We start from the raw sequence: 57671 nt of genomic DNA, 5'->3' as shown, positions 1-57671 counted from the left end.
ACTGCTAATATCTCTGTAGAGGTGATGGACAGTGAAGGCTTTAAAGCAAATGCACAGCATTCAGTAGCAATTAAACCAGATCCCGCACTAGCGCCAAGTGTTACTTTAGGCACAGATCAGGAGATTCTTGAAGGTCAAAGCATACGCTTAAATGCGCAAGCAACCGCTGGAAAAGGGCGCAGTATCCCGAGTAACAATTATTACTGGAGTGCGAGCTGTGGTAATTGCTTAAGTGCGGGCAATGTCTATAATCCAATGTTTACTGCGCCTGATTATAATCTGAATAGTAACCAATATAATATACAAGTCTCAGCTGTAGATGATAGTGGTCAAAGTAGCAGTACAACTGTTGTTAAATATAGTGTTAAACCAGATCCACAGTTAAATCCAAGTGTGAAAATTATTGGACATGAAGCAACAGTAATAGGTTCTGAATTAACACTTGAGGCACAAGGAGGCGCAAAAGGGAGAAGACAATTGGCAGCACAACCTTATCTATGGACAATTCCAAGTAATTGGAAGTTGATTTCAGGAAGTAAAACCAGCGCAAAAATTGTATTACAAGCACCAAGTGTTGTAAGTAATAATAATGTTAGTGTAAAAGTGATGGATAATTTAGGTTTTAACTCGAGTGCCACTCAAGAGATCGCTTCTGTGGCTGAGCCTAATTTGGGCACATATATGCAGACTATTTCGGATAGCAAATATGATTTACGGACTCATCTTATATTTAATTTTTCTAATTGGTATATCGAAACGTACGGTGTGAAATTTACTAATTATAGGGGGACAATAGATGATTTTCAAAATATCCCAATATCACAGGCGCATCAAGGTGTACTAACTTGGGTGGAGGGTGACAGGGAAATTAAATATAGTAACTACTATGGCGGAGGTGCCAGAGATGATTTGTATCATGATTTAAAAACAGTTGCACCATATTTTTGGAATTGGAACTCCACGCCGTTTGATTATCATTTAACGTTTAAGTTAAAAAACAAAAAATATCCGAGCCTTGTTATAACTAGGCGCTTTGATTATTCTGTTTCACGTTAGTAAGTGATATGTCTGATAAATGGTATATAAAACTAATGCCGCTACCTTAAGAAGTAGTTTGTGAATATAAACTTTGCAAAAAGCAGACATCAACCATCCTTGGCAAACTGGATTGCCGCGCATCCATGCTCGCAATGACGCCCCTGACTTGTCATCCTGAACCAGGATGGCGTAAGGATCCAATGCGAAGCGACCATGGATGGTTATCAATCCTCCTAAAGGTAGTGCCATTAGTATATAAAACAAGATGACTACAACAAAAAAATAGCAATAGCTGCAATTGCTATAACAGATATGGCGCAGACACCACCAATAGTCCAAATTACTTTCATCTCAGGTTTTGTCATTTTTTGATTAAGGTCGCTACTTGATCTTAATATACTCCATGCATAATAGTGCATTACACTTCTTTCCTTTTTTATTAATTTATAAATGCCACATGTTGTGTGTAGCTGCGTATGCCATCCAAGCGCATAAATAATTTATGAATTTGACGGACAGTGCTAAGGTAGTCAAAAACCGATAAATGATTAACAGGGAAAAACCCTAAATTATGTAATTTTTTAACTATTGAGTGCTTTTACTAGTTATTTAAAATTTTTTAAGTGATTAGAGTTTTATTAAACCAATGATGGGTTGAAAATAAAAAAGGATAAAAGGAAACAATGATGAAAAAATCTATCTTAATATTCAGTTTATTATGTAGCGGTTTGTCATATGCGGAATATCATATTGAGTTTATTAATAATACAAATAGGGCAGTAAAAGCGCATTCCTCTTTCAATGCCGGTGCATCATCACAAGCAATTTCTACCAGTGCGTACAAGGGATATGATAATGATATTTCACCTTATGGGTATGCACCTTTATTTGATATTAACTATAACGAAGGGATTAAAAATGGTCAGACATATTGTTTTGTCAGTACATTAACGGATCTAAGTCATCAAAAAGCATTTAATCATATTGATTTTAATCTATGTGTTAGAGGGGACTGGGTGGGCTCTAGTGTTATGTCTTCTGATAGCGAAGTGCACACTGATGATGGGCGTAGCAAAATAACACTTTTTGATCGCAAACCAACACCAGGAAGCTTTCCTTATAATACTCAGCTTATTAGCAAAAAAGAGATATTTACACATGATGGACAGGCTTTTAATTTGTATGTAGGTATTGTACATCACGGCGCTAGTGTGCAAAGTACCGATGATATTTTCTTTGTGCTTGATGCGCCACAGCAGTCATTGGCATCTGAAGTTAATGAAGAAGCTAATGTATTAAATGTTTTAACCTATAATGTGCAGTTAAATCCTTTTTACTTTGCCGTAGGGAATACGCGTATGAATATGGCCAGTGAAAGGGCAACGATTATCCCTACTAAAATTCAGCATTATGATGTTGTTGTGGCTGAGGAGTTATTTGACAAAGCGCATCGTGAGCACTTTATTGCCGGAATGAGCAAATCTTACCCTTACCATTATGGTCCAGTTTATCCCAGTGAAGTTGATCCAAGGCTAACCAGTGGTGTGGTTATATTTAGCCGTTGGCCAATTGTGCAAAACGATGCACTGATCTATAGTGATTGTACTGGTTCAGATTGTGGTGCTCACAAGGCGATTCAGTGGGTTAAAATCAATAAAAAAGGTAAGCTTTACAATATCTTTGGTACACATACTCAAGCATGGAATGATGAAAAGGCGATTGCAGCACGAGATCGACAATTTCAACAAATATATAGCTTTATTCAAAGTAGAAATATTCCAAATACTGAGCCAGTATTATTGGCAGGAGACCTAAATATAAACTGGTGGGAAAAGGATAAAGTACAGTATAATCGCAATATCATGCCGCACGTATTGCAAGCAGCGCATTGGATTAATCAAGCACTAGTACCTTACTCATCTGACTTCATTAAGAATAAGATGAATACCGATGACTCACGCGAAATGTTGGATTATATTTTAGCAATCAAGGATTATGAGCAACCAATTACACAAACCTCACAAATTTTGGTGTTAAGGGCGCCAGATGAGAATGCGATGTATGATGGTGGGCTTAAAGTGCCGTATGCACCTTATGGGATGCTTGATTTATCGGATCATTTTGCCTTAGAAAGCCAGCTTGTTTATTAATGATTTTATAATTTCCTAAATATCAGACTAATTGAAGTAATTTCTCAGAATTTCTCAGGAGAGAGCAATAGGGGTAATAGTAAATAAGATATCGTTATAAAAGGAGAATGGAAATGATAAGGAATATAACATTAATTGCATTAGCAATGATCTCAGGTGTAAGTATTAGCAATGCGACTGAGCTTATTAAACAATATCAAACGATCCGTCATCATATAGAGGGTGATCAAACTAATATCATGCAGTCCAAATCACTTGTAGGCAGCCCACTGGCGGTGATTGACTATGCTGAGCTTGGTGTTGGTGTCATGCCGCTAGATAATGCATTAGCGGCGGTTAATTGTATCGAGTTACCCAAAGATGATGAGGTTTCTTTTGGTGTTTCTGAAGGGAGTCTGAGCTTGAAATTTATAAAAGAAGAACAAGAGCTTGCCCAGGAGCTTAATATCAACTCAACAATTAAAGGTAATTACGGATTACTATCGGGTAGTTTGCAGGCCTCCTATCTGAGTTCACAGCAAAATAAAAGTAACGCATTAAGGCTTACTTTTTTATCAAAAACCTATCGCAAAGTGCGTTTAAATTCACGTGTGAAACTCAATCAAGACGGTCAGATGTATCGCCAGACACCGCAGTTATTTGCAAAACGCTGTGGTAGTAGCATTGTCGTTGGGCAGTCATTAGGTTCATATTTGTTAGCGTCAATCAATATTGATATGGAATCTTCTGTTGCTATGAGTGAGTTTAAATCGCAACTTAATATCAGCTATGCCACCTTTGTTGATGCATTGATGAGTGTCAAAGCAGCATCAAAAAATCTTGGTCTTAAGACGAGCATTAGCATTACGATTAAGCAAGTTGGCGGCAATCCATCATCAATTAATTCGATTCTAAATAAAGCGGGCGTTAAAGACGGATTTTTATATTGTAATGCCGATAACATGGATAAGTGTATTGGGGTTGCCAATGCGATTATGGAGTATATTGCTGATGATAAAACAACCACGGGTTATTCGTATCAGTTACAGCAAATTGACAAAGCGAAAACGTATTCACAGTTAAAATCAGCGGGTGCGGTTAATATCGGGTTACCTTCAGAGATTGACAGTAGTAGTATTGTTGAGGATGCCAAGGCACCAGAGTATTTTGATGAGAAATCAAAAAAGCTCTTTGATTTATACAATGCGCAGGCAAGCATTTATTCGGCAGCACAAAGTTTATCAAGTCTCACAGAGGATGGTAGTGATCTGCGTCGCATATTGACCCACTTTAAAGAAACTGCTAAAAGTAATATGACCACCATTGAGCACAATTTAAATCAATGTATGGGTGAGTCAGGTTTTGATCATTGTAATGCGGATGTGAAGCTTGCCACATATGATAAGTCCTCCCTTAGTGAGCTAGAGCTATTTAAGCATGTCGGTGTGTTAAAAAATAACTTCAAACAATATGCGCTTTATCCATGGACATCATTGCTACCAAGTAATCAAAGTTGGATTGTGGCCGTGAAAAACTCTGTTGATCAAGCAGGCGCAAGTGCTCAAAAGCGTGTGTTATTATCTGGAGATTTTGGCACGCAGAGTAATTATATTTATCAAGGGATTGCGCCTGTTGCTAAGCTTGGCAAGCGTTATGATAACCAAGATTTCTATGCACAGAACGCAGATGAGTTTAATTTCAATGGTCATTATTACTATTTAACCTTTGATCAGTTATCACAAGATGGTTTGCAATTTGAGGCGCTAAGTTTGGGTATCAATGGTCTTCCAACAAAGAATGCTACGGTTTATCTATGGGATCCTTACAATACTTATGGCTATGGAGGACTGCTGTCATTTAATTATCACTACATCAAAAACAATAGTGATTATCAGGATATTATCGAGCATATCGTCAGTTAAGGAGAGCAAAATGAAGATGAAACATATATATAGTTTAGGCTGTTTGTTACCTGTGGCAGCCTTGGCGAATGTTGGAATTGATGTCATGGTTAAAAACAATTGTGTTAATCCGATTGAAGTGACAGCGAAAGAAACACACTTAAAAAAAGTTATTGCGCAAGATAGCGAGGTGTCATTAGGGCAAATTGCAACAGCAAGTTATGATTCACCACCGTTAAATGAAGAAATTACGGTTAAAGAATCGGGGGATTCGATTGTCAATATCATCGGCAAAATCCGCTTGACATTAACGCCAGGGCTGTGGACTAATACCATGTATGTTGCACCTTTACAAGGTGCGCTGACAATGTCTGTTTATGATTGGTGGACAGAAAATCTCAATGAGACATCAACTTGGTGGAACCGTCCAAGTGGCACGCCAAAAGTACGCATCAATGTTTGTTAAAATCTAGGAAGGAGTCATATATGTTTCGTACAAATAAAAAATCATTATCAGCCGTTATGGCATTATCTTTAATGGGATGTGCTGCATTAAGTAATGCTGATGCAAGATCAGAATTGATCTTAGAGAATAATTGCCCTTATCCAGTGACTTTTAAAATAGATGGCGATAATGCCGGATCAAGTTTCAGTACAGAAGTTTCGCCCAATCAATACCACTTAGCCGATAGATATACTAATAGCAATACATTGAGCCATACGACTTCAGATATTCATATATCTTTTGCGCCTTCTACAGATGCCAAGGCACGATCAGGCAGCGTCCAGTACTTGTTAAATAATGGTTGGACAAGTAATAATGCAACCTTTAAGAAGCTCAATGGTGAGATTGAGGTTGAGCATGGTAATCTTGCTCAGGATTATCAAAAATCATGGCATAGTTACACCTTGTCAGGTAACTATAATATTCCAAGCTTTACCGTGTCTGCTTGCTCAAGCGCATTAAGCATCAAGGGAAGTGCGCTTGAACATGTCAATCGTGTCTTAATTTTTGGCGATAGTTTAAGTGATCAAGGCAATATTTATAAGTTCTCAGGCGGATTAATTCCAAAATCCATCCCATACTATACTGGCATGTTTTCTAATGGCAATGTATGGGCAGTGCAGCTTAAAAATATGCTTAAGCCTTATGGCGTTGAGGTTAGTAACTACTCAGTTGGTGGTGCCACGGTTGTATTAGCACCAAGCTGGGCGAGCCAAGGCTTGCCTTATAATCTAGCGGCAGAAGTTAAAATGTATCAGTTAGATAAGCAAAGCTGGTCACAAGGTGAGAATAAACTGGCAATCTTCTTTATTGGTGCCAATGACTATCTCACCGCCGATAAATCGATGAGTAAAGAGGCAATGGATCATGCGGTGAGTCAGGTTGTGGGTAAGATTATTTCCTCAATTGGCGAAGTTGGTGCAGATAATGCGTTAATTATTGGGCTGCCAAATCTAGCTTTAACCATTGAATCAAAAGAGCTAGGCAATGAATCTGTGTTAAGTTATATGAGCAATCTACACAACAACTTGTTAAAGCAGTTTGCAGCCTCTCAAAGCAATGTTAAATTTATTGGTATTGATGCGATGTTTGAATCAATGTTAAAAGACCCAGAGCAGTTCAATCAAACCTATCACACGCGGCTAGATCCTAAGGTCATAGGGCAATCTTGTTGGCAAGGTGGATATTTTGCAACACATTTAAATGCCGAATCTGAGGATCCAAATGCTTTTTATCGAATGTTGTTAATGAAGAATGCAACAGGTGAAAATAATCTAGAGTACGTTAATAAAGTACCGTTATCTGCTGATATCAAAGCAACGATTATGGCTTCAACCAGTGGACAAATGTGTAATGACCCATGGCGCTATGTCTTCTGGGATCATGTTCACCCAACGTATCAGGTACAAAAAGCACTGTATCAGTATGTAATGCACCAGATTGGGGTTAAATGATTTTTTAAAGCAATAAAGTTATGCACATATTATTTTAGGTGTTTTTTAGATTCTTGGATCAAGTCCGAGAATAACCGCGAGTTGTCCTATTCGGGCTTGAGCTGAATATCCATTATTACCAAAGAGAGGGAATATGATCTATATAAAGTTAAAAGCTTTCCGATCAGCTGAGAAGGTTAAGCAAGCATTTTTAAATGGGCTTAATTTTTATATCGATTTATATAAGATACAATCCAATAAATCGAGACTGAATGAATTTTTATCTGGAGCTACACAATTTGGCTATAGCTTGCATCATATATCACAAAGCAGTGTTGCACGGGCATTAAATTGGCAGAAAAAGATGACCATGCCTATCTCAGATCAAGCCTCGTATGTCAAAGAAGTATTAAAACAATTTTTGGAGATTGAATCAAAGCGTTCCAGTAGCACGATAAGCTCAATGATTACCATGGTTTGTCATAGCCTCTTATCAGAGGCGTCGCATGTGATCATCACGCCACAAAATCATGATGCCCAGGCATTTAATCTGACACAGTACTTGAAGTGTATTGCTTTGGTTAAAACAAGTCATAAAGTTGATTTATCAACCTTAATCAAAGCGATGATGACTTTATTAAATGGGGCAAATAGTAATACTTTTCAAGCGGTTAAAACCTCTCAAATAACAGCATATGCAGATCTGAATGATCAACAGAAAATGCAGTATATGTGTTACTGTGCACTGAGCAAATGCGCTGTAGAAGATCTTCAAAAGTTTTTTAATGAAGACGAGTTGACACTATTTAAAAAGATCCGTTTTGATACAGCATCAAGTTATATCGATGATTTAGCTCTACCAAACTCAAGCTCCAGCGCATCGCTTAAGACTCAGAATTTTGTTGGTGTTTGTGCTAGTTTGACATGGGCAATTGATGAATATATAACGAAGTTTGCTAATAATACGGGGATAAAAGCGCCAAGCAATCGCTCAGTAGCGGATATTGGTGCTTTATCAGCTTATGCTGAGCATGATCTAAAAAACGCCCCTGAAACCGAGGGTATTCTAAAAGGTGGGGCAATTGGTAATAATCCTGTGCCATACGTAATTAGTGGACTTAAAGCAATATCAAACAATATTCCCGTTATTAATCAGGCAAGTAAAGTATTGGGTAAATTAATTGATATGGCATTTAAGTCAGAAGGTTATGGTTGGATACATCGCCATGGGATCAGTGGGCAAATTCGTGCCTATTTACTTCGTTTTTATACATACAATAGTTTGATGTTAGTGGCGCAAGAGTATGGGAATTACATGCATGGCTCAGGTAGTGATCCTATTAATGCCCAAGATAGAATGATGAATATTTTTTACTATGTTGAGAGCTTTAAAAATGCCTATCAAGCTTTTTATCCATACTTGCCTAATGCTAAGCAAGAAGGCTCATTAGCCTTTTATCTGGCTATGTATTGCGATCCAAGTAATAATAATTTTGGCAAACCAAATCAGCAGAAGGTTGAGCAATGGAGCCAAAGCAAGCTTAATTGGCATCATGCTAAAAATGCACACCAAAAAATCAATGATCACTTTGGTTTTGATGTGATGGATTTGTTTTAAACCATAAAATATCATGCTCATTTTGTCTTAAATTAATGTTTCTTGAAGTGTATTTCCTAGATTGTTATTGGTGTTTTTACTAGCTGATCGGGTTTTTAAAGATTGATATGCTAAGTGACATGTTTTATAACATATTGGTAGCAAAAAGATGGATCAGATAAGCATTGCTTTTGTAGATAAAAAAACTTTTAACAATCCAAATATGAGATTCGGATTAAGTATAGAAGTTGATATTAATGATATTCTTCAGTCAAAAAAGATAGAGCGGAGAGACTACCTTGCAAAGGATGATTGCTTATATTTAATTATTGGTGGACATGGATCAGCAAAACTATCTCATAGTCCATATGTTTTTACAGATAAAGGAATGGGCTTTCCATTTGTAAATTTAATCACATGTTTAGAACCAATTATTAGCCAATATACTTATGTTTTTATAGATTTATCAATTTGTTATGCAATGTTTGCGAATGATTCATTTGATTCTTTGGGCTACTTTGTTGCGTCAACTATTCTAAATCGAGCTGAATTTAAAGTGCAGCAATGCTTTGTTTTTGGTATGCCTGAAATAGTGCATGCAGAAAAATTTGCACCTTGGAATAGTCGAGAATATAACTTTAAGCATGGTGAAAAATCTTCACTTTATATTGAACAGTTGGATAAACTGCAGGAAAAAATGGATAGCATTAGCCAGAGTAGCGAACAATGGAGGCAGATTGATCAGATATATAAAAAAGTAGACTCATCTTTAGATAGCGAAATGGCAAAGCTTGAAGATAGAACATATCTTAATGGAGCTAATTATGTTTATGCTTATAAAGATAGCAGCTCCTTCCCAGTATTAATTGAAGGAGCTTTTAACCGGAATGTAGGACAACCTAAATCTTTCTCAAGGAATCGCGATGTGCCTAGAGTCTTGGAGTGGATGAGAAATGTAGTTAACTTCAATATTAAGCGTGAACATATTCCCACAGTCTCTGAAATAAGAACACAAATAAGCAAATTAGTAACGTATTAGGCGTAATGAGAAAAGCTAGACGACAACTATCTTGACACATAGGGATGGGGTAAAAACTGTTGGGGGTCAGGAATGACAAGTGTATCTTTTTTCTTGACGCGTATCAGCACAATATCATCACCTTGAAGATGGTTTGTTGCATAGGTAAAAAAATTATCTTTTAATCCATATAGATCAAAGAAATATATATGCGTAGCACACATATAAGCTTCGGCATTCCATTTTAACTTAGCCAATACCATACAGGCTAGAGCAAAGGTAGAATTAGGGTTATCATATATTAATGTTTGTAATATACTTTGGCGTTGTTTATTTTCTTTCACCATCTCATACAGCCTCATGAGGCTGATGTAAGCATCTTTAATTTTATTTTTTTTAAATTTGGGAAGGGTGTCGAATGCTAATTGAAAGTGCTCAAATGAATCAGTAGGAAGCTGGCAAAAAATAGTTAAATTAATTGGTTTTTTTCTGTGTCGTCTGGTAAGTGTCTGTTTATTGACAATAATTTGGTTAATATCATTTTTAAACGCACATTCAAGATCTGCTACAAAGTCTGAGCAATAGAGTCCATTTTTTGCTAAATTTTGCAGATTTAAGTCGTGGGTTTGATAGCTTTTAACCATCCTATCAAATATAGGGTTGTTAATAAATTCAGATACTTTATGACTTAGCTCGTTTGTTGGGATATCTGCATCCATAAGCATTTGACTGCATTCTTTCAATAATCGATTATAGCTTTCTTGAATTCGCCTAGTTTTACCTTCAGCCAATGCACCATTTTCATTTTCATGAAGTTTGAAAGTGCGATTGTATGACGTAGTAAGTCCAGAATGTTCTATGAATTCTCTAAATGTAGATAAGCGAGTAATATGATAGTAGTATGCATCACGAGTCTTTTTATCTTCTGTGCAGTGTAGCCATTCCGGTGGAATCTTTTTATAATTAAATGCCATAGATAACCTCTCAAAATTTAAATAAGCTGCTGGTTTTATAGTGGCATGACAACAGTCAGAATCAACATCTTACTTCTTTTTTGGTTTTATAATAACTAGTGATTTTCCTAAATATTTTTAGATTACAGGTATGTATTAGCACACTTCATTTGATTGGTATTTTTACTAGCTGTTTTTATTTGATCAGAGTTCATAATCTTTAGATTATATGAATTCTCCCTGAAGAAGTATATTGGAAATAGTTTACATGCCTAATGATAGAGGAATTAAAGAAATAGCAGACATAATCTAGTTAGCTAGGGCTAATTCGCTTGCGAATATAAGTGAAAGTAAATCTAAATCAAAAAATAAATAAGAAAATAGACCAAGGAGTAAATATGTTAGGATTTAATCGTCATGATCCAAGAAGGCATCCAGTTTATCGCGCAAATATGAGGGTGCGTTTACCAAATACCGTTCAACTAACAAGAGATTCTACGCGAATGATTGATAAACATTTTGCTCAAGGGTTTCCACTTGTCGGCTTAATTAATATGAGAAATGGGGATATACATCTTTTTCCAGGCTATCAACAGTATGTTTGGAAGATGACAAATTCATTAGATGGAAATACTCATATGAATAAGTACTATAGCTTAGTGGGTTTGAGAGCACCTTATGACCCACCAAGTGATGAACGTTTAATAAAAAGATTTAATAGGTGTGATACTTATATGGAAGCAGTTCAAAAAAGACTTGAATTTTTGCCGAGAATAACTGAAGTACATGATGCACGCACTGGAAATTCAAAAGCTTACTCATCACATGAAGTGTTTAAAAAATATATTGAGAGACCAAATGATGATGTATTTGCGGGCTTTTCCGTGGGACTTGATCAAGGTGGGCATGTAAGTTATCAGTCTGTGTCCAGAAGTATGAATCAACCATTATTTGGAGATCGTGAGATCCCTCGTTACTTTATGCAGAGAATTGAAAACTGTATAACAGATTATATTTCTGGAGTTCGAGGAACAGTTGCTAGAGTTCAGGGGACAACTAGATTCTTGGAAACTGACGTATAATAATTTTTCAGCTTGCAACATCCCTCTCAATAAAATACCCATGAAACTTGCCGATTAAAAAGGCAAGTTTTGTTAATTTATAGCAGCCAAATTTTTGTTTGATATTGGCAATATGCCACTCAACGGTTTTGCGTGATATCGCTAAGATAGTGGCGATTTCACTGCTGGATTTCCCCTCGACAAGCCAATTAATACATTCCATTTCACGCGTTGATAAGTCGATATTAGCGTCAGTGGCTCCTGTGGTTTGTGCATATTTTACAAAAAGACTTTGGTGAATATCGCGCAGATTCATCGAAAACCCATAAAGTTGATTATTTTTATGATGCGTTGCACAAAGCATGGTGTTGTGAATGAGTTGGTTATTATCGTTACGATACGCTTGCTGCTCAACAAAATAGTAGGGCTCATTTTCATTTTTAGTAAAGCAAAATGCGTCATGCTCACGAAACTTATGCGCTGATTCACACCACGGTAAATCGACATCTTTACGCCCAACAATGCTTGTTGCTCTGGCGGCTTGTGTATGGTATTCATTAGCATACAAATAGCTACCAGATTGATCCTTAATAAGCACTGAAGCTGGTAGGTGCGCAATCAGTTGTTTTATCGTTTGTTTGTCACCATGATTACGCTTTTCACGTTTTACGACTTTAATACTAATATAACGTTCGCTGATACCTTGATGATGTTGATACCATCTTAATGTGAGTGTTTCATCCGTCGTATTATCATAACTTGTAAGCTCATTGTGGGAATGTGTTAGTAGCTTTTCAATGTTATCAGCAGTATGACGTAAGTTGATGGGTAAATCTAACAGCATCTTGGCGTAGTCATTATAAAATGTAATATTTAAGTTTGGTGTGCTAATAATGAGTGGGATATGCATATTGTCACAGAACGAAATAATAGTCTGTCGGGTGTCCATAAATTAAGTATGTAGGTGATATTTTTGGCGGATTATAGCGCTAAAAAAACACGCTGTAAAATTTTCATAAAAACACCTAAAAAGCTTGATAAAATAAGCGTTCAACAGCAGTCAACATATGATTGTGAAAATTATAATCGCGGTAAATATTCTAAAATTTTATCACTTTTATTACTTCATAAAGTGGGCGTGATATTTGCCAATCATAAATGCTAACTTACTGGTCTTATAACAATTTAGTTTGCGCTTGGCATTATCTAAATGAAATTCGACGGTTTTATGGGATATATTTAATTGATTGGCAATGGTCGATGCAGTATGACCTTTAACCATGAAGTTAACACAACGAATTTCAGACTCCGTTAAATTAATATCAATGTCAGGGGCGTCTGCTTGAGCAACCTCAGATGCCAGTAGTGCTTCATGTGCTTTGGACATATTAAGGGCAGCACCATAAATATAATCTTGACCATCGATGGTGGTATAAAACTTCATGGTGAGCACAAGTGCGTTATGCACGTGTTCATATACAAAAAGACTAGATTTGGTTTGCAAAAGTTTTAAATCATTTTGTGCTATTTTATTGCCATCTTCATCACCAAAAGCATCATAATGTGAGCGCCCAATAAGAGAGTCAAACCCTGCGAGTCGGTTATGATAAGTATTGCTGTAAACATAAACACCTTGCGCGGTTTTCATAAAGGTTGATATTGGTAGTGTCTCAAATAAGCTGGTAAGTTTCATGTGGGTATTTTTCAGATATTTAGTAACGATACGAATACTAAAGCAATAATATTCGTGATCACTACTAAGCAAATCCCAGCGCAATTTGAAATCATACGTTTTGTTGGCAATCATACTATAGAAAGTCTCACCTTTAGCGAGTAATTTGATATGCGTGGCGTTTAGGTTTAATTCTCGTTGTAGGGAGTCATCAAAAATATGCGGAATATACAGGTTATAATATGCCACAGAAAAATCGTGTCGACAGACGATAAGCGGAATTTGCATATTTTGACAAAAATCGATATAACACTGCGTGGTAGTTGTTTTATTGATCATGGCGTTACACAAGATATCAATGTTTAACAAAGTTGGTGTGATATTTTCCAAGCAAAAAAGCAAGGCTTGATGCTTTTTTACAGTGTAGTTTTTTTCTAAGCTTTGCAAGATACCATTCAACTGTTTTTTGTGAACGATTTGTCAGTTGTGCGATCTCCCAAGCACTTTTGCCTTGAGACATCCAGTAAGCGCATTCAAACTCCTGTGGCGAGAGTGATGTATCATTGACATCAATCGGAATTTGCTCCATTTGCTGTAAAAGTTTGGCATGAATAAAGCTAAGATTGATTGATGAGCCGTAAAGATCTAAGCCATCACTTGTTTTGATTGATAAGAACGTTGTTTGTTTGTTGTCAATGGTAACGGTTTCAAAAAAGTAATTCGGTGCAATATCGCCAATAACCTTGTAATCATTTTGGGTAAGGCTCTTTGCATGATTATGCCAGATGAGGTCATGATCGGTTTTATTGTTGATGCTTTTTACATCTGCAAGATGGCACACATACTCATTGCCGTACATATAAATGCCTTTTGCATCTTTGACGTAATTGGCAATAGGGATTTGCTTGGCAAAATGTTTTAAAATTTGTTGATAAGATTTAGGTAGCTTCATAAGCTCAGCAATATTAATACCTATCCAATAATGATGTTTACATTGATAAATGACATTCAAGCGTAATGTGAACACTTGGTTATTTGCTTCATGTGTTATGTACTGGGTGCCTAAGCGCGATAGACTCTCAAATGAAACTAAGCTGTGAAATTCATTTAATGGCAAATTAATTAGATCAAAATTTGCTGTGGTCTTAATGGGTTCCCCTAAATCGTTATAGCAAATAGCGACGATATTTAGTTTATAACAAAAATCTTCAATATGATCTTCTATACTTATGCCTGAATTGCTAGATACCCCATGAACTGTAGCAACACTCATAAAAAGCTCCTTATTTTGTGATTAAAGCAAACTCATTTTGCTGTTTATTTATGGTATGTTGGCATGAGGTTTTGATCCACTGGGAAAAATACTGGGAAACCAATTAGCTTGTTTTGCATGAAATATCTTCAGCCTGTTGTCTTCTTAATCATTAAAATTGCAAAATACAAAAATTCTGATACAGGAAGCGTCAATGTCTGCTATACAAAGGGTTTAACTTTGATTATCCTAACAACCAGTGTCTTTGGAGAAAAATTACAAACAGGGAGAATGCGATGCAAATACTATCCACGAATGTCTATATTGGACCAAACATCTATGCCAGCTTTCCGGTCATAAGACATGTTATTGACTTGGGTATTTTAGAAGGGTGGCCATCGGCAAAGCTTGGTGCTGATTTTATTGATGCCTTGGTTGAGGCGCTTCCGGGGCTGAAAGAGCATGGTTGCTCATATCGTGAGCCAGGTGGTTTTATACGACGCATGCGTGAAGATGAAGGTACATGGATGGGGCATATTTGGGAGCATGTAGCAATTGAGCTTCAGGATGTTGCAGGTAGCAATGTAAGCTTTGGCAAAACGCGCAGCACTGGTGAGCCAAGACAATACAATATGGTGTTTGAGTATAAGCAAAAAGATGTTGGTTTGCAGGCGAGCTTCTTAGCACGTGATTTACTGATTTCGCTATTACCTCAGGAGCTACAGCAAGCGCTTAATGTTGATCTTAAAGATTTTGATTTTGAAAACGAGAAGATTCGCTTTATTAAGTTTGCCCAAAGTAAAGAGTTTGGTCCAAGTACTGGATCATTAGTGGAAGCCGCGACAAAGCGCGATATCCCGTATATTCGATTAAATGACCAGTCTTTAGTGCAATTCGGTCATGGCAAGTACCAAAAACGTATTCAAGCGACGATTACTGGAGAGACCAAACATATTGCCGTTGAGATATCTTGTGATAAAGAGCAAACCAATACGATTTTAAATGGCTTAGGCTTGCCTGTGCCTAAGCAACGCAGTGTGCGCTATGAAAGTGATGCGTTATCTGTTGCCCGTCACTTAGGTTATCCACTAGTCGTTAAACCGTTAAATGGTAATCATGGTCGTGGTATAAGCATTAATATTCAAGATGATGAAACCTTAAAACAAGCATTTGCAGTGGCGAAAGAGCATGGTCGCTGGGTTATTTTAGAGCAGTATGTCGAAGGTTTTGATCATCGCATGTTGGTTGTTAATGGTAAATTAGTCGCGGTGGCAAAACGCGTTCCTGGGCATGTTGTTGGTGATGGTGAGCATACGATTGCGGAACTAATTGATATTGTCAATGAAGACCCAAGGCGTGGTGTTGGGCATGAGAAGGTATTAACGCGTCTTGAGCTTGACCATCAAGCATTGACGCTATTAGAAAAAGCCGGACTAACCTCAGAGAGTGTTTTGCCTATGGGTGAAATTTTCTATTTACGCAAAACAGCGAATCTCTCAACTGGTGGTACGGCGATTGATTTAACCGATGTAGTGCATCCGGATAATCGTGAGATGGCAGAGCGCGCAGTTACCGCGATTGGTTTAGATGTTGGTGGGGTTGATTTCCTATCCCCAGATATCACCCAGTCTTATCAAGAAGTGGGAGGTGGGATTTGTGAGGTGAATGCAGCTCCTGGCTTTAGGATGCATGTATCACCAAGTGAAGGCTATCCACGCGATGTCGCAGGTGCGGTGATGGATATGTTATTTCCTGATACAGAGCGCGCACGCATTCCAGTTGCAGCCATTACTGGCACGAATGGCAAAACAACGACAACGCGTATGGTTGCCCATATGTGGAAAATTGCTGGTAAATGTGTGGGCTTTACCACAACCGATGGCGTTTATGTCAATGGTAAATTAAGTGTCGCAGGCGACATGACAGGACCTAAGTCCGCACAAATGGTGTTGCGTGACCCTAATGTTGATGTAGCTGTATTTGAAACGGCGCGTGGTGGTCTGCTTAGAAGTGGTCTTGGCTATGATTATTGTAATGTCGGTGCTTGTATTAATATCGCTGAGGATCACATGGGGCTTAAGGGTATTAATACCTTAGAAGAATTAGCGGAAGTGAAACGTATCGTGACTGATGCAGCACGTGATGTCGCTGTATTAAATGCCGATGATCCGCATTGTTTAAGACTATCCGCTTATACACAAGCTGAGCATATTATGTATGTGACGATGAATCCAGAGCATGCTTTGGTCAAAGAGCATATTCGCGCAGGGGGTAAGGCCGTTGTCATTGAGAAGGGTGTTAATGGTGACATGATCACCATCTTTGATAATCATATTCACATGCCGGTATTATGGACGCATTTGATTCCTGCAACCATGGAAGGGCGCGCTGTTCACAATGTACAAAATGCCATGTTTGCCGTGGCGATTGCTTATAGTATGAATATGAGCTTAGATGATATTAAAAATGGATTAAGAACCTTTACAACCTCGTTTTATCAAGCGCCAGGACGCATGAACTGGTTTGATGAGCATCCATTTAAGGTATTAATGGACTATGGCCATAATCCAGCAGCTGTTTTAGCAATGGGTAAGTTGGTTGAGCAGATTGATGCTAAGGGCATTAAGACTTGCGTGATTGCAGCTCCCGGGGATAGACGTGATCAGGATATTGCCAATATTGCCAAAGCGGCAGCTCCTTATTTTGATCAGTTTATCTGTAAGCAAGATGATGGTCTAAGAGGGCGCAAGTCTGGTGAGGTTCCATATAAATTAAAAGAGGCATTGCTAGAAGCTGGAATTCCTGAGAATAACATTCAGATTATTGAAAGCGAGCAAGAAGCAGTTGATTATGCATTACAACATGCCAATGCCGGTGATCTTTTGGTGGTATTTGCAGATAACATCAAACGCACCTGGAAGCAAATTATTCATTTTAATAAAGAAGATGAGGCTTCGGAAAATACCGTCACAACAAAGACTAATACAACCATTGAATTAAGCAAAAATCATGGTTTGGCACAAGAGATTGTACAGATGATGCAAGGTGGCATTATTGCCGATGAGCGTGGTGTGCGCCTTGTTGCTGTTGTTGAAGAAGATGCCGATTAAGTAGGTGTAAAGATGCATAAAATTCCTGAAGGCTATTCAAGGCGTTTAGTTGGACCTAATTTGTTTTTTAATGAAACCGGTGTTGTGCTTGATATTCCGCTTAAGACCAATCAAGAGGTGCTTATTAAGTTATGGCAAGAAAATTGTGAACGACTGTTGCCTTTACTTGGTTTCTCTGAGTATAAGCTAGCGCATAAGGCGTATAGCGAGGGTTTGCGTTTAGCGTTTACCGCACCGTGTGATATATTGCTTGCTAGTTGTGATGTTATAGATTACATATGGCACGCGGCATGTTATGAGTTCTTAAATAATGATGTTTTGTCATTGGATGAATCGCAAAAGGCAAGCTTACTTCAAGCCATTCAAGAAGAGCAAAATCTTGCCTATCGTATATTGTATGCTAATGCTAAGTCACATGGTTTAAATATCTTTAGAGAAGAAGATCACGCTTATGTTGGCTCTGGTGTTGGTCGTTATAAGTTATCATTATTAACTGATGATTATTTATCGCTACCATGGCAGGACATTTATGATATCCCACAGGTGATAGTTACTGGAACCAATGGCAAAACGACAACAGTGCGCTTGACGAATTTTATCTGTCAACATGCGGGTAAAATAAGTGGTTACGCTTCAACGGATTGGGTTGCTATTAATGGTGAGATTATTGATCGCGGTGATTATTCAGGACCCACGGGACACCAATTTGTGCTGACTAATTCAGGGGTTGAAGTGGCTGTTTTGGAGTCAGCGCGCGGTGGATTGTTAAAGCGTGGTTTGATTGAGACACAAGTTTCAGCAGCAACAGTGACCAATGTCTCTTATGATCATATGGGTGAGGATGGTGTTGAGACCTTAAATGATTTGTTTGATGCCAAATGCATTGTTTATCGTGCGTTAGCCAAAGAAAATAGTTTTGCGGTGATTAACATGGATGATACGCTTTTGCGTGAGCTTGCTAGCCAACTAACTAATACTAAAATTTTAATAAGCCAAACAAAAATATCACCTCAGGTGTTAAACCAATTAACAATAAATGATCATGCTTGTTATGTTGCTGATGATTGTTTTATCTGGTGGCATCAGGGCAAAGAAAAAACATTAGTTAATATTAATGATGTGCCACTGACAATGAATGGTCATGCAAAACATAATATTGAAAACGCTTTACACGCAATAGCCTTGGCTTTTGCTTTGGGTATTTCTTTTGACAAGATAACCACCGCGCTATGTGCTTACCAAAACACAGCTAAAGAAAATCAAGGGCGCGCTAATATCTACACACTCACATCAGGCGCGAAAGTGATTATTGATTTTGCACATAATCCAGCGGGATTTGAAGCGATTTTATCCTTGGCGAAAGCGTATCAAACAAAAGACGGTAAGCTTAGTTTGTTATTTGGCACAACAGGCGACAGAATTAATTTGATTGATGATAGCTCAAAAGTAATTGCTAAGTATAAGCCGCATGAAGTTGTGATCAAAGAGCTTAAGAAATATTTGCGTGGTGCCAATGAGGGAGAAATTCCCATGCAAATTGCAGCATCACTGGTTCGTTTTGGTCAGGAAAAAGATACAATACGTTTAGTTGAAGATGAGTTATCTGGTGCTGAGTTAATGCTTCCGCAATTACAGCAGGGCGATGTTTGCGTGCTTTGTTGTCATGATCGGATTGCTGATGTTGGTGCCTTAGTGAAAACATATTGTAAATAATAAAGAAATAGGAGTGAGCATGCCTGCACCAACAGTTTCAGGTATAAAAAGGGGATATATTATCCCAATTGGTGGACGTGAAGATAAACTCGTTTCCCCTAAGGTTTTACAGCGGTTTGTCGAATTAGCTGGTGACAAGGATGCCTATATTGTGATTATTCCAACGGCATCTAAGTTGTCAGATACGGGCAGCGAATATGTCAAAGTCTTTAAGTCTCTGGGCGTTAAAAATGCGGTAAGCCTTGAGATTCAAGCGCGTGCTGATACCGATAATGAGGATTATCTTAAGCACTTTGAAAAAGCAACGGGGATCTTTATGACCGGTGGTAATCAGCTACTGTTATCAACCGTGCTTGGTGGTACTAAAGTGGCACGTATGATTCGTCGTTGTAATGCCAAGGGTGTGCATGTAGCAGGTACTTCGGCAGGGGCTGCTTTTATCTCTGAGCATATGATTGTTGGTGGTGCGACTGGTTTTATGCCACGCTATAATATGGTCAATATGGCACCAGGCTTGGGGCTAACTAACAAAATACTCGTTGATCAGCATTTCTCACAACGAGATCGTTTGGGACGCTTATTAACGGCATTATCTTATAATCCCTTTGTAACTGGTGTTGGCATAGATGAAGACACTGGCGCATTTCTCGCTGATGATGGCGTAATTGAGGTTGTAGGCAGTGGCGCATTAACGATTATTGATATGTCGCATATTGAGCATTCATCGATGCCACATGCGCGCGATGATGATCCCATTAGTTTGGTAGGCATTCGTATGCATCTCTTACTTGAAGGCAGTAAATATGACACAAATGCGCATGAAGTTGAGGTTGTTAATTAATCGCAAAGATGGGGCTGGAAATGCAAAAAGAGCAGAAAGAGCAAAAAATGCAAAAAATTATTATTCATGGCGGATGTGGTGCTAGAGAGGATAAAAATACCCCCTTTAGTGATTATCACGTACATCTCTTGACCATTGTCGAGGAAGCCTATGCCTTTCTTAAAACCTATGATAGTGCTTTAAAAACTGCTGTTTTTACGGCGAAATTATTAGAGGATGATCCCATATTTAATGCCGGTACGGGTTCGCGTTTGCAGCAAGATGGTCAAGTGCGCATGTCAGCTTCAATTATGGATGGTGTAAAAGCTAAATTTGCAGGCGTGATTAATATTCAAAATATCCAGTATCCCAGCGAAGTCGCTTTGGCGCTTTTAAATGAGCACCACAGTGTACGCGCAGCCAATGAAGCAACTCGCTTTGCGCATGAGACATTAAAAATGCCAGAATATAACCCAATAACAGAGCATCGTTATCAAGAATACCTTGAGCTTAAAAAGGGTTTAACAGGGACTATTGGTGTTGTCGTATTAGATAGTCAAGGCAGTATTGTCGCATTAACCTCAACAGGTGGAGCAGGTTTTGAAGTGCCAGGACGCGTGGGAGATAGTCCAACCGTTGCTGGTAACTATGCATCAAGCATCATGGGGATATCATGCACGGGTATTGGTGAGCATATTGTTAATCAAGCTGTTGCAGCAAAAGTACATACTCGTGTCAAAGATGGTATGTCTTTGGATGAGGCGGTTGCTAAGAGTATTAAAGAAAGTGATGCTTTGGATGATTATGTGGGCTTAATTGCATTAGATCAAAAGGGCAATATTTCGACTGGTTCAACCCAAGTTGCACAAACATTATTTGCTTATCATGATGGTGAGAAAGCTAAAACGTTTTATGAGTAAATAACCAGTTAAAAGGGAGATTGGAATGTCTAGAATGATTAAAAAAATCGGTTTAACAGTTGCATTATTAGCAACAGCAAGTGCCAGTGTATTTGCAAAAGATGTGCCACTATATCAATATGGAACGATTACAGCATTGATGTCGGGAAATTATCATTCAGTGATAAATGTTAAATCTGCAAAAGCATCCGGTAATGATTTTGGTCTTGGTGCAGGTGAGGGATTAGGTGAGGTTATTGTATTGGATGGTAAGTACTACTTAGCTAATATGGATGGTAAGCTTACACAAATGAAACCAGAAAGTGGACTGTCTTATCTAACGGCTGTTGATTTCAAACCACTGAAAAAACTCAGTTTTGACGTTAATAAATCTATAGAACTTACTACATTTCAGCAGCAACTATTAGCAAAGCTAGCAAATAATCAGCTAACTTATGCGGTTAAGTTAACTGGAACATTTAAGGAAATCTTAGCGCGTAGTGAGAAAATTGACAAATCAACTAATACACCATTGGTTGAATGGCTAAAAGAGCATGAACATCGTTTTAGTTATCATGATGTGCAAGGGACGATGGTTATGTTTTTCTCACCTAAATATACAGAAGGGTTTGGCGTGCCTAGGTTTCATGCGCATTTTGTTACTGCGGATAAGAAAAGTGGTGGACATGTATTAAGTGCTGAGATTGAAAAGGTCAAAGTTGAAGTAATGCCGATTGATGCTATTAATCTAAGAGTTGGTGATGTCAAAAATACAGCCAAAGAAGCAGACTTAACACAACTGCACAAAATTGAAAATGCACAATAGGCTAAAATATTCAAAGTTGCATAATCTCAATCATGTGATATATTCTTAATATATCAATGATAACAAGGTGATGCTATGCAACAGGGTAATCAAAGTAATCAAAATAATTTTTGGGATGCCGTTGGTATTCCGTCACGTGGTGAGCGTCTCTATCAGGCAATTCATGAGGGATTTAGCTGTGAGGTTTTTAGCAAATTGGCTGATATTTCTGGGATTGAAAAAAACCAGCTTGCTAAAATTACCACGATAGCACCGGCTTCACTTAATAGAAGATATAAAGCAGGTTTTTTTACTGAAGCTGAAAGTGATAGATTATATCGCTATGCAGAAGTTTATAAATCAGCTTTGAATTTATTTGAAGGACACGACCAGAAAGCACTGCATTGGCTGATGTCTCCGGTGAATGGATTGGGTGGCAGAAAGCCGATTGAGATGCTTAGGACATCTGCTGAAACAAAAGCAGTACTTGATCTCATCGGCAGACTTGAGCATGGCGTTTTCGTATGAGCAAAGTATTTGCCTATAGATTGTTGAAAAGCAAATTTGCACAAGATGCATTTACAGGTGATGGTGCCAGAATATATGGAGGAAGGTGGAATAATAAAGGAAGTCCTTGCGTATATTGCACAGGCTCAGAATCTCTCGCAATATTAGAAATATTTGTCCATTTAGAGGACTATGCTATTTTACCAAATTTCACACTATTTCAAATTGAGTTGCCAAAATCAGAGATTAACTATTTAGAGCCTGAGCTATTGCCGCATTCATGGCAAGACCAGCCAGCACCGCCTGAAACAGCAGATATTGGTGATCAATGGCTTAAGCGTTGTGAGTCTTTAATATTGGCTGTACCAAGCGTTATCGTTCCAAGAGAGTACAATTATATTCTAAACCCATTGCATAAAGGATTTGCAAAGGTAGTCAAAAAAGCCAAAGTATTAGACTTTAGCTTTGATACGCGATTAGCAAAGTAAGTATTTCTTTATACCCACCACAAACCATTTTTCAGTATTTCTGACATTGAATTTCTTCGACATCAAACACCGCAGAACAATTTACGATGGGTATATATAAAAAATTTGCTTTTTATCATTGACTTATATTTGATAGTGGTTATCATTACGCTTGTTATCGCAAATGACAATAATTATCATTTAAATCAGAGGGGTTTTTTATGGAAACAAATAAAATTGAAACGGCACTAAGAGCAAGACAATTAACCAAACAGAAGCTATATGGCGTATTAGCAACGCAATCTGTGGCAATGCCTGGCTATCCTTTTGGTTCATTGGTGGCGTATGCATTTGATATTGATGGTGAGGTGCTTGTTTATATTAGTAAGCTTGCTCAGCATACTCGCAATGTTGCTAAAGATGACAAAGTGTCATTAACGATTATTGAGGATGAAAAAGAGGATGTTCAACAGGCAGGACGTGTCACCATTTTAGGACGATTAAATCGTTTGGAAGATGAAGAAAAGGCGGCAAATGTTTATACACGTTTTTTCCCAGAGTCAAAAGACTATCAAGACAAAACCCATGATTTTCATTTTTATAAATTACACATTGAGAAAGTGCGCTTTATTGGTGGCTTTGGTGATATTAATTGGGTGAGCAAAGAGAATTTCTGTATTGAGCAGGTATTTAAAGACGACGAGATTAATGGCGCTATCAAGCATATGAATGAAGATCATAAAGATGCATTGGTACTTTATTGTCAATGTGCGGGTATTTCATTAACAGAGGATAGCTTGCTTGAGATGGTCTATTTTGATCAAGAAGGGATGTGGTTGCAAAGTAAATATAAAAATCACTATATTCCATTTGATCATGATGTCACAAATCTTTCGATGTTAAGAGCGGTACTTGCGGCAATGTCAAAAAAGGCAAGACAGCAAATAGCTAGTAATGAAGAAGCATTAATGGAAAAGGCAGTTTAGATATTATGGGGCATTTCTTTAGTCAATTTGGTTTAGTCAGCTACGCTATGTTGGCAGTGAGTTTTTTGATTGTTGCGATTTGTATCGAGCGAATAATTACTTTTATCAGTTTACCGAAGCTTAATTTAGGTAAGGTAGAATGTTTGATTAATGCGGTTAATCGTGATGATAAGAAGACGCTTAACCTAAGATTAAACGCATTGGCTAAGCCCATATTAAGATATATTTCACCTTTGATCACTGAGTCTAAAGAACTTGCTGAAAGTGAAGTCTGCTTGTTAATGCGCAAACAACGTCAACGCATGCAGCGTCCATTAATCTGGCTTAATTTATTTGCTGTTGTTTCACCAATGCTTGGGCTTTTGGGTACGATTTGGAGCATGAGTCATTCATTTGCTGCATTAGCTGAGTCCTTAAGTGGCAATGGTTTGCAGAATATGATTATGTACTTATCTGAGGCAATGTATGCCACGGCATTTGGTATTGTGTTAGCTTTGGTGAGTTTATTGGCATTTTATTGTTTTCGCCAGTTTAGTGAGCGTTATTTAGCAAATGCAGAAGAAGCATTAAATCAGTTGATTTTAAGCCTAGATCGACAAAAAGCGCGTAAAAAAGATCAGAAAGAACAAAAAGAGCAAAAAGAGCAAAAAGAAATTGCTGAAATGAGCGACTTAACTGAAATAAATAAAGTAAATAAGGCAAATAAAGCAAATAAAGCAAATAAGGTAAATAAAAAAACCAATATGATTAATTTGCGTGAACAGGCTCTCTTATGATCAGTAGTTTAAACCATCATGAGCATAATAGTTTGGAGGTGGATGAACCCAACTTGATTCCATTGCTAGACTTTATGTTGGTGCTTTTGGTAATGTTTGTACTGTTAGCAGGTCCCATTCAGCATTTGCTTAAACTCCCTTTGCCTGATGTAAAGGGGGCAAGTGTTACGCAAAGCAAGTCTGCTCAGACAACGCTTTATTTAAAGGCGCACGATTATATGATCAATGGTGAGCATTTTACGAGTATTGATACGCTTAAAAGTTATTTATTATCACAAAAAGATACGACATCAATGTCACAAATTACCTTGGCAGCGGATAAAAATATTCCGTTACAAACAATGTTACAGGTATTTGCTGTATTAAAAGAAACAGGTTTAACGGCAGCAGATATACAAGTTAATCATTAGTAATGATGACTCGGGAGAGAGTGTTAAAAATGAGAACAAAATTATTAAGTGTGCTTGTATTAACAGGCATTGCTCAGCTTATGTATGCAAGTGAAGAATCAGCAAATACGCAAGCGCTAGATTTAGGTGAAATTCAGGTGGTTGCTGTTAAGAAAGCTTTGCCAAGCATGCCTGAGAAACAAAGTAGAATAAGCCAAATCAATGTGGCACCTGAAACGGGTAGTGCTTTACCTAATATTTCAGTGCAGCAAGGAGGAGGCACGAATCTAACTCAATCAACGGCTATGCAGCTTAATGAAATGGCAGGTGTGCAAATGGTTGGTGGTAATCGACCAACCACACAAAGTATTAGCATGGGTGGCTTTTCTGATGATCGCGTTTTTGTTGGTATTGATGGTATTAATAATAATTTAGCTTCGTTTGGGCATAATCAATCGCGCCAATTGCTAAGCTCAGCGCTTTATAAAGAAGTCACAGCGAGTCAATCCGGTAGTAATATTGCTTATGGTAATGGCAACTTAGGTGGGGCAGTTAACTTTGAAACGTTAGATCCAAGTGATTTACTGGGTAAAGATAAAGAGGTTGGTGGTAAGATTGGATTAGGCGGTGCAACAGGAGATTATAGCGGTGATGCCAATGCTGCAGTTGCTTTTAAAACCGGTGATGTGAGTTATTTGGTTGATGTGGTTGGTGGGCGCAGTAACAATGTGCGCTTGGGTAATGGTCAAACTTTACCGGATTCTGCTAGTAATAATTTACAATATTTACTTAAAACGGTTTGGGATATTTCAAAAGCGCAAACCTTAAAGGCATCCTTCTTATCAATGCAGAATATTGGTCTTTATCCAGCAACGGTAAATAAAGAAACTTATTCAAAGAATCCAAGTTCAAATTTTAATTTCTTCCAAACGCAAAGTATGTTGGATTATCATTGGAATCCGGATAATCCGTATATTGATCTTAAAGCCAAATTATATTACAACGAAAATCATTTGGGCTCATCACCAACCAATAATGGTGGAGGCTTTGCCTTACCACAAGATGTGCATGTCAACACGACGGGTATGCAGTTATCAAATGTAACCACTGTTTATAAGCAACGCTTGTATTATGGGGCAGAGTATAGCTATATCAATGGTTATGATGGGTATAGCAGTAAAACAAGCGCTAATTTTCCGACAGCAAATCAGCAACTTTATAGTGCATTCTTACAAGATAGTTGGGATATTTTTTCTAAGCTAAATATAACTGTTGGTGGGCGTTTTAATGGCTACCAAAGTACAAGTGGTAATATGAATAATGATGGCTCATTCTTTACCAAACAGGCAAGTATTAGCTATAAGGTGATTGATCCATTAAAAGTTTACTTAGGTTATACCGAAGGGTATCATATTCCATCATTACAAGATCTATATTTAGGTGGGGATCATCCTAATTCAGGTTATGTGTTTTTAAAATTTGTTCCTAATCCAAATTTAAATCCAGAAATTGGGCATAATAAAACGCTTGGATTTATCTATGCACAGTCATTAGCACATGATCAAAAGATTAATTTTTCTGGTAATATCTTTTTAAATGATATTGATAACTATATTTTAAATAGTAATATTGGCTTTAATGCAGGAGCAGCAATTAATCAAAACATCAATATTTCCAAAGCGCAACTATATGGTTATAACGTCTCTGCACAATACCAAAATCATTGGTTTGAAGTAATAACGAATTTTACCTATACGCGTGGGAAAACAAAATCGGCATATCGTAATGAAGATGGCAATACCATTCCTGCGGGTAGTGCCTTACCTATCCCTAGAGCCAAAGGGATGGTGGCATTCGCTGTGCCGATTAGAGTTGTTGACAGTACGGTTCAAACACGATTTGATTATGCTTTAGCACAAAACCATGTGCCAAATAATACACCTAAAGTCCCAGGATACGCGCTTTTAAGCTTGGCATATCAATGGCAGCCAAACTTTGTCAAAGGTTTCACAATGAGTGCAGGAGTTGATAATCTATTTGATCAGTATTATCAGGATTATGATGGCAGCACCTTGGTGCCTGCGATGGGTCGAAGCATTTATTTACAGCTTAACTATCGTTTTTAGGTGAGATTGAATGTTGCTCAGAGTATTTAAAATTGCTATTGCCATTACGGGGTCTATTGCGATTAATTTCTCAATTTGGGCAGTATTAAACAGTACACCAAAAACAACATGGCATTTGGGGCAAACTGATTTAAAGGCGCAGAGTGTTGCGTCTTTAATGCAGGCTTTACAGCTCACAGAAACTACAGCAGCTTCAAGCACTACACCGGTTGCTAAAGAGTTAAAAACAGCCAATGTTGCGGTGGAGAAAAAAGAGAAAAAGCCACAAAAAATCGTTAAGCCAAAAGAGCATAAAGCTGAAGTTCACAAGAGCACAGTGAAAACTCAAGCCAAAGAAGTAAAAGAAGTAAAAGAAGTAAAAGAAGTAAAAGACATACCGAGGCAAAATGTTAAAAAGCAGCAAGCCATTGCTAAAATCACACAAGCGCCAAAATTGGCGTTTACCCCGCCTCAATTAACATATCCAGGTTCAGCGATTAAAAATAATGAAGAGGGCAAGGTTAAAGTTAAGGCGGTTATTAATGCACAAGGGCAGGTTGCTGATGTCAAAATTATTCAATCCAGTGGCTTTGGCGTGTTAGATCAAGCGGCAATTGCATGGTTTAAGAAGTTACATTTCAAGCCTGCACAAAGTGGCAAAACGCCAGTAACTGCAAGTGTTGTGCAAGTGATTTCATTTAACTTACAGGAGCAAAAAAGTGCGTAAAATTATAATGTTTATCATGTCAGCTATGGTGGTGATGGGATGTATGAATGCAGGCTTAGCACAAACTGTAGTTACACTTGGACCAAGTGCTAGTTCTATTGTTAGTGCGCTAGGTGTTGAGGTGACGGCAAGTGATACTGAGAGCGTTAAACTGCTAGAGAAAGCGGAAAATAAACAAAATAAACAAAATAAACAAAACAAGCAACTAAAGGATGTAGGCTATATGCGCGCATTGACGATTGAAAGCTTACTAAGTGTGAAGCCAAATATTGTGATTGCGGATGCGTCTATTTCTCCTTTGTCGGTGTTAACACGTTTGCAGGCGTTTGATGTGAAAACAACGCTATTGACTGAGGTAAAAAGCTTAAGTGATGTTGAAAAAAATATTAAAGAGATTGCCAATAAACTCGGTAAGCAAAAAGAGGGGCAGCAGTTAATCACAACACTTCAGGCGAAAACCAAACAAACCAATAAGATTGTCAATACGTATGCTAAAGAGGGTAGGGGCAAGCCAAAACAAGTGCTAATGCTTTTGCAAATTTCTGCCAATGGTGCTTATATGCTCGGCAAGGATACTCAATCAGATCGTTGGCTACAGCTTATTAAAGCGCATAATATTTTATCCTTTAGTGGTATGCGCCCATTGTCAAAAGAAGGGCTGATGAGTTTAAAGCCACAGGTGATTGTTATTGCGCAGGCTTCAACAAACATGGTCAAGCCCTACCCTCAGGTTTTAGACTATCTGCATGAAAAATATCACACTAAAATTGTGACAATTGATGCATCACGCATTGATAATTTTGGTGCTGAGTTTGGACAGACTGAATTGTTGCTAGCGCAGAAGGTTTATTTATAGAAAATGAAATATAGACTGATCGTACCCTGAGCGAAGTCGAAGGGTGATATGGTAATAATTTAAAAATAAGCTATATCAGCTACCTCTCCCCTTGAGGGAGAGGTCGTGCAGCTTAAGCTGCACGGGTGAGGGGAATTAAAGATTAAATTAATATTTAATGTTGGCTTCGACTAACGCTCAGCCAACGCTTATGCAGGAATATATAAGTTTATAGCAAAAAAAAGAGAAAAAAATGCAAACACATAATATAGTCGCTAAATCCCTATTTACTTTACAACGCCAGAAATACTGTTTTTGGTTTTGTGTGTTTATGGTTTTGCTCATTGCTGCTTGTTTATTATCGCTGTTGTTTGGTGCATTGAATTTGCAATTTTCACAATTGTTTGTCGATGGCAGTTTTATGCAAAAGGTAGCATTAGAGCTTAGATTGCCGCGCTTAATTGTAACCGTGGTTGTTGGTAGTGCACTAGCTGTTGCTGGTGTTGTGATGCAAGGGCTATTTCGTAATCCTTTGGCGGATCCTGCCCTTTTAGGGATGACCAGTGGCGCGTCGTTATTTGCTATTTTGTTTTTGCTACTTAGTGCAAGCTTAGTACAGACAAGCTTTTTAATTACCTGGGGATTCGGTTTAAGCGCATTTGTTGGCAGTCTGGTAATTACCTTTTTAACGTATTTATTATCGATTACTAAGGGTCGCAGTAATTTAGGTATCTTGGTATTGGCTGGCGTTGCGATTAATGCATTGTGTGGTGCATTGATTGGCGTGATGACGTATCTATCAAATGATAGTATTTTAAGAAGTATTACTTTTTGGAGTATGGGCAGTTTTGCTAATATTACATGGGGTCAGGTGTTATTTCTGTTGCCATGTATTTTCGTAGCATTTATGTTGTTAATGAATACTGCAAAGTATCTTAATGCGATGATCGCCGGTGAGCAGTATGCGCGGATGCTTGGTGTTAATATTCATCGGCAAAAGCTCAAAAGCATCATCGCCATTGCTTTGCTTGTTGGCGCCAGTACTGCCGTTGCCGGTCCTGTGGCTTTTATCGGTTTGGTTGTGCCACACATTATTCGTTTTCTTATAGGCAATGAACATCGTCATTTACTGCTTTTTTCATGTATTTTTGGCGGATTATTGCTAACGGTTGCTGATGTTGTTGCCAGGGTGGTATTAGCACCTGCTGAATTACCCATCGGTTTAATGACGGCGTTAATTGGTGCGCCTTATTTCGTTTATTTGTTGTTTAGTCAAAAATTGCAGCGAGGTGTCTAAGATGATAACGCTTGAAAATATTAGTTTAAAGTTATCACAAAAGACCCTGCTTGATAATGTTTCAATGACAGTTAGAAAAGGGCAAATAACTGGTATTTTAGGGGCAAATGGCGCAGGTAAATCAACATTAATGAAGGTGATTTCAGGCGAGCATTTACATTATACTGGATGGGTGAAATTAGATGAAAAGGATATAAAAGCGATCTGTCCCGTGACAAAAAGCATGCAAATGGCTTATGTCACCCAGCACGAGGAAATTTATACAGATATTCATGTTATTGATTATGTGCTCTTAGGAGCACTATCTTATTGCAAAGGCAACTTTTCACAAACAGAGTATCAAAAAGCCTTATGTTCTTTATCCTTATTAAAAGCTGAGCATTTTAGTCAAAAGAAATATCAGCAATTATCCGGTGGTGAGCGTCAGCGTGTGCAATTGGCGCGCGCATTGCTGCAATTAAACCAACATGATGACAGTTATCAAGGGTATTTGCTATTAGATGAATATAGCGCACATATGGATGTTTATTATCAGCGTCAAACCTTACAAATATTAAACAAGCTTGTCCAGCAACATGATTTGGCAGTGCTTGTCATTGGTCATGACTTAAATATCGCGCTTAGTTACTATCATCAAAGCCTTCTTTTGAAAAATGGTCAGATGTTAGACTTTGATCAAACGGAAAAGGTATTAACGCCCGAGCATATTTATACGGCATTTCAAGTTGAAGCGGATATTATTCATCGACCTCAAAATAATAAAAAAGTCATTGTACTTGCTTAATTTACTCGACTACTTGCGAGCAATCAGCAGATAGATAGTAGTGATCGATATAGGTATTAAGGTCACAACAATCGCCTTGTTCAAGCTGTGATTGTGCGGCAAGTGAAGCTTGTGCTTCATGCATGAACGCTTTGCGCTCTTTGTCATCTAATCTGAGTTCTTGCAAATGCTCTGTATTTGATGCGGATAGATTAAGTACCTCACTCAAATAGCCATTTTTAGCGGCATCCACAAACTGACCGGAAAGCGTTGTTGTTGGATCAGTTAGTTTCTGAAGCTGCTTATTGATGGCTCGTTGATATTGCTCACCCATGTTTTTTGCTGTGTGGGCAATGAGCTCAAGAAGCTCTATGCCTAAATCTTGTAGTAACTGCGGTTTATCTTGGCTATTAATCAATTGCAATTGTGGATTACGTCCTTGTGTTACAACTTTTGAGAAGTTTAGTTTGTTGCGTGCGATATTATTTTTTGAGTAGTGCTTAGTTGGCAGCATCAAGCAGGTCATTAATAAGGCTTCAATAAAATGTGCTGTCTCTTTATCTATCCCAAGTGGTGAAAACGGATTAACATCCAATACACGAACCTCAAGATAAGCCACACCGCGATTAAGCAAAGCGCAAGCAGGGCGCTCGCCACGCTTGGCAATCTGTTTTGGGCGAATACTGCTGTAGTATTCATTCTCTATTTGTAGAATGCTGCCATTAAGCTGTTGACGAAACCCATTGCCATCAAATAAACCAATTTCCTCAAATGCAGGGTAAGGGGTTTTAGTGGCATTGACTAAGTCATAAACATAGCTTTGCAAATTATCATAGGAGATAAATAGATTCTCTTGTGCTGCACTTTGATAGCCTAAATTACTCATTCTCAGACTAGTGGCATATTCTCCAATATAAAACTCATCATCAAATGATGTCAGATAGTCAGGTTGTTGCTTCACAGAAGTTTTAGCGCAAATGGGGGAAGCACCAAATAAGTAGGGTATCAGCCACATAAATTCAAAGTAATGATTGATCGCCGAGAAATACAGCGCATCACTGGTCATTTTGCGTGTTTGAGCGAGTTCATTCATAAGCTTAATATCATATGAGAAATTATAATGCACACCAGAAATCGCTTGCATGATTTTGCCATAACGTTTGGCTAAACCACGGCGATAGACTTCTTTCATCTTACCTGAATTAGAGCTGCCAAAATCAGCGATTTTAATCTCTTGTTCTGTGGTTGTTAATGGCATACTAGTCGCCAAAATAAGCTCATTTTGAGATAAGTTTTGTGTGGAAAAAGCCAAGATGTGCTCTAAACGTGTGAACGTCTTATCAATAGAGTCATATGGCTCGGTAATCAACTCAAGCAAGCCTTCTGAAAAATCAACCGTGATATTGCTATTGGTAAGCTTTGAACCAAGAGCCTTAGGGTGATCTGAGGTGGCTGTTTTGCCTGAGCGTAATATACGTAAGGTTTCGCGCTCAATGCCGCGCTTATGCTGATATTGATTTAAGTTTGAAAATAAATTCATCGTGTCACTAGCTAAGTGGAAACTTCCTGCAGTTTACGGCAAAAGAGTGCCACTTGCTAGGTTATCTCAAGTAGATAGAATGATATTTTTTTGTTTGAGCTTAACCACGCTTCATAATATTAAAAAACTCTTCATTGGTTTGCGTTTTTTTCAAGCGTTCTGTTAAAAACTCCATTGCCTGCGTATCTTCCATTTCATGCAGAATCTTACGCAGAATCCATAGTTTTTGCAGCTCTTCTTGTGTGGTTAATAGCTCCTCACGACGTGTACCAGAACGTCCAAAACTAATCGCAGGATAAACACGTTTTTCAGCAATCTTACGATCCAAATGAAGCTCCATGTTACCGGTTCCTTTAAATTCCTCAAAGATAACCTCATCCATCTTGGAACCTGTTTCAACAAGCGCTGTGGCAATAATCGTTAGGCTACCACCTTCAGCTGTGTTACGCGCTGCACCGAAGAAACGCTTTGGTTTTTGTAAAGCATTGGCTTCAACACCACCGGATAATACACGACCTGAAGCAGGGGATACGGTGTTGTAAGCACGCGCCAGACGCGTAATAGAATCTAATAAAATAACCACATCTTGTTTGTGCTCAACCAAGCGTTTTGCTTTTTCAATAACGATTTCAGCTAATTGTACGTGGCGCGCTGCCGGTTCATCAAAGGTACTGGCAACCACCTCACCACGCACAGAGCGTTGCATTTCTGTTACTTCTTCAGGACGTTCATCAATCAATAGCACAATCAAATAACACTCAGGATATTTCTTAGCAATCGATGAGGCGATATTTTGCATCATGATTGTTTTACCCGTTTTAGGAGGTGCCACGATCAAACCACGTTGTCCTTTACCAAAAGGTGCCGCTAAATCAATAATTCGTGCCGTGATATCTTCACTTGAGCCATTACCTAATTCCATCGATAAACGTTCTTTAGCGTATTCAGGGGTTAAGTTTTCAAACAACACCTTAGTGCGTGCTAACTCAGGTGAGTCAAAGTTCACACTATCAATATGCTTTACGGCAAAATAACGCTCGTTGTCTTTAGGTGGGCGAATTTTACCGATAATGCTGTCGCCCGTGCGTAAATTTAATTTACGGATAAAGGTCGGTGAGACGTAGATATCGTCAGGGGACGCAAAGTATGACGTATCAGAGGAGCGTAAGAAGCCATAGCCATCTTGTAACACCTCAAGCACACCTTCACCATAGATGTCTTCACCTTTATCAGCGTGCTCTTTTAAAATACCAAAAATGATCTCTTGCTTACGCGCGCGCCCTGTGGCTTCAAGACCAAGTGAGCGCGAAAGCTCCATTAATTCAGGGATGGATCGGTTTTTTAAGTCGGTTAAATTCATTGAAAATTCTCACGAATGTTGAAGAAGGGGAACCCCTTCGGGTTGAACGAAAAGTTTATTGTTTATTTTATAGTTGAAATTAAATATGTTTATCAAGGATTTGAATCAATTGTGATTTTTGTACTGCACCCACTTTAGTTTCGACGTTTTCACCATCTTTGAAAACCATTAGCGTTGGAATGCCTCGCACACCAAACTTAGCAGGGGTATCTTGATTGTCATCAACGTTGATCTTAACGATTTTAAGTTTCTCACCATAATGCTCAGCAACCTGATCTAAGATCGGTGCAATCATTTTACAAGGTCCACACCATGGCGCCCAGAAATCAACTAAAACAGGCTGTTCGCTGTTAACAACAGCTGATTCAAATTCACTATCAGTAATATTTACGCATTGTGACATAATTAAATTCCTTTAATGTTTAAATTGTTTATTTTAAAGAAAAACTGTTGGCGATTCTATCAGAAAAGGGAAACAAGGTGAACGCAAATCCTTGCTAATTTTTGGCTTTCGTGTTGAATCAAAATAATCCTTATGATCAGAAATAAATTTTGTTAGAATGCTTTGCCTTAGAATAGGCTGTAATTAACCTCGCTTAAGGAGGGATAATGTCAAAACAAATGATGACTGGAAAAGCATTTGAATATGCACTTTTAAAAGAGTTTAAAGAAAAGCTGCACAATCATACAACCATCGAGGTGATTGAAAATAGTTCATTTTTTGTGGCGCAAGCGTGTTTTGATAAATTACTCCCAAATGAACAAAGCAGGTATTTACTAACGTCAAGTTTTGCAGTTAATTTTTTGATGGATATTGAACCAAGATTAGCTAATGATTTTGGTAAAGAAGATGTTCTTCAGTTGGAGATTCTTTCAGATCAGCTTGGTCAAGGTGGTGATGTGAGAGATGTTTTAATTGTAAGGTTGTTACAAAAATGGGAGATAGGAATTTCAGCTAAGAATAACCATCATGCAGTTAAACACTCAAGACTATCAAATAAGCTAGATTTTGGCGAGAAATGGCTAAATATGAAGTCGTCAGAAAAGTATTTTGAAAATATATATCCCATTTTCAGTAGGCTGAAAAAAATTAAGGAAGAAAGCCAAGGAATAAAAAAGTGGAGTGAAATTGGCGATTATCATGAGGAGGTATACAAACCAATATTGATTGCATTTAAACATGAGTTAATTGATCTATATAATCAGTCCCCATCAACTGTCCCAATTAATTTACTTGCCTATTTGGTCGGTAGACACGATTTTTATAAAGTCATTCAAAACAGAAAAGGTGTTGAAATACAGGCTTATAATCTTTATGGAACACTAAATTTATCATTCAGAAGCATTGCACCTAAATTTCAAACGCCTCTAGTAAAAGCACCAACGAAAATATTAGATCTTTCATTTAAAAGTGGTAGCAAAAATACGTTAATTTTATCTATGGATAATGATTGGAAAATTTCATTCAGAATTCATAATGCAAGCTCAAAAGTAGAGCCATCATTAAAGTTTGATATTCAACTTTTAAGTTCGCCAAAAACCTTATTTAAAAATAAATTAAGTATCCAAAGCAAGGGTGAAAATGAAAATAGTTAGCTTGTTTTCTGGTGCAGGGGGGCTAGATCTTGGTTTTAAAAAAGCTGGCTTTAGTTGTATATGGGCAAATGAATATGACAAATCAATTTGGAAAACCTACGAAGATAATCATAAAAACACCTTTTTGGACAGGCGCAGTATAACGGCTGTTTCAGTAGCTGATGTTCCTGATTGTGACGGTATTATTGGCGGTCCGCCTTGCCAAAGCTGGAGCGAGGCAGGAGCATTAAGAGGGATTGATGATAAAAGAGGGCAATTATTCTTCGACTTCATTAGGATTTTGGACGCAAAGAAGCCTTTATTCTTTTTGGCTGAGAATGTTTCTGGAATGCTTTTACCAAGGCATAGAGAAGCATTGTTAAATATTCAGCAGATGTTTCAGGAATGTGGATATGTGTTATCATTTGGCTTATTAAATGCTTGTGATTTTAATGTTCCTCAAGACCGTAAACGAGTTTTTTTTATTGGATATCGAAAAGATCTAGGACTTAAATTTGATTTTAAAAGAGTTACTCCATTTGAGCCTAAACCCATATTAAAAGATGCAATTTATGATTTGAAAGATAATGCAATGCCTGCAATAAATAAAGTTTATACAAATGCAGCATTATGCACTGTGGCAAATCATGAATATATGACAGGTGGGTTTTCAAGCATCTACATGTCGAGAAATCGAGTACGCAGTTGGGAGGAACAATCGTTTACTATTCAAGCAGGAGGGCGGCATGCTCCAATTCATCCCCAAGCGCCTAAGATGCAGTTTATTGAACAAGATAAAAGAATTTTTGTCCCTGGCAAAGAGGCATTATATAGAAGATTAAGTGTGCGTGAGTGTGCACGGATACAAACGTTTGATGATGGTTTCAAGTTTCATTATGAAAACCTAACTGATGGTTACAAAATGATTGGTAATGCAGTGCCAGTAAATCTTGCTTATGCACTTGCTTGTGCGATAAAACAAGATTTGCACCAAAGCGAATAACCTAAATCTATTCTGTCTCTGACTGATTTAAATTAACCACATAATCACACTCTTCATTAGGGCAAACTTTTTGCTCGCCATCTTTTTTGGTAGTCTTATGCAAAAGGATTGGTGAATGACATTTTGGGCATTCCTCGGCAATTGGTGGATACCAGAATGAGTTTTTGCACTTAGGGAAACCAGCGCAAGCGTAGAATACCTTTCCTTTGCGAGATTTTTTCTCAACAAAGTTGTTTTTCTTGCATTTTGGACATTCAATGCCGGTATCTTTTGGTTTTTCTAATGGCTCCATATGTTTGCATTTTGGATAATTAGAACAACCAATAAATTTACCATAGCGACCTTGTTTGATTAAAAGATCTGATTCACATGCTGGACATTTGCGATCTGCGACGACCTCAGGCTCTACTTTTTCTTGAGGCTCTTCACCATCTTTGGCAATCGCGCGTGTATAGGTACAAGCTGGATAATTCGTACAACCGATAAAGCGACCACTGCGCCCTAAACGAATAGAAAGCTTGTGCCCACACTCAGGGCAGTCTTCATCCATTTCTTCATGTGTTACATCACTTTTTTTGACTGTTGCATCAATCTCGGTAATTTGCTTGATAAATGGCTGCCAGAATTTCTCTAACACCGGCACCCACTCGATCTTGCCATCGGCAATATTATCTAACTCATCTTCAAGCTTCGCCGTAAAAGTGTACTCGACATAGCGATAGAAATAATCGGTTAAAAAACTATTAACAATGCGACCAACATCGGTTGGTTTAAAACGCTTTTTCTCTAATAGCGCATAATCACGCTGCTGTAACGTTGAAATGATCGTTGCGTAAGTTGATGGGCGACCAATACCGTATTCTTCAAGCGCTTTTACAAGAGATGCTTCTGTGTAGCGTGGTGGAGGCTCAGTAAAGTGCTGTTTACCGATAATATCAAGCACCGGCACTTTCTCACCTTCTTTGAACTCAGGCAGGATTAAGCCCTCACTATCATCGCTTGCTGCATCTTCATCCTTGGCTTCTTGATACACTGCTAAGAAACCAGGTTTAGCAACGACTGATCCCGTTGCTTTAAAAGTATGTGCTTTATTTTCAGTAATAAAGTCAATCGCAACAGTATCCATTAATGCATGAATCATCTGGCAGGCTACGGTACGCTTCCAAATCAGATCATATAGTTTAAATTGATCATTGGATAGAAATGCTCTGACATCTTCAGGTTTACGATAAGCTGAAGTAGGGCGGATTGCCTCATGTGCTTCTTGGGCATTTTGATTTTTGGTTTTATAAATTCGCGCACTTGTTGGCAGGTGATCCTGACCATATTCCTTGACAATAAAGTCACGTAATTCATTTAAAGCATCTTGTGAAAGGTTCGTTGAGTCAGTACGCATATAAGTAATCAAACCAACAGCGCCTTCGCTACCAATCTCAATACCTTCATATAGTTGCTGTGCTAACATCATCGTTTTCTTGGTGGTAAATCCAAGTTTACGCACGGCATCTTGCTGAAGTGTTGAGGTGATAAAAGGTGGCAGTGGATTGCGACGCTTTTGTTTCTTTTCAATGCCATGAACGATTAACTCGCCATTGGCATCTTTTTTGATGATATCAAGTGCATTTGTCGCATCGTTTTCATTGGTGAAGCTAAATTGCTCACACTTTTGATTATTAAAAATAGAGAGTTTTGCCATGAATTTTTTGCGCTTTTTAAGCTCAGCAGTGATGCTCCAATACTCTTTAGATTCAAATGCTTCAATCTCAAGCTCGCGCTCAACAATCATTCTAAGCGCTGGACTTTGCACGCGTCCGGCTGAAAGTCCGCGACGAACTTTTTTCCAAAGTAAAGGGGACAGTTTAAAGCCCACCAGAAAATCCAAAGCGCGTCGCGCCTGTTGCGCATTAACAAGATCCATTGCCAACTCACGTGGATTAGCAACGGCGGCATTCACCGCCGATTTGGTAATCTCATTAAAAGCGATGCGATGCACAGGTTTATCTTTAATGAGTTTAGCGTCATTTAAAAGCTCATAAATATGCCAGGAAATTGCTTCGCCCTCGCGATCCGGATCCGTTGCCAGATAAATTTCATCAGCGGATTTAGCAGCCTTTTTAATGGCATCAATATGACGTTTATTGCGTTCAATCAATTGGTATTTCATTTTAAAATGATCTTCAACATTGACTGAAGACTCTTTGGGTTCAAGGTCACGAACATGTCCATAAGAGGCAAGAATTTCAAAATCATTGCCTAAGTATTTTTTTATTGTCTTGGATTTTGCAGGTGACTCAACAATTACAAGGTTTTTTGCCATGGTTTTTTCTTAATTTCTTAAATCGTATTTTGTATTTTTGTTGTTTTATGGGCTGAAAGTTAATGCTCAGACTCATAAGCTTAAAATTAATCTAACGAGTTAGCTGCGACTTGCCAACTATTTTGTGCGTAAAAGTGCAGCAGCTGCGGTAAAACCAGAGCCAAACGCGCATAATGCGACGGTTTTATCAGGCGCTTGAGCGTCTAATGTTTCGCCCAAAGCAATTGGAATAGTACACGATGAGGTATTACCAAAACGTGCAATATTGCTATAAAGCGTGCCTGGATGCATTTTCAAGCGCTTCTCAACTGCATTGGAAATACGTTGATTTGCCTGATGTGGGATGACTAAATCAACCGTGTTTAAGGCAATATTTGCTTGCTGGCAGCACTTATGCATAATCATTGACATGGTTTTAACTGCAAAAGTAAAAAGCTTTTTACCTTGTAGTTGTGTGAATTTTGACTCATCGGTTGGAATATTAAGTACATCACCATTCTCAGCAATCGCCGTTAATGAAATCTCATCAATAATAGCTTTAGAATCCGCTTGATGCTGATCACCATTGATAATCGTCGCAGTTGCTGCATCACCAAATAAAAATGCCGTATCAAAGTCTTTTTGATCCATGCGTTTGGTCATATACTCGGCACTAATTAATAACACACGTTTATTCGGACGTGTTTGCAAGTAGTCACGCGCACTTTGTAAACCATATAAATAACCGCTACATGCCGCATTGATATCATAAGCAGGCACATTATGTTCACCATAAGTTTGATAAAGTCTCTCTAATATTAAGCAAGCCATAGAGGGCGAGATATATTGATCAGGCGTCGTAGTGGTACAAATCAGCATATCGATATCTGAGAGTTTGATATTGCCTCGAGTTAAAGCATCTTTGGCAACGTCAGTTGCTAGATCAACGATATTTTCATGATCAGCAAGCCAGAAACGTGATTCAATTCCGGTGCGATCAATAATATCGCGTGAGGTGTGCTCAGGGAAATTTTGTAAAAGCTCATCATTGGTTACCAGTCTTGAACCTGTTCTGAATGACGGCGTGCTAATGCCTACTGGATAAATGCTATGTTGCTTATTTTGCTTGGCAATTTCTTGTTGAATTTTGCGCGTTAAAATAGGGCGCTTTTGGATTTTTTGCTTATCTTGAGCCCCAGCTGGGAGGCGTAGTTTTAATAAGTTCTCGCCAACGGTTGCACGCTGTGATTCTTCGACATAAATCTCTTCAATTGTGCCATTACTTGGCGATAGAATCTCACCGGCTGATTTACTGGCCTCAAGATCAACTAGTTTATCACCGACCTTAATTTCATCACCGACTTTAACGTGTAACTCGGTAATAAGAACACTTTCGTCAGATGGGCTCGCACCAATGACTTCAACATTGTAAAATCCTGCATCATTGCGGTTTTTGATCTCCCACTCAAGAGATAAGTCAAGTAACTCTGCAGCTCCTATTAAAATACGCTCATAAGAAGGTAAAACTTCCATTTGATTGTCAAAATTGCAGGGCACATAAGTATCAGCGCGTGTTATACGCTTGACTCTAACAGCTCTTTTAGCATGTTCAACCACTGAGGCAATCAGATCACCGCCAACACCACAGGTATGATTATCTTCGTGTGTGACGATTAAGTGCCCGGTTTTTTCCACTGAGGCAAGCACCGTTGCAAGGTCATATGGTTTAATGGTGCGTAAATCAATAATCTCGCTATCAATGCCAACCGTTTCTAAGGTTTCAGCGGCTTCTTGACATAATGAAACGGTGTTTCCCCAACCAACAAACGTAATATCAGAACCCGCTTTAACAATACGTGCTTTACCAACAGGGATGATCTGTTTTTCTACATCCGTTGATGTGGTATCAGCGATACTGGCATTATTAAGTAATTTTTTAGGATATAAGAAAACACTAGGGCGATTAGACTCAAAAGCAGCATTAAGCATACCTGCGGCATCTGCCGCGTTTGATGGCATATAGACATCAATGCCAGGGATGTGAGCAAAAGTGCCTTCATTAGTTTGTGCATGAAAGGGACCTAAGCCTGGACGATAGCCGCCACAAGCAGCAAAGACGATGACAGGACATTCCCAATCACCATTTGAGCGCCAATACATGGTAGCAAGCTCGGTAAACAGTAAGTTATACGCCGGTGGCATAAAATCAGCAAATTGAATAAAGGCAACAGGGCGTTTGCCGGTTAATGCCATACCGATTGACACACCCATAATGGTTGCCTCAGCTAAAGGACTATTAACGACACGTCCTGGGAATTGGGTTGATAAGCCTTTGGTTACACCAAAAACATCACCTTTGTCATCTTCAATATCTTCACCTAATAAACACACACGATCATCATTTAATAAACGCTGGCGAAATACCTCGCGCATAGCAGCCCCCATACCAAGGCGTGTTTCTTGTGAGAAGTCGCCACGATATTCAGGTGCAGTGGGTAATAAATGCTCCGGTAAGGGCGCTTCAGCATCAAAAGAAGCTTTAGGTGTCGTGCCTTTTAAGGCAAGCTCCATCGCTTCTCTAATCGCCTGTGATGTCTTTGCTTCAATCTCTTGTAGGAAGCTTTCTTTGACACCGGCATTTAATAAAAATTGACGACTTAACAAAACAGGATCATTGTGTGCAATGTTAGTTAACTCATCACGACTGCGATAGATTCTATGATCATCTGCATTACTATGACTATTTAAGCGCTCCACTTTAAAGACAATAATATGTGGTGCACGATTTTGACGCATATCACTAATAATTTTTCCAACTTTTTCATGCGAGGCAAATGGATTAGTGCCATCGATATAAGTAATTGGAATGTCATAAAACTCATTAGGTTGTGAGTGATCAGGTAATGAGAAAAAGGTATTACCCTTGGTTTGCGTGGAAATCGCATAATCATTATCCTGCACAACAAATAGTACAGGTAACGTGCGGCGTTTCGCCTCAGCAAAAGCTTCTAATACTTCACCTTGCTGTGTCGTACCATCGCCCATGCCACAGTAAACAATTGGGCTATCTACATCATCTTTAACACTTTGTGCAATCCCAACAGCGGGCAAAGCCTGATTGCCAACAGGCGTGATAATGCTGACAATGTTGAGTTTGCGTTCACTGACACCAATCACCATTTGGCGACCATTGGAAGCACTTTCAGCTTTACACAAAGAGCTGTAGAAAAACATTTTTGCTTCCATGCCTCTGGCGTGCATTAAAGGCTTATCACGATAATGGCAATGTAACCAATCTTGAGGTTTTAAGTATTCCGCAAAAATAGCCGCGCCCTCATGACCTTTGGATGAGGCTAGGAAGTTGGCAGTGCCACTATTAACCATCTCGGCTTCGGTATTATCAATTTGACGGATGCTATACATTTTTTGATAGCAGTTAATTAGCATATCTAAGTTCGCAGTTGTTGCGTTCATTAAAGTTTGTTCCTTAAAAAAAGTATCCACAATATTGATGATCTGGATTTTAGTGTGGTAAATATTGGTAAAGTTCGCCCTTAATGTCAAATATAAATCACGCAAATGTCAAAAAAGCAGCGAGAAATAGGGCTGTGACCATATTCCTGACCACTTTGATTGTGTAAGCGTTGGCTGAGCGTCAGTTGAAGCCTCTATGAAGTGTGATTTTCGCAAGATTACCCACTTCGACTGATGCTCAGTGCACCGCTTCGGCTTGCGCTCAGGGTACGGTGAACGCTTGTGGATGAATAAAGCACTTGAACCGCTATAAGCTGTATTTTTTTAAGAGTGCTTGCATCACTTCTTTACAGACCTGACGTACCCAGCGATTTTTTTTGTCATGTTTCAAGCGTTCAGGATACGATAGCTTAAAGGGAAGCCCTGGTAAATCAAAAGGCAGTGGTAAATGTTTTTTGTCAAAGACGCGTGCCAATATCGTTGAAGCAGTCATGACATATTTATCTTGTAAGAGCTCGGTGGCTGCGCGCAGACTACTGATTTGTAAACATAGATTACGTGGGTCAGGATGCCCTAAAATATCCAAGAGTAATTGATTGCTACTACCTTGGGAAAAAACGATATGAGGAAGTTGTAAATACTCATCGTAAGAAATAGATTTTTTAGCATCATCAAAAAAAGAATCAAACATCAAAACACCTGTCTCATAGCTATAAATTTCGTCATTAAATCCTTCAATATGCGTGGGAATGCCAATGACGGCATCGACATTTTTAAGGGTTTGATCGTGGGCTTGTAGTGAAGTATAAGACAGGGTGGTAATACTTATTTTATGTTGGTTATTATATTTTAAAAAAGCATCGATAAGTGCTTTGGTGCTTGTTTCAGAAACCGCTTCGGTGATCTGTAGTTGAATATGCGTCGGTGTCGTGTAGGGGTCAAAATCGTGAGCTGGCATTAAACTTAGCATTTCATCGGTGATTCTAATAATTGGATTCACCATATCCTCAGCTTTAGGCGTTAATTTCATCTTATTGCCGTCGCGGATTAAAATGTCATCTTTAAACATGCCTCTTAACTTGCCTAAGCGCATGGTAATTGCAGGTTGTGATACATTCATTAATTTAGCAGTTACACTAATATTCTTTTCAATGAGAAGATGCCGCAAAATCATTAAATCACTGCTATCCATTGTAATCACCTTAAACGTCTTTGTTACGCATTTTTTGTTCTATAAATAGACAATAGCAAAATAATTCTATAAGTCCATTTTATAACCTATTTATAATGAACATCTACGAAACGGTCGTTTTATCAAAGTTCACACCGATAGCGGCATATAATTAAAGCATTATAAAATGCAGTGAAAGATCTAAAAAAGATATAAAAATTATATTGAGCATATAAACGATCTGTTTTAAGCTGAAACTCAAGGAACCAAGGAAAATATAAAGTTGGAAAAAGAAAAAATGTCTGAGTATAAGCCAGCTAGATTTGCGATGTTGTTTGCACCGATTTTGAGTATGTGTATCCTAACGATCGGCAATACTTTCTATACGACCTATACCACACTTGAACTTGAGCGGATGGGGCAGAGTAATTTTGTTGTCGGTTTGATTTCAGCAGCTTATTTCACTGGGATGGTGTTAGGCTCATATTTTACCCAACGACTTATTTTGCGCATTGGTTATATTCGCGCCTATGCACTATTTGCGACATTAATGGCAGCAGGTGCGATGTCTCAAGGTATCTTTTATGATGTGAATGTCTGGGCGGCAGCGCGTTTTATCTGTGGCTATGCGCTAGCGGGATTATTTATCGTTGTTGAAGCATGGTGCTTGGAAGGCGCTGGCAGCAAACATAAAGGATTGGTGTTATCGATTTATCTTTTTATCTATTATTTTGTGCAGGCATCAGGACAGTTTTTATTAAATATTCCCTTTGAGACGGTGCTATTAGCATTTTGTGTTATTTCAATTTTGGCAACCCTATCGATTATTCCTGTTTGTTTGACACGCTTTGAAACGCCAAAACAAGAGCATGTTGAGCTCTTGTCACCTTTTGTATTGTTTAGAAAAGCGCCACTTGGCATCTGGACGGCGATGACCGCAGGCATGATTTTAGGGAGTATTTACACCATTTATCCATTGTTTCTGAAACAAACTGATGTGCCTGTGCATACGATTTCTTATATGATGTTTGCCATTATTATTGGTGGCATGTTGCTGCAGCTACCGATTGGCAAAATATCGGATGTTATTGATCGGCGATTGGTATTGTTAGTCATGCTCATAGGCTCTGTGGTGGTTTCAATCCTTATTTGTGTCTTGCATGGAAGTTTTTGGCAGTTAGCTATTTTCTCCTTTTTATTAGGGGGGCTTACTTTTACCTTTTATCCATTATCGATTAGTCACTCGAGTGATTATCTAGATGCCGATCAACTGGTGGGTATTGTGGGTATCTTGGCGCTATCTTATGGTATTGGCTCTATGGTGGGACCATTGTTAACGACGTGGTTTATGTCTATTTTTGGTCCCTATGGCTTCTTTACTTTTGTCGGCTTTATCTGCTTCTTATTAGGTGTTTATACTTTATGGCGCTTGCGTGCACGTGAGGCGCCTAAGGATGATGAAAAAGTGGCTTTCCAAACAGTGGTTGCCGAAGCATCTATTGCGACAGAAGCCGTGGTCGAGCAGCAGTTAATCGAAGAAAAAGAAAGTAATGATCATAAATAGGGGATATCAAAAAACCAAATATCCTACTGTTTCCTTTGCTAAGCGCTTCAGGTAGAATCTCATGCCATGATAGAAGGCTAAACTTGCGACAATGAAAAAATCATTCTACAACATTCCTGCTACACGGCTTCTGCCCAGTAAGTGGGATCTTTTCTCTTTATTTTTTGTGCTTTCAATGGTGTTTGTTGTTGCTTGGGTGTGTAGCTCACTAGGTGGTAGTGTTGATTATCGTAATCTTACTAGCGTGACACAATATGAGCATATTTCGATGGATTTGTGGAATCTACCAAGATATGCAGCTGATACGACGGTGAGGATGTTTATCGCATTATTTTGTTCATTTGTCTTTAGCTTTGTTATCGGTGCGTGGGCAGCTAAAAGCAAACGTGCTGAGAGCGTGATTATCCCGATTATTGATATATTTCAATCGATTCCGATTTTGGGCTTTTTAGCCATTACCATTACGGGTTTTTTAGCTATTTTTCCGTATTCGTTATGGGGAGCGCAATTGGCAGTGATTTTTGGACTTTTTACCGCGCAAGCCTGGAATATGATGTTAAGTTTTTATCAATCACTTAAAACGATCCCTAAAGAATTACGTGAAGCAGCTGATATGTATCAATTATCAGGTTGGCAGCGTTTTTGGAAGCTTGAAGTACCATTTTCAATGCCTGGGCTTATCTGGAATACGATGATGTCGATGTCAGCCAGTTGGTTTATGATTGTCGCATCTGAAAGCATTGTTGTTAATTTTTCAGCGACAACGTCAGCGGCTATTAATTTACCGGGGATAGGTACTTTTATCGATCAGGCAAATAATGAAAGAAATTTCACAGCAGTTATTGCTGCCATTGTCGTCATGCTTGTTGTGATTGTGCTTTATGATCAACTTATCTTTCGCCCAATTGTTAAATGGTCTGAGAAGTTTGTCGTTAGTGATATGCAGCAAGAAACAGGTTCAAACTCATGGTTTTTAACGCTATTACAACGCTCAACGATTTTGCAAAGCTTTAGTCATTTTATGGCAGTGCAAGCCAATCGACTGGTGAATATCTCCTATCTTAAAAAAGATCTAAGTAAAAACTATAATCAAATCGAGCATCAAAAAAATGAGCGTGAAAACTCGCGATTACAAGCTGCTATTTGGCAGCTGTGTGTGGCATTAAGTGTTGCCTTGTTTTTATATTTATCTTGGCAATTTATCTATGGCAATAAAGAGGATCCCATCACCTTTGCGGAGACTGCTAAAGTCTTTGGCTATGGCGCATTAACCGCAGTGAGGGTTTTTGTGCTTATTATATTAGCTTCAATTATCTGGGTGCCCATTGGGATTTGGATTGGTCTAAGACCAAAAGTTGCTGAGAAAGTGCAGCCTTACGCACAGATTTTTGCCGCTTTCCCTGTGAATGTGCTTTATGGATTATTTGGTACCGTTGTTATCGCGTTTAATTTAAATTTTAATATCTGGTGTATCTTGCTTATGGCATTAGGTACGCAGTGGTATATCTTATTTAATGTGATTGCAGGTGCCTCTGCCATCCCTTATGAGTTAAAAATGGCAGCTAAAAACATGCAATTAAAAGGCATGGTTAAATGGTTTAAGTTTTTATTTCCTGCTGTGATGCCGTTTTATGTCACAGGTGCGATTACTGCCGCCGGTGGTGCTTGGAATGCTAGTATTGTCTGTGAGTATATCAACTGGGGCAAAGACTCGGTGATCATGGCTTCAGGCATTGGTGCTTATATTTCTAAGCAGTATAATGCGCCAGGCGATCACACTGCCAATATTGCATTGGGTGTCGTTGTGATGTGTATTTTAGTCGTACTAACGAATAAGCTGTTTTGGCGCAGATTGTATAACTATGCTGAGAAACGTTTCAGCATGAATATGTAACTGTTAAATATTAGCAAGTTTCAGAATTTGAAAACGTAAAAATTTATGATTAAAAAATAAAAATGGTGGATCATTGTGATGACAACTGAAGCAATCAGTAAGGTAAAACCAACCACAAATAAAATTATATTAAATGTAGATAAAGTCTCTAAAGCATTTAAAAAGGCAGATCGTCAAGATTTGGTCGTATTGGATCATGTTGATTTTTCGATGAAAGAGGGTGAGATTGTCGCACTTTTGGGTAAATCAGGTTCGGGTAAATCAACCCTTCTTAGGATTATTGCCGGATTGACCGCACCGACAACAGGTGAGGTGGTATATCGCGAGAAAAAAGTCTCAGGTCCTGTGCCGGATATTTCGATGGTTTTTCAAAGCTTTGCACTCATGCCGTGGCTTACTGTGTTACAAAATGTAGAGCTAGGGCTTGAAGCACGCAATATCAACGCCAAAGAGCGCAAGGAAAAAGCGCTCAAAGCGATTGATATGATTGGTTTGGATGGATTTGAAAATGCGTATCCTAAAGAGCTTTCAGGTGGAATGCGCCAGCGTGTTGGTTTTGCACGAGCTTTAGTTTTACAGCCTGATCTGTTGTTGATGGATGAACCATTTTCAGCGCTTGATGTGCTAACGGCTGAAAACTTACGTGAGGATTTACTTGAGCTGTGGGAAAAAAATGATGCGATGAAGGGCATTTTATATGTCACACATAATATTGAAGAAGCCGTATTAACCGCGGATAGAATCATTATTTTTGGTAGTAATCCTGGCTTTATTCGTGGTGAGTTAAAGGTTGATTTAGCGCATCCTAGAAACTCAAATGACGAAGCGGTTGAAGATCTCATTGACGAAGTTTATCGGATGATGACAACAGCAGAAACGCGTGAGTTAACAGAGCGCATGAATAAACGCAAAGCACTGAATATCGGTTATCGCTTGCCAGATGCTGAAGTTTCTGAATTAACAGGTCTTTTAACCGAGATGGATGATCTTCAAGCTAAAGGCTCAATTGACTTACCAGACTTGGCAGATCATGTGCGTTTGGATATTGATGATTTATTCCCGATTATTGAAACGCTGTCTGTATTGCATCTAGCGAGTGTTTCCGATGGGGATATCACGATGACGGCTTTAGGTAAGCAGTTTATGAATGCCGACATTGAAGAGCGTAAAGTCATATTCTCTAAATTGTTAGTGCAGCATATCCCATTAGCGCGTCATGTGGTCAAAGTGCTAAAAGAGCGTCCAAATAAAAAAGCGCCTGAATCACGCTTCTTATCAGAGCTTGAGGATTATTTAAGTGATGATGAAGCAGCACGCGTATTTAATACTTTTATTGGTTGGGCGCGTTATGCTGAAATTATTGAGTATGATGCAGCACTTGGTGTATTAAATCTGGATGAGACGAATACTTAGTTTAGATCACTTTTAAGGAGTTAAGCATAATTAAAAAACAACAGAAGGTCATAATTACCGGCATGGGTGTTAGTTGTTTGCGATCTTGAATAAGAACAATCACAAACCAGCTAACCATGCCCCAAACAATACCTTCTGATATTGATAAGGTCAATGGCATGAGAATAATTGTCATAAAAGCAGGAATCGCTTGCGTTAAATTATCCCAATGAATTTGCTTAACTGAACACAGCATAAAGCTGCCGACAATCACAAGTGCTGGTGCGACAACAAAAATCGGCACCATCATCACTAAAGGTGCTAAGAATAGGAATGGCAAAAATAATAAGCCAACAACGACAGCGACTAATCCGGTGCGCCCGCCAACAGAAATACCTGTGATCGATTCAACATAAACAGAGGTTGGTGAGCTGCCAAAAAGACCAGAAGAGGCTGAAGCAAATGAATCTACAATCAGTGATTTTTTAATGCGAATTGGTTGACCATCTTTATCAAACCAGTTGGATGCTTGTGCTAAGCCAATTAACGTTCCTGTGCTATCAAAAATATTAATAAATAAGAAAGTGAAAACTGCTGGAATAATAGCAATCTTAAAGCTACCCAACCAATCAATTGAGAAAAATAGTGAAAAATCAGGTAGTGAGAAGATATGATCAGGTGTGTGCATGATAATGTGATCACCAAAGAAACGTCCCACAGGAAAAGAGATAACACACCCTAAAATGATCATAAGTAAAATGGCTGCTTTAAAGCGGTATGCTAAGAAGATAATAAGTGCAAAAAAACAGATTAAGAAAATTAAGGTTTCAGCGGTTAATGGCGCGATTTCCAATAAACCTGATGGGGCTTGATGGATAAAGCCTGCGTTATAAAAACCAACCAAGGCGATAAATATGCCAATGCCTGCGCCAATGCCGTGCTTCACGCCATCAGGGATGCCTGCAAGAATTTTGGTGCGGATATTAAAAAGTGCCAAAAGGGCAAAGATAACTCCAGACCAGAATACAGCGCCTAACGCTACCTGCCAGGGGATTCCCCATGCTTTAACAATAGTGTAGGTGAAAAAGACGTTCATACCCATGGCAGGCGCTAGCGCGTAAGGGTTTCTTGCGTAAACGCCCATGGCAATAGAGGCAAAGGCTGAGATGATGACAGTACTTGTTACCAATGCATTCTCAGGCATGCCTGATTGAGAGAGAATCTTGGCATTAACAACGATAATATAAAGCATTGCTAAGAATGTCGTGACACCAGCGATAAGCTCAGTGCGCAGTGTGGTGTTATATTTAGTGAACTCAAAATAACGGCGTAAAAAATGTAAAAAATTCATAGTGGATTAAAGCTTGGTTCCCAAGCGCGCTATTGTAGCATGAAATAAAAAACATGCTATGACACGAATAGGTAAAAAAACTTTATTTTAGGCAGAACTTACTGTTGAGGGACAGGCAAAACTGGCTTATCATGCATGCGTATTTTGTCAAAACAAAACAGTAGGTTAAAAATGCACTACAACGAGAGAACGCAAGCGGTTATTCAGAAGTTAACAAGCATGTTCAATGAGAAATTTTCGTCACAGGATGCCTCAATACTCGAATCTCTATTAAAAGCTTATGTACGCGTGATATCAGAAGATGAACTTCATCAGCGTGAGCTATTAGATTTATATGGTTCGATTATTTCTTTTTGGAAATTTATCTACAAAAACCCCGAAGGAAAAGCACTGATTCGCGCATATAATCCGGTATATGAACAAAATGGCTGGGTATCACGTCATACCGTTATCGAGCTAAGTTGTCAGGATTCCCCTTTTATTGTTGATACGTTAATGATGTTGATGTCATCGATGGGGCTTGGTATTCATTTTATGATGAATATTGGTGGTATTGATTTAAAGCGTGATGCTAAAGGCAATCTTATCTCATTAGCTGACCGCATGACAGATGATAAAAATGCTACGAGCAAAGATAAGACGTGTTTAGTGATTATGGAAGTGGATCGCCAGACAGATGATAAAAATGCGCTTAAGGCGATTGAGCAAAAGATTGCTGAAAATTATAAAAAACTGCAGGCGGTTGTTCGTGATTTTGAGCCAATGAAGGCAGAGTTGCAAACGATGATCAAAGAGGTGCATCAGCCTAAAGATAAAGTTGCACAAAACTATTATGAAGAAGCGATCGACTTTTTAGAGTTCTTAAAAAAAGATCATTTTATCTTTTTGGGTTATTGTGCATTTAATGCCACAACGGTAAGAGGTGAAAAGGCATTTGTCGCTGAGAAATCCTCGGCATTAGGCTTGTTCTCAGTTAATGATGATTATATTACGGCGTTAAATGATATCTATGAGAAGAATCTAAATATCAATAAAAATGTCGATGCCATCTTAACAGTTGCGAAATCCGATGAGATTTCTCCAATTCACCGTCCTGCGTATATGGATATTATCTCAGTGGCGATTTATAATAAAAAAGGTGAAATCACTGGTTATAAGCGCTTACTGGGTTTATATACATCAACAGCATACCACTCATCACCACAACACATTCCTTTTTTGCGTTTGCGTAAAGAAATGGTGTTAAAGCAATCGGGCTTTAGACAGTTTGGTCATGCTTATAAGGCGTTAAGTAATATTATCGATACCTATCCGCGTGATGAGTTATTTTTAAGCTCGGATGAAGAGTTATTTAACATAGCCCTTGGCATTTACCATATTCGTGAGCGTCAAGTCATGAAGTTGTTTGTGCGCAAAGATCAATTTAGCCGTTATTATTTCTGTATGTTATACATGCCAAGAGATCGTTATAACTCAGAAGTCAGAGAGCGTGTTGAGCGCATATTATTAAAAACATTGAACGGTCAACGTATCACTTTTAAAACAAACTTCTTAGAAAGTGTATTATGTCGCATTGATTTTACGGTTTATCTTGATGGCAACAAGCCAGTAGATCATGTTGATTTAGAATTATTGGAAGATAAAATCAAGAATGTTGAGCGCCAGTGGAGTGATTATCTATTTGATGATTTAATTGAAGAATTTGGCGAGAACAAAGGTCGATCTTATGCCCAAGAATATGCGCATGCCTTTTCTTCTGCTTACAAAGATGACTATATCCCACGCAAAGCAGTTTCGGATATCCTGCATTTTGAACAGGCACGCAAAAATCGCCTATCGATGAGTCTATATCAGGTACTTGAAGAATCTGGTGATCGTTTACACTTCAAATTATTCTTAAAAGATCAGGCAGTACAGTTAAGTCAGGTGATGCCGATTTTAGAAAACTTTGGTTTATCCGTTGCTGAAGAGCGTCCTTATAAAGTTAAACCTAAATCAGGTGGCTTTGTCTGGTTGTCTGATTTTGCTTTATTGACCAGTAAGCCAGTTGAAATTGCTGAAGTAACCGATAAGTTAAAAGAAGCATTTGTAGTTACTTGGGCAGGCGTTGCTGAAAATGATCGATTTAATTCACTCATTGTTTATGCGGGTCTAAATTGGCGTGAAGTGGCGATTGTGCGCGCTTATACGCGTTATATGACACAAATTGGTGTGCGCTTTAGTCAACAATATATCGAAGATACGTATATCGAATATGCCGAGATTATCCGTCTGATGGTGTTATTATTTGATGCTCGCTTTAACCCTATTTATGAAGCAAAAGAGCGTGAGATCATAACAAAAGATGTTCGCGAGATATTGAGCGCAAAACTCATTAACGTTGCAAGTCTTGATCAAGATAAGCTATTACGTCGTTTACAAGAGGTAATTGAAGCAACACAAAGAACGAACTTTTATCAAAAAGATGCGCATAATCAGCATAAGGAATACATCTCATTTAAGTTAATTCCATCAAAAATTTCTGAAATGCCAAAACCTGTGCCAATGTTTGAGATTTTCATGTATTCACCACGTGTTGAAGGGGTTCACTTGCGTGGTGCTAAAGTCGCGCGTGGTGGACTACGATGGTCAGATAGAAAAGAAGATTATCGCACCGAAGTATTAGGCTTGGTTAAAGCGCAGCAAGTTAAAAATGCGGTTATTGTGCCATTGGGTGCAAAAGGTGGCTTTTTACCAAAAAGATTGCCAATTCTAGAAGGGCGCGAAGCGGTGATGGAAGAAGCAATTAGCTGCTATCGCATGTTTATCAGCTCATTGCTAGATATTACCGATAACATTAAAAATAATGAAATCATTAAGCCGCAACATGTCATCTGCTATGATGAGGATGATCCGTATTTAGTGGTTGCGGCAGATAAAGGTACGGCCACCTTCTCTGATATCGCCAATAGTGTGGCTGCAGAGTACGATTTCTGGTTAGGGGATGCCTTTGCTTCAGGTGGTTCTAATGGTTATGATCACAAGAAGATGGGTATTACTGCTCGCGGTGCTTGGGAGTCGGTGAAACGTCATTTCAGAGAAAGAGGTAAAGATACCCAAACTGAGGACTTTACAGTCGTTGGTATTGGAGACATGGCAGGTGATGTATTTGGTAATGGTATGCTATTATCCAAGCATATTCGCTTAGTGGGTGCCTTTAACCATATGCATATCTTTATTGACCCAAATCCAGATGCGGCTTCAAGCTATAAAGAAAGAAAACGCATGTTTGATTTACCGCGTTCAAGCTGGGAAGATTACAACCAAAAGCTTATCTCACAAGGTGGTGGTATATTTAGCCGTCAATCTAAGAGCATTCAATTAAGTCCTGAAATGAAAGCACTGCTAAAAACAGATGCGGTCAGTCTCGAACCAAACAAACTCATTCAGTTATTATTGAAAGCAGATTATGAATTATTGTGGAATGGTGGCATTGGTACTTATGTCAAAGCGCATACCGAAAGCAATGAAGCCGTTGGTGATCGCGCCAATGATCCAGTGCGCATAAATGGGCGTGATTTAAACTGCTTGGTGGTTGGTGAAGGCGGTAACTTAGGTTGCACACAGTTAGGGCGTATTGAATATGCCTTAAAAGGTGGCTCGATCAACACTGATGCGATTGATAATGCTGCGGGTGTTGACTGTTCAGATCATGAAGTAAACATCAAAATTTTACTGAATATGGCGATTGAAAACGGTGAGTTATCTGAAAGTAGCCGCAATAAATTATTGGCTGAAATGTCTGATGATGTCGCGCATTTGGTGCTGCAAAATAACTACGGTCAAAACCGCACGATTGCTAATGAACTGCAATCACAAGAGCGCTATTTTGTTGAATCATATGCACGCTTGATGCGTGAACTTGAGCGCAAAATGCAACTTGATCGTGAGGTTGAGTATTTACCAACAGATAAGATGCTGCAATCACGTGCATTGTCAGGCAAAAGCTTAACAGCGCCTGAGTTCTCTGTGATTATGGCGTATACCAAAACGATGATTAAGCAGCAGATTTTGAAATCTGACTTACCAGATGACCCACACTTTAACTTTTTCTTATTGTGGGAGTTCCCAACGGTGCTACGTGAAAAATATGCTGATTTAATGCAAGGGCATAAGCTAAAACGTGAGATTATTGCCACACAGATCACCAATGCCGTTACGTTGCATATGGGGGTCACCTTTATTCAACGTCTGTATGATGAAACAGGGGCGTCAGTTGCTGATATTATCAAAGCGTTTATTGCTGTGGTTGAGATCTTCTCTTTGGATAAACTATGGCAAAAAGTTGAAAAATTAAGTGGGCAAGTAAGCGCTGAAAGCATTCAGAAATGCTTACAGATCTTATTTAGATTTGTGCGTCGCAATTGCCGTTGGATTTTACGCAATGAGCCTAAAGGTTTTCCAATCGCTGAGGTGATTGCGAAGTATCGTCACACGGCACCTAGTGCGTTAAAAGTCTTCCCAAGATTGCTAATTTCATCAGAAAAGCAAAAGATTGAGGATAAAGCGACGGCTTTAATTGATGCAGGTGTGCCAAAAACAATTGTTGATCAGGTGTTATCATTTAAGATGGCAACATCCGTGATGGATTTAGCGCATAGTATAGAGATCTCAAAGGATAGTAAGTCATTTGAAAAGATTGCTATATTGCTTAATCAAAAGCTATGGTTATCTTGGTTTAGAAGTTGTATTAATCACTTAGGTGGTAAGCAATCGTACTGGGGTACGTTATCAACATCGGCCTTACGTGATGATCTGGATAAAATGCAATACCGTTTGGTCAGACGTGTGATTGAATTTACCAAAGATATCGAAGATGTCAATGGCAAAGTAGAGCACTGGTTGAGTACCAACAGCAGTTATTTAGCACGTTGGAATGGGCTTATCGAAGATATGCGTACGGATGAGCCAAACTTTGAATCAGTCAATATTGCTTTTAGAAGCTTAAGCGATTTGGCGCGCTCGCATTAACCTTTATGCTTGATAGTGATAAACACTATCAAGCCTTATATTCTCTAGCTAAGACTAAATATTCAGCCACAAGTGCTCACCGTACCCTGAGCGTAAGTCGAAGGGTAATCACACTTCATAGCGGCTTCGACTTACGCTCAGCCAACGCTTACACAATCAAAGTGAGCAGGAATATGGTCATAGCCTATTCTCTCTAATATTTATCTTACAAATAGCACTAACGACAAACTGTAATTTTATTAGGCTTTAGTGTAGTATTGTGCCTATTCTTATGAGGGCTTAATTAAGACAGACAATGCAAAGCAATTTACAAAAAGCACGCGTTTTAGTTGTAGGTGATGTGATGTTAGATCGCTATTACTACGGTTCAACAGAACGTATCTCACCTGAAGCACCGGTTCCTGTGGTACATGTTAAGAATATCCAAGATCGTGCAGGAGGTGCCGGTAACGTCGCTTTAAATATTACCTCCCTAGCAGGAGAAGCTGGAATTTGTGCGATGGTTGGGCAGGATGAGCCAGCGCACATACTAAAAAACTTTTTAGCGGATCAATCAATTCGTAGTCATTTGATTGAAACACATTTACCAACGATTACAAAGTTGCGTGTCCTATCGCAAAAACAGCAACTATTGCGTCTTGATTTTGAAGAAGGTTTTGCACAAGTTGATGACGGTGTGCTTTTCAACAATGTTGTGGCAGTACTTCAACACTATAATGTAATGGTATTGTCAGATTATGGTAAGGGGACATTGCACGATGTGCAAAAACTCATAAAGCTTGCGAATAAGCAGCAGGTTGCAACGTTAGTTGATCCTAAGGGGAATGACTTTAGTATTTATCAAGGTGCGACTTTAATAACACCTAATCGCAAGGAATTTGAAGCGGTTGTTGGTAAGTGCCACACTGAAGATGAGCTAATTGCGAAAGCGCATCAATTAATAGCGAACTGTCATTTAGGTGGACTATTAATTACTCGTAGCGAAGAAGGCATGACGTTGGTGTTAAAAAACGGTGAGGTAACCACGATTCCTACCGTTGCCAAAGAAGTCTTTGATGTTACCGGTGCCGGTGACACCGTCATTGCAGTGATGGCAATGGCGATTTCATGTGGCTATGACTATATCTCAGCGATGCGTCTGGCGAATGCGGCGGCAGGCGTTGTCGTTGGTAAAGTCGGCACAGCAACATTAAATGCTCAAGAGTTGCATGATTCACTTCATGCACAAGCGAGTGTACACAAAGGAATTTTAAGTCAAACCGAGCTTAAAAAAGCAATGAGTGAAGTTCATCTTCAAGGTGAGAAAGTCGTTATGACCAATGGCTGCTTTGACATTTTGCATGCCGGACACGTTGAGTATTTGCAAAAAGCGCGTGCTTTGGGTGATCGATTGATTGTCGCTGTCAATACCGATGAGTCGGTTAAGCGCTTAAAGGGTGACTCTCGACCATACGTCAATTTGCAATCGCGGATGGAAGTGCTTGCGGCATTAGGTTGTGTCGATTGGGTGGTAGCTTTTGAAGAAGATACCCCTAAGCGGATTATCAGTGAGCTGTTGCCGGATATTTTGGTTAAGGGTGCAGATTATGAAATCGCACAAATTGCAGGAGCCAAAGAGGTATTAGCCGCAGGTGGCGAGGTTAAGACCATCACCTTAAAGCCTAGTCACTCGAGTACGTCGATTATTGAGAAAATAAAGAATCAAAAGTAGAAACTTATACCTTGTTACAACACCCCAAAGAATAAAAGGAAAAAACAATGCGTCCAAGTCAACGCCAAACCAATGAAATGAGAGAATTAACGGTAATTCATCAATTTACCAAGCATGCAGAAGGTTCTGTGTTAGTGTCTTTTGGTGATACCAAAGTATTATGTAATGCCTCAGTGCTAAAAGAAGTGCCTAAGTTTCTAAAAGATGCCAATCAAGGTTGGCTAACGGCTGAATATGGTATGCTGCCGCGTTCCACCCACTCCAGAATGGATAGGGAAGCTGCCAGAGGTAAACAATCAGGCAGAACGCAAGAAATCCAACGTTTAATCGGTCGTGCGCTACGTGCTGCAGTTAACTTGAATGAGTTTCCAGGAATTACCATAAAGGTAGATTGTGATGTCTTGCAGGCTGATGGTGGCACAAGAACGGCTGCGATTACTGGAGCAAGCCTTGCAATTGAAGATGCAGTGAAATATATGCAAGCAAATGGACTTGTTAAAGAAGATGCCAAACCGATTCAGGCGCATGTTGCTGCTATTTCTGTTGGCGTCTATAAAGAAACCCCTGTGCTTGATTTAGACTATGCTGAAGATTCAGATGCTGATACGGATATGAATATTGTGATGACGCATGATGGTGGCATTATTGAGATTCAGGGAACAGCTGAAGGCACACCTTTTTCAGAGGAGGATTTTGCGCAAATGCTTGCTTTAGGTAAAAAAGGGATTAATGAGATTTTCAAGCAAACGCGTAACCTACCGTAAGGGCGTATTGCATACGCCCATAAATTATGCAAAACCTGTAGGGGCATGTTGCATACGCCCTAAAAATATTGGAGTAAAAACCATGATTCGCCTAAGCCCTTTACTACAAGCCTTTTTAAGTGTTGAGAAAAATAAAACGGTACATGCTGCCGCGGAGACTCTTTTTTTGACGCAAACTGCGGTAACGCAAAGAATAAAGCAGCTTGAGGAGAAACTTGGCGCGTCACTTTTTATCCGCTCACGTAAGGGCATGCAATTGACAGAAGAAGGGCAAGTACTGCTTAGATATTGCCATGATATGCAAAACTTAGAAAACAGCTATTTGCATAGCTTAAACATGAGCGAAAGTGACAATATTATTGCTTTGAAACTGGTATCTTCCTCGACATTAATGAAAACACGGATTGTTAAAGTAGTGACAACCATTGCTAAATTATACCCGCAACTAAGACTACATTTGCAAATTCAAGATATTGAAGCGCGACATGAGTTGTTAAAAACAGGGCAAGTTGATCTAGCGATTGTTAATAATAAGCAAATTTCAAAAGAGATGTGCACTAAGGTGCTATCTCCAGAGCGTTATGTCTTTATTGTGCCTAAAATATGGGCAAAACGCTCGATTAAAGAGATTGTACTTAATGAAAACATTATCGACTTTGATAGTAGTGATGACATTACCTTTTCCTATTCCCAAGTTGGTAAATTTTTGATTACAAAGCATTCAAATCGAACTTTTTTTGCAATTTCATGCCCTTCAAATCCTTATTCCTACGTTCATTTTATGTCAAAATCACTTTTGTAGTGCCAT

43 protein-coding genes (1 of these 43 running past the window's edge) are annotated in these 57671 nt (G+C 38.7%); 32 read left to right on the top strand and 11 right to left on the bottom strand.

Annotation, left to right across the window (positions count from 1 at the left end):
• The 7 genes from F3D68_RS05680 to F3D68_RS05650 all read left to right on the top strand — a co-directional run.
• On the top strand, positions 1–1056 hold the end of the coding sequence (locus tag F3D68_RS05680) for a PKD domain-containing protein (RefSeq protein WP_151193481.1). It extends 7440 nt beyond the left edge of the window; 1056 of the gene's 8496 nt are visible here — the last part of the coding sequence; its start codon lies off the left edge, out of view; it ends in the stop codon at positions 1054–1056.
• A gap of 665 nt (positions 1057–1721) precedes the next feature.
• Positions 1722–3188, top strand: a complete 1467-nt coding sequence (locus tag F3D68_RS05675; protein ID WP_151193480.1) for a sphingomyelin phosphodiesterase — start codon at positions 1722–1724, stop codon at positions 3186–3188.
• A 113-nt stretch (positions 3189–3301) separates the two neighbouring features.
• A complete protein-coding gene (locus F3D68_RS05670) occupies positions 3302–5089 on the top strand; it encodes a hypothetical protein (protein ID WP_151193479.1) in 1788 nt (595 codons plus the stop codon).
• A gap of 10 nt (positions 5090–5099) precedes the next feature.
• Positions 5100–5534: a hypothetical protein gene (locus F3D68_RS05665; protein ID WP_151193478.1), complete on the top strand. Its 435-nt coding sequence runs from the start codon at positions 5100–5102 to the stop codon at positions 5532–5534.
• Positions 5535–5554: 20 nt separating this feature from the next.
• The gene (locus tag F3D68_RS05660) at positions 5555–7027 is read left to right on the top strand and encodes an SGNH/GDSL hydrolase family protein (protein WP_151193477.1); all 1473 of its coding nucleotides are present in this window, start codon (positions 5555–5557) and stop codon (positions 7025–7027) included.
• Positions 7028–7160: 133 nt separating this feature from the next.
• Positions 7161–8624 (top strand): hypothetical protein, encoded by a 1464-nt coding sequence (locus F3D68_RS05655; protein ID WP_151193476.1) that lies wholly within the window; start codon positions 7161–7163, stop codon positions 8622–8624.
• Positions 8625–8772: 148 nt separating this feature from the next.
• A complete protein-coding gene (locus tag F3D68_RS05650; protein ID WP_151193475.1) occupies positions 8773–9642 on the top strand; it encodes a hypothetical protein in 870 nt (289 codons plus the stop codon).
• A 26-nt stretch (positions 9643–9668) separates the two neighbouring features.
• Here F3D68_RS05650 and F3D68_RS05645 read toward each other — a convergent pair whose 3' ends face one another.
• Entirely contained in the window at positions 9669–10595 is a 927-nt protein-coding gene (locus F3D68_RS05645) for a hypothetical protein (RefSeq protein WP_151193474.1), read from the bottom strand.
• Between the two features lie 377 nt (positions 10596–10972).
• Here F3D68_RS05645 and F3D68_RS05640 point away from each other — a divergent pair, with 377 nt between their 5' ends.
• The gene (locus tag F3D68_RS05640; RefSeq protein WP_151193473.1) at positions 10973–11656 is read left to right on the top strand and encodes a hypothetical protein; all 684 of its coding nucleotides are present in this window, start codon (positions 10973–10975) and stop codon (positions 11654–11656) included.
• 7 nt (positions 11657–11663) lie between these two features.
• Here the strand turns inward: F3D68_RS05640 and F3D68_RS05635 are convergent, their stop codons facing one another.
• From F3D68_RS05635 to F3D68_RS05625, 3 genes are all read right to left on the bottom strand, one after another.
• Positions 11664–12545, bottom strand: a complete 882-nt coding sequence (locus F3D68_RS05635) for a helix-turn-helix domain-containing protein (RefSeq protein WP_191092718.1) — start codon at positions 12543–12545, stop codon at positions 11664–11666.
• 210 nt (positions 12546–12755) lie between these two features.
• Entirely contained in the window at positions 12756–13646 is an 891-nt protein-coding gene (locus F3D68_RS05630) for a PAS and helix-turn-helix domain-containing protein (protein WP_151193471.1), read from the bottom strand.
• Between the two features lie 16 nt (positions 13647–13662).
• Complete coding sequence (locus F3D68_RS05625; RefSeq protein ID WP_151193470.1) at positions 13663–14580, bottom strand: helix-turn-helix transcriptional regulator; 918 nt, start codon at positions 14578–14580, stop codon at positions 13663–13665.
• Between the two features lie 275 nt (positions 14581–14855).
• Here F3D68_RS05625 and cphA point away from each other — a divergent pair, with 275 nt between their 5' ends.
• The 15 genes from cphA to F3D68_RS05550 all read left to right on the top strand — a co-directional run bounded on the left by cphA (position 14856) and on the right by F3D68_RS05550 (position 30779).
• Positions 14856–17669, top strand: a complete 2814-nt coding sequence (gene cphA / locus F3D68_RS05620) for a cyanophycin synthetase (protein WP_151193469.1) — start codon at positions 14856–14858, stop codon at positions 17667–17669.
• Between the two features lie 12 nt (positions 17670–17681).
• Positions 17682–19382: a Mur ligase family protein gene (locus tag F3D68_RS05615; protein ID WP_151193468.1), complete on the top strand. Its 1701-nt coding sequence runs from the start codon at positions 17682–17684 to the stop codon at positions 19380–19382.
• Positions 19383–19401: 19 nt separating this feature from the next.
• Positions 19402–20223, top strand: coding sequence for a cyanophycinase (locus F3D68_RS05610; RefSeq protein WP_151193467.1), 822 nt, complete (start codon positions 19402–19404; stop codon positions 20221–20223).
• A gap of 47 nt (positions 20224–20270) precedes the next feature.
• Entirely contained in the window at positions 20271–21122 is an 852-nt protein-coding gene (locus F3D68_RS05605) for an isoaspartyl peptidase/L-asparaginase (protein ID WP_151193512.1), read from the top strand.
• A 25-nt stretch (positions 21123–21147) separates the two neighbouring features.
• On the top strand, positions 21148–21927 hold the full coding sequence (locus F3D68_RS05600; protein ID WP_151193466.1) for an acetolactate decarboxylase: 780 nt from the start codon (positions 21148–21150) through the stop codon (positions 21925–21927).
• Positions 21928–22002: 75 nt separating this feature from the next.
• Positions 22003–22434: an antitoxin Xre/MbcA/ParS toxin-binding domain-containing protein gene (locus F3D68_RS05595; protein WP_117002851.1), complete on the top strand. Its 432-nt coding sequence runs from the start codon at positions 22003–22005 to the stop codon at positions 22432–22434.
• A complete protein-coding gene (locus F3D68_RS05590; RefSeq protein ID WP_151193465.1) occupies positions 22431–22901 on the top strand; it encodes an RES family NAD+ phosphorylase in 471 nt (156 codons plus the stop codon). Before F3D68_RS05595 ends, F3D68_RS05590 begins: the two co-directional genes overlap by 4 nt.
• Positions 22902–23101: 200 nt before the next feature.
• The gene (locus F3D68_RS05585) at positions 23102–23866 is read left to right on the top strand and encodes a HugZ family protein (protein WP_151193464.1); all 765 of its coding nucleotides are present in this window, start codon (positions 23102–23104) and stop codon (positions 23864–23866) included.
• 5 nt (positions 23867–23871) lie between these two features.
• Positions 23872–24642, top strand: coding sequence for a MotA/TolQ/ExbB proton channel family protein (locus F3D68_RS05580; protein WP_151193463.1), 771 nt, complete (start codon positions 23872–23874; stop codon positions 24640–24642).
• Entirely contained in the window at positions 24639–25052 is a 414-nt protein-coding gene (locus F3D68_RS05575; protein WP_151193462.1) for a biopolymer transporter ExbD, read from the top strand. Before F3D68_RS05580 ends, F3D68_RS05575 begins: the two co-directional genes overlap by 4 nt.
• Before the next feature lie 29 nt (positions 25053–25081).
• Positions 25082–27157 carry a TonB-dependent receptor domain-containing protein gene (locus tag F3D68_RS05570; RefSeq protein WP_191092717.1) on the top strand — a complete coding sequence of 692 codons (2076 nt, stop codon included), beginning with the start codon at positions 25082–25084 and terminating at the stop codon, positions 27155–27157.
• A gap of 10 nt (positions 27158–27167) precedes the next feature.
• The gene (locus F3D68_RS05565) at positions 27168–27863 is read left to right on the top strand and encodes an energy transducer TonB (RefSeq protein ID WP_151193460.1); all 696 of its coding nucleotides are present in this window, start codon (positions 27168–27170) and stop codon (positions 27861–27863) included.
• Entirely contained in the window at positions 27856–28719 is an 864-nt protein-coding gene (locus tag F3D68_RS05560) for an ABC transporter substrate-binding protein (RefSeq protein ID WP_151193459.1), read from the top strand. The genes F3D68_RS05565 and F3D68_RS05560 overlap by 8 nt, the downstream gene beginning before the upstream one ends.
• Positions 28720–28951: 232 nt before the next feature.
• Positions 28952–29995, top strand: a complete 1044-nt coding sequence (locus F3D68_RS05555) for a FecCD family ABC transporter permease (RefSeq protein ID WP_151193458.1) — start codon at positions 28952–28954, stop codon at positions 29993–29995.
• A gap of 1 nt (position 29996) precedes the next feature.
• Positions 29997–30779 carry an ABC transporter ATP-binding protein gene (locus F3D68_RS05550; protein ID WP_151193457.1) on the top strand — a complete coding sequence of 261 codons (783 nt, stop codon included), beginning with the start codon at positions 29997–29999 and terminating at the stop codon, positions 30777–30779.
• Between the two features lies 1 nt (position 30780).
• On the opposite strand, the gene gshA is transcribed toward F3D68_RS05550, so the two are convergent.
• The 3 genes from gshA to trxA form a co-directional block, all read right to left on the bottom strand.
• On the bottom strand, positions 30781–32298 hold the full coding sequence (gshA, locus tag F3D68_RS05545) for a glutamate--cysteine ligase (RefSeq protein ID WP_151193456.1): 1518 nt from the start codon (positions 32296–32298) through the stop codon (positions 30781–30783).
• Between the two features lie 100 nt (positions 32299–32398).
• A complete protein-coding gene (gene rho, locus F3D68_RS05540) occupies positions 32399–33658 on the bottom strand; it encodes a transcription termination factor Rho (RefSeq protein ID WP_117002840.1) in 1260 nt (419 codons plus the stop codon).
• 79 nt (positions 33659–33737) lie between these two features.
• On the bottom strand, positions 33738–34061 hold the full coding sequence (gene trxA / locus F3D68_RS05535; protein ID WP_117002839.1) for a thioredoxin: 324 nt from the start codon (positions 34059–34061) through the stop codon (positions 33738–33740).
• 206 nt (positions 34062–34267) lie between these two features.
• On the opposite strand from trxA, the gene F3D68_RS05530 reads away from it, so the two are divergent.
• Both F3D68_RS05530 and F3D68_RS05525 read left to right on the top strand, forming a co-directional pair.
• On the top strand, positions 34268–35254 hold the full coding sequence (locus F3D68_RS05530) for a HaeIII family restriction endonuclease (RefSeq protein WP_151193455.1): 987 nt from the start codon (positions 34268–34270) through the stop codon (positions 35252–35254).
• Positions 35241–36236 (top strand): DNA cytosine methyltransferase, encoded by a 996-nt coding sequence (locus tag F3D68_RS05525; protein ID WP_151193454.1) that lies wholly within the window; start codon positions 35241–35243, stop codon positions 36234–36236. The genes F3D68_RS05530 and F3D68_RS05525 overlap by 14 nt, the downstream gene beginning before the upstream one ends.
• Positions 36237–36243: 7 nt before the next feature.
• Here F3D68_RS05525 and topA read toward each other — a convergent pair whose 3' ends face one another.
• The 3 genes from topA to F3D68_RS05510 all read right to left on the bottom strand — a co-directional run bounded on the left by topA (position 36244) and on the right by F3D68_RS05510 (position 43198).
• Positions 36244–38553 (bottom strand): type I DNA topoisomerase, encoded by a 2310-nt coding sequence (gene topA, locus F3D68_RS05520; RefSeq protein ID WP_151193453.1) that lies wholly within the window; start codon positions 38551–38553, stop codon positions 36244–36246.
• A gap of 117 nt (positions 38554–38670) precedes the next feature.
• Entirely contained in the window at positions 38671–42006 is a 3336-nt protein-coding gene (locus tag F3D68_RS05515) for a beta-ketoacyl-ACP synthase 3 (RefSeq protein ID WP_151193452.1), read from the bottom strand.
• A gap of 307 nt (positions 42007–42313) precedes the next feature.
• On the bottom strand, positions 42314–43198 hold the full coding sequence (locus tag F3D68_RS05510; protein ID WP_151193451.1) for a LysR family transcriptional regulator: 885 nt from the start codon (positions 43196–43198) through the stop codon (positions 42314–42316).
• Between the two features lie 262 nt (positions 43199–43460).
• On the opposite strand from F3D68_RS05510, the gene F3D68_RS05505 reads away from it, so the two are divergent.
• The 3 genes from F3D68_RS05505 (at position 43461) to F3D68_RS05495 (ending at position 48048) form a co-directional block, all read left to right on the top strand.
• On the top strand, positions 43461–44741 hold the full coding sequence (locus F3D68_RS05505) for an MFS transporter (RefSeq protein ID WP_151193450.1): 1281 nt from the start codon (positions 43461–43463) through the stop codon (positions 44739–44741).
• 175 nt (positions 44742–44916) lie between these two features.
• Positions 44917–46635, top strand: coding sequence for an ABC transporter permease (locus tag F3D68_RS05500; protein ID WP_411954918.1), 1719 nt, complete (start codon positions 44917–44919; stop codon positions 46633–46635).
• A gap of 78 nt (positions 46636–46713) precedes the next feature.
• Positions 46714–48048 (top strand): AAA-associated domain-containing protein, encoded by a 1335-nt coding sequence (locus tag F3D68_RS05495; RefSeq protein WP_151193448.1) that lies wholly within the window; start codon positions 46714–46716, stop codon positions 48046–48048.
• A gap of 1 nt (position 48049) precedes the next feature.
• Here F3D68_RS05495 and F3D68_RS05490 read toward each other — a convergent pair whose 3' ends face one another.
• Positions 48050–49378 carry an NCS2 family permease gene (locus F3D68_RS05490; protein WP_224728249.1) on the bottom strand — a complete coding sequence of 443 codons (1329 nt, stop codon included), beginning with the start codon at positions 49376–49378 and terminating at the stop codon, positions 48050–48052.
• A gap of 171 nt (positions 49379–49549) precedes the next feature.
• Between F3D68_RS05490 and F3D68_RS05485 the strand changes: the two genes are divergently transcribed.
• The 4 genes from F3D68_RS05485 (at position 49550) to F3D68_RS05470 (ending at position 57665) form a co-directional block, all read left to right on the top strand.
• Positions 49550–54388: an NAD-glutamate dehydrogenase gene (locus tag F3D68_RS05485; protein ID WP_191092716.1), complete on the top strand. Its 4839-nt coding sequence runs from the start codon at positions 49550–49552 to the stop codon at positions 54386–54388.
• A 295-nt stretch (positions 54389–54683) separates the two neighbouring features.
• A complete protein-coding gene (hldE, locus tag F3D68_RS05480) occupies positions 54684–56099 on the top strand; it encodes a bifunctional D-glycero-beta-D-manno-heptose-7-phosphate kinase/D-glycero-beta-D-manno-heptose 1-phosphate adenylyltransferase HldE (protein ID WP_151193446.1) in 1416 nt (471 codons plus the stop codon).
• Positions 56100–56146: 47 nt separating this feature from the next.
• On the top strand, positions 56147–56863 hold the full coding sequence (gene rph, locus F3D68_RS05475; protein ID WP_151193445.1) for a ribonuclease PH: 717 nt from the start codon (positions 56147–56149) through the stop codon (positions 56861–56863).
• Positions 56864–56945: 82 nt separating this feature from the next.
• Complete coding sequence (locus F3D68_RS05470; RefSeq protein WP_191092715.1) at positions 56946–57665, top strand: LysR family transcriptional regulator; 720 nt, start codon at positions 56946–56948, stop codon at positions 57663–57665.
• The last annotated feature ends 6 nt before the right edge of the window (positions 57666–57671 follow it).

This window comes from Cysteiniphilum sp. JM-1 (assembly GCF_008711525.1).
GTDB lineage: Bacteria > Pseudomonadota > Gammaproteobacteria > Francisellales > Francisellaceae > Caedibacter.
This window is presented reverse-complemented; position numbering and strand designations above follow the sequence as displayed.

Excerpts from the sequence above, each read along its gene's own strand:
- hldE (WP_151193446.1), top strand. The coding sequence starts at position 54,684 with ATGCAAAGCAATTTACAAAAAGCACGCGTTTTAGTTGTAGGTGATGTG.
- F3D68_RS05675 (WP_151193480.1), top strand. The coding sequence starts at position 1,722 with ATGATGAAAAAATCTATCTTAATATTCAGTTTATTATGTAGCGGTTTG.
- F3D68_RS05555 (WP_151193458.1), top strand. The coding sequence starts at position 28,952 with ATGCAAACACATAATATAGTCGCTAAATCCCTATTTACTTTACAACGC.
- F3D68_RS05495 (WP_151193448.1), top strand. The coding sequence starts at position 46,714 with ATGACAACTGAAGCAATCAGTAAGGTAAAACCAACCACAAATAAAATT.
- F3D68_RS05590 (WP_151193465.1), top strand. The coding sequence starts at position 22,431 with ATGAGCAAAGTATTTGCCTATAGATTGTTGAAAAGCAAATTTGCACAA.
- F3D68_RS05600 (WP_151193466.1), top strand. The coding sequence starts at position 21,148 with ATGTCTAGAATGATTAAAAAAATCGGTTTAACAGTTGCATTATTAGCA.
- F3D68_RS05635 (WP_191092718.1), bottom strand. The coding sequence starts at position 12,545 with ATGCATATCCCACTCATTATTAGCACACCAAACTTAAATATTACATTT.
- F3D68_RS05570 (WP_191092717.1), top strand. The coding sequence starts at position 25,082 with ATGAGAACAAAATTATTAAGTGTGCTTGTATTAACAGGCATTGCTCAG.
- F3D68_RS05615 (WP_151193468.1), top strand. The coding sequence starts at position 17,682 with ATGCATAAAATTCCTGAAGGCTATTCAAGGCGTTTAGTTGGACCTAAT.
- F3D68_RS05530 (WP_151193455.1), top strand. The coding sequence starts at position 34,268 with ATGTCAAAACAAATGATGACTGGAAAAGCATTTGAATATGCACTTTTA.
- F3D68_RS05500 (WP_411954918.1), top strand. The coding sequence starts at position 44,917 with ATGGTGTTTGTTGTTGCTTGGGTGTGTAGCTCACTAGGTGGTAGTGTT.
- F3D68_RS05580 (WP_151193463.1), top strand. The coding sequence starts at position 23,872 with ATGGGGCATTTCTTTAGTCAATTTGGTTTAGTCAGCTACGCTATGTTG.
- F3D68_RS05640 (WP_151193473.1), top strand. The coding sequence starts at position 10,973 with ATGTTAGGATTTAATCGTCATGATCCAAGAAGGCATCCAGTTTATCGC.
- F3D68_RS05605 (WP_151193512.1), top strand. The coding sequence starts at position 20,271 with ATGCAAAAAATTATTATTCATGGCGGATGTGGTGCTAGAGAGGATAAA.
- F3D68_RS05565 (WP_151193460.1), top strand. The coding sequence starts at position 27,168 with ATGTTGCTCAGAGTATTTAAAATTGCTATTGCCATTACGGGGTCTATT.
- F3D68_RS05485 (WP_191092716.1), top strand. The coding sequence starts at position 49,550 with ATGCACTACAACGAGAGAACGCAAGCGGTTATTCAGAAGTTAACAAGC.
- rph (WP_151193445.1), top strand. The coding sequence starts at position 56,147 with ATGCGTCCAAGTCAACGCCAAACCAATGAAATGAGAGAATTAACGGTA.
- rho (WP_117002840.1), bottom strand. The coding sequence starts at position 33,658 with ATGAATTTAACCGACTTAAAAAACCGATCCATCCCTGAATTAATGGAG.
- trxA (WP_117002839.1), bottom strand. The coding sequence starts at position 34,061 with ATGTCACAATGCGTAAATATTACTGATAGTGAATTTGAATCAGCTGTT.
- topA (WP_151193453.1), bottom strand. The coding sequence starts at position 38,553 with ATGGCAAAAAACCTTGTAATTGTTGAGTCACCTGCAAAATCCAAGACA.
- F3D68_RS05550 (WP_151193457.1), top strand. The coding sequence starts at position 29,997 with ATGATAACGCTTGAAAATATTAGTTTAAAGTTATCACAAAAGACCCTG.
- F3D68_RS05655 (WP_151193476.1), top strand. The coding sequence starts at position 7,161 with ATGATCTATATAAAGTTAAAAGCTTTCCGATCAGCTGAGAAGGTTAAG.
- F3D68_RS05665 (WP_151193478.1), top strand. The coding sequence starts at position 5,100 with ATGAAGATGAAACATATATATAGTTTAGGCTGTTTGTTACCTGTGGCA.
- F3D68_RS05650 (WP_151193475.1), top strand. The coding sequence starts at position 8,773 with ATGGATCAGATAAGCATTGCTTTTGTAGATAAAAAAACTTTTAACAAT.
- F3D68_RS05525 (WP_151193454.1), top strand. The coding sequence starts at position 35,241 with ATGAAAATAGTTAGCTTGTTTTCTGGTGCAGGGGGGCTAGATCTTGGT.
- F3D68_RS05515 (WP_151193452.1), bottom strand. The coding sequence starts at position 42,006 with ATGAACGCAACAACTGCGAACTTAGATATGCTAATTAACTGCTATCAA.
- F3D68_RS05660 (WP_151193477.1), top strand. The coding sequence starts at position 5,555 with ATGTTTCGTACAAATAAAAAATCATTATCAGCCGTTATGGCATTATCT.
- F3D68_RS05585 (WP_151193464.1), top strand. The coding sequence starts at position 23,102 with ATGGAAACAAATAAAATTGAAACGGCACTAAGAGCAAGACAATTAACC.
- F3D68_RS05595 (WP_117002851.1), top strand. The coding sequence starts at position 22,003 with ATGCAACAGGGTAATCAAAGTAATCAAAATAATTTTTGGGATGCCGTT.
- F3D68_RS05610 (WP_151193467.1), top strand. The coding sequence starts at position 19,402 with ATGCCTGCACCAACAGTTTCAGGTATAAAAAGGGGATATATTATCCCA.
- F3D68_RS05490 (WP_224728249.1), bottom strand. The coding sequence starts at position 49,378 with ATGAATTTTTTACATTTTTTACGCCGTTATTTTGAGTTCACTAAATAT.
- F3D68_RS05625 (WP_151193470.1), bottom strand. The coding sequence starts at position 14,580 with ATGAGTGTTGCTACAGTTCATGGGGTATCTAGCAATTCAGGCATAAGT.
- gshA (WP_151193456.1), bottom strand. The coding sequence starts at position 32,298 with ATGAATTTATTTTCAAACTTAAATCAATATCAGCATAAGCGCGGCATT.
- F3D68_RS05670 (WP_151193479.1), top strand. The coding sequence starts at position 3,302 with ATGATAAGGAATATAACATTAATTGCATTAGCAATGATCTCAGGTGTA.
- F3D68_RS05645 (WP_151193474.1), bottom strand. The coding sequence starts at position 10,595 with ATGGCATTTAATTATAAAAAGATTCCACCGGAATGGCTACACTGCACA.
- F3D68_RS05510 (WP_151193451.1), bottom strand. The coding sequence starts at position 43,198 with ATGGATAGCAGTGATTTAATGATTTTGCGGCATCTTCTCATTGAAAAG.
- F3D68_RS05470 (WP_191092715.1), top strand. The coding sequence starts at position 56,946 with ATGATTCGCCTAAGCCCTTTACTACAAGCCTTTTTAAGTGTTGAGAAA.
- F3D68_RS05575 (WP_151193462.1), top strand. The coding sequence starts at position 24,639 with ATGATCAGTAGTTTAAACCATCATGAGCATAATAGTTTGGAGGTGGAT.
- cphA (WP_151193469.1), top strand. The coding sequence starts at position 14,856 with ATGCAAATACTATCCACGAATGTCTATATTGGACCAAACATCTATGCC.
- F3D68_RS05630 (WP_151193471.1), bottom strand. The coding sequence starts at position 13,646 with ATGATCAATAAAACAACTACCACGCAGTGTTATATCGATTTTTGTCAA.